Source organism: Streptomyces sp. NPDC107517 (assembly GCF_055582645.1).
The window spans coordinates 169,220-226,890 of record NZ_JBVJPM010000015.1; the positions used below are offsets into that span (position 1 = coordinate 169,220).

Below are 57,671 nucleotides of genomic sequence, written 5' to 3' on the forward strand. Positions count from 1 at the left end.
GCAGCCAGGGCGCCGGCGCGCAGGGCGTTCTTCTTGTCCACGGTGCAAACGTAGCGAACCCCTAAACGGGCCGCGCGCCCGGGGGTGCCGTACGGGGCAGTCCGGACCGCAGGACCTCGATCAGCGCGTGCGCCCTCGGGGAGGCCGTGAGTTCCTCGAAGGTGACCGGACGGCCGGTGGCGTCGGCGATCGGGAGGCGCCAGTTCGGGTACTCGTCCGAGGTCCCCGGCAGGTTCTGCGGGCGCCGGTCGCCGACGGCGTCGGGCAGCCAGACGCCGACCATGCGCGCCGGGGTGCGCAGCAGGAAGCGGTGGACGGCGCGGATCTCCTCCTCCTCGCACAGGCCCTGTCCCCCGCCGCCGGGCAGCAGGCCGAGGCGCGCGAACAGGGCGGCCCACTCGGCGACTTCCGCCGCGGCCTCGGCCTGCTCCCGCGCGAGCGGCCGCCCGAGGAGGCCGAGGCTGTCGCGCAGCCGCACATGGTCGCCGGTCAGCCGGGCCGCGGTGGACGGCAGGTCGTGGGTGGTGGCGGTGGCCACGCAGTCCGTACGCCAGCGCTCCGGCGGCACCGGGCGGCCCGTGCCGTCCCAGTCCCGCTCGAACCACAGCACGGAGGTGCCGAGCACTCCGCGCGCGTGCAGGGCTTCACGGACGCCGGGCTCGACCGTGCCGAGGTCCTCGCCGATCACCAGGGCGTCGGCGCGGCCGGCCTCCAGGGCGAGTACGGCGAGCATCGCCTCCGCGTCGTAACGGACGTACGCCCCCTCGGTCGGCGGCTGTCCGGCCGGCACCCACCACAGCCGGAACAGGCCCATGACGTGGTCGATGCGGACCGCGCCCGCGTGGGCGAGCAGGCCGCGCAGGAGCGCGCGGTAGGGGGCGTAGCCGACGGCGGCGAGCCGGTCGGGGCGCCAGGGCGGCAGACCCCAGTCCTGGCCGCGGGAGTTGAAGGCGTCCGGGGGCGCGCCGATGGACATGCCCGCGGCGAAGATGTGCTGCTGGGCCCAGGCGTCGGCGCCCTCCGGATGCACGCCCACGGCCAGGTCGTGGACGAGTCCGACGGGCATGCCCGCGTCGAGCGCGGAGCGCTGGGCGGTGGCGAGTTGGGCGTCGGTGAGCCAGGCGAGGTGGCTGTGGAAGTCGACACGGTCCATCAACTCGGTGCGGGCGTGGGCCGTTTCGCTGGATCCGGGGTCGCGCAGGGGCTCGGGCCAGGTGTGCCAGTCGGGGCCGTGCCGCTCGGCGAGCGCGCACCAGGTGGCGTGGTGGTCCAGGTCCGCGCCCTGCTCGGCGAGGAAGTCCCAGTAGGCGGCGCGGCGGCCGGGGCTGAGCGGGACGCGCACGACGAGGTCGAGGGCGCGGCGCTTGAGGTCCCACACGGCGTCGCGGTCGATCAGGGCGCCCTTGTGCAGGACGCCGTCGCGCAGCCGGGCGGCCTCGGCGAGCAGCTCGCGCACGCGGTCGCGGTCGGCGTCGGGCAGATAGGCGTACTCGGGGATGTCCTCGACGCGCAGGTGCACCGGGTCGGGGAAGCGGCGGGACGACGGGCGGTACGGGGAGGGGTCGGTGGGTCCCTCTCCGCGGGGTACGGCCGCGTGCAGCGGGTTGACCTGCACGAACCCGGCGGCGGCGGTGCGGCCCGCCCAGGCCGCGAGGTCGGCCAGGTCACCGAGGTCGCCCATGCCCCAGGATTTCGCCGACAGGAGGGAGTAGAGCTGCACGAGCAGCCCGTACGTGCGTTCACCCGGGGTGCGCACGCGCGGCGGGGCGACGATCAGGTGGGCGTCGGCCGTCGACCCGTCGGGGGCGGTGGCCCGCAGCCGGTGGACGCCGAGAGGTACCGGTCCCGGTGGCCGCCAGTCGTCGACACGTTCACCCTGCTCGGTGGCCAGCTCGAGCGTCACGCCGTCGGGTAATTCCCGCACCCAGACCGGGGCGGGCTCACCGGACCACAGCACGACCGTCGGCGGCAGCAGCCACGCCGCGGTCTCCGCCTCGCGCGCGACCAGCGCATCCCGTACGGACTCCGGGGTGCGCGCGTCGACACCGAGGGCGGCGAGGACGGCGACGAGCGCGGCGTCCGGGGCCTCGACCGTGCGGCCGGGTGACGGCGAGTAGGACGGGGCGATCCCGTGCAGCGCGGCGAGCCGGGCCAGCGTCACCTAGACCCCCGAGGCGTCCAGGCCCGCGACCGGACCCGAAGGAGTCGGCTCGCTCGTGAGAGGTGCTACGTCGATGAGGGCGGGCTCGCTGGTCAGCGGCTCCGCGTCGGCGAGGGGCGGCTCGCTGGTGAGGGGCAGTTCGGCGCCGAACGCGAACTCGTCCGGCAGAGGCAGGGCGGGGGCGGGCAGGATCACGTCCGCCTGTTTGGACAGGGCCGAGAGCAGAAGGTGCGCCGATGCGGCCATGAAGGCCTCCTTTTCGCGGTTCTTCGCGGGTCTTGTCGTCGATCTTTTCGTGGGCGACGGTCTCGGCAGCTCTACCCAGCGAACGCGGCGGCAGACATGAACGGCCCGACAACGTGTTACTGGTCACATTCTGTTCCATGGGCGGTAGTTCGCCAGTGGACGGCACGAATCACCTCGTCCCGGTACTCCCGGCCGGGCAATTGCGGCACAACGGCCACTCCCGTTGACACTCCGACCCGGCAAATGGTGGGCTCGGTTGCCACCCTGGGACACCCGTGACCGGTCCCACCACCGAGCCGAGACCAACGAGGAGTGAGCCGTGCAGCTCCGGCGCCACAGGAAGGGGGCGGCGGCCGTCGCTGTCGCCGTCATCGCCAGTGCGCTCGGGGGAGCCTCCGGAGCGGTGGCGGCCCCGCCCGGGCCCACGCTCTCCACGGGTGACCGGGACAGCGACACGGGAACGCCCGCGGTGTGGCCCCGGCCGCAGTCGCTGCGTACGGCCTCCGGCGCGGACTCCGTGACCGTGACCGACGAGGTCGTCCTCGTCACCGGACGCGGCGCCGACCGGTACGCGGTGGACGCGCTGCGCACCGCGCTGCGCGGGGCGGGCGCCCGGCACATCACCGAGGTCGACGACGAGAAGGCCGTGCCCGGCGGTCCCGCGCTCGTGGTGCGGATCGGCACCGTGGCCGCCGGGACCGCGTCCGGTGACGGCTGGGGAGCGGCGGACGCCCGCCCCGGCCGCGGACAGGGCCTCGAGACGGCGCTAGGCGCTCTCGGCGCGTCGGCCCGCAAGGACCTGCCGTCCGGCGGGTACCGGCTCGCCGCCGGGCGGACGGACGGCCGGGACACCGTCGCCATGGAAGGCGTCGGCGACGACGGCCTGTTCCACGCCGTGCAGACGTTCCGGCAGCTGGTGAACGGGCGGAAGGTCGCCGGGGTCGTCGTGCGCGACTGGCCGGGGACGGCCGTGCGCGGCATGACGGAGGGCTTCTACGGAACCCCGTGGACCCGTGAACAGCGGCTCGACCAGCTGGACTTCATGGGACGCACGAAGCAGAACCGCTATCTGTACGCGCCGGGCGACGACCTGTACCGGCAGGCGCGGTGGCGCGAGACGTATCCGGCCGCCCAGCGCGATGACTTCCGGGCCCTTGCCGAGCGGGCGCGCGCCAACCACGTGACGCTGAGCTGGGCCGTGGCGCCCGGGCAGGCGATGTGCATGTCGTCGGACGACGACATCAGGGCCCTGAACCGCAAGCTCGACGCCATGTGGGCGCTCGGCGTGCGGGCTTTCCAGCTGCAGTTCCAGGACGTGTCGTACAGCGAGTGGCACTGCGAGGCGGACGCGAAGACGTTCGGCTCGGGGCCGAAGGCGGCGGCGCGGGCGCAGGCGCGCGTGGCGAACGCGGTGGCGCGGCACCTCGCCGCGCGACACCCGGGCGCGGGGCCGCTGTCGCTGATGCCGACGGAGTTCTACCAGGACGGGTCGACGGAGTACCGCGGGGCGCTCGCGGGCGGGCTCGACGACTCCGTCGAGGTGGCGTGGACGGGCGTCGGCGTGGTCCCGCGCACGATCACCGGGCGCGAACTGGCGGGCGCGCGGGCCGCGTTCGGCTCCGGGCACAGCCTCGTCACGATGGACAACTACCCGGTCAACGACTACGCGCAGGACCGCATCTTCCTCGGCCCCTACACGGGCCGCGAGCCCGCGGTGGCGATGGGTTCGGCGGCGCTGCTCGCCAACGCGATGGAGCAGCCCGCGGCCTCCCGCATCCCACTGTTCACGACGGCGGACTATGCGTGGAACCCGCGCGACTACCGCCCGCAGGAGTCCTGGAAGGCCGCGATCGACGACCTGGCGGGCGGTGACGCGCCCACCCGTGAGGCGCTCGGCGCGCTGGCGGGCAACGACGCGTCGTCCGTGCTCGGCGAGGACGAGTCCGCGTATCTGAAGCCGGTGCTCTCCGGCTTCTGGGACTCCCGTACGAAGGTGCTCACCGACCGCGCACGGTACGAGGCGGCGGCGAAGAAGCTGCGGGACGCGTTCACCGTGATGCGGCGGGCTCCGGAGCGGCTCGAGGCCACGCCGGTGGACCAGGAAGTGCGTCCCTGGAGCGACCAGTTGGCGCGGTACGGGGAGGCCGGGGAGACGGCCGTCGACATGCTGGACGCGCAGGCCCGCGGTGACGGGGCGGCGGCGTGGCGGGCCGCGCGGCTCCTGGAGCACCGGCGCGCGAACCTGAAGTCCGGTCGAGTCACCGTGGGCAAGGGTGTGCTGGACCCGTTCCTCGACCGGGCGCAGAAGGCGTACGCGGCGTGGGCGGGGACGGGTCACGCGGACGCGACGCGTGACGGGGAGGCGAAGCTGCCGCGGGCGCGGCGGCTCACCGCGGTGACGGTCCTGGCCGACCCCGGCACCCACGGCACCGTGCAGGTCCATGTGCCGGGCGAGGGCTGGAAGTCCGTCGGCACGCTCACCGACAGCGGGTTCACCGAACGCAGGCCGAAGGACGTGAGGGCGGACGCGATCCGGGTGTCCGGCGTCTCGAAGGGCGCCGTGCGCCATGTCGTCCCCTGGTACGCGGACTCCCCCGACGCCTCGTTCGAGCTGGCCCGCACGGAGCTGGACGCGGAGATCGGCGGCGGCGCGCGGCGGGTGACGGCGCGCCTGACACCGCAGCGGCCCGGCTCCGTGGAGGGGCGCCTCAGCGCGGAGGGCCCGCACGGCATCAAGGTGACGCTGCCCGCGCAGGCGACGCTCCCGCGCGGCACGCAGGTGAGCGCCCCGGTCGACATCACCGTCCCGGAGGGCACCCCGGCGGGCACGTACGACGTGCCGGTCAGCTTCGCCGGCACGACGCGCACGGTGTCGGTGCGGGCGTACCCGCGTACGGCGGGCCCGGACCTGGCCCGGGAGGGCAGGCCCTCGTCCTCGGCCGACGAGACCGCGGACTTCCCGGCGTCCGCCGCGAGCGACGGCGACCCGGAGACCCGCTGGTCCTCGCCCGCCGAGGACGGCGCCTGGTGGCAGGTCGAACTGGCGAAGCCGGTGCGCCTCGGCCAGGTGGTGCTGCACTGGCAGGACGCGTACGCGAAGGGCTACCGCGTCCAGACGTCCGCCGACGGAAAGTCGTGGCGCACGGCCGCGACGGTGAAGGACGGCCACGGCGGCCGCGAGTCGGTCCGCATGGACGCCCGCGACACCCGCTTCGTCCGGATCCAGGGCGACAGGCGGGCCACGCGGTACGGCTATTCGCTGTGGTCGGTGGAGGCGTACGCGGTCGCGGAGTGACGTAAGCGGAACTCCATTTCTCACTTCTGACCTGACCTCAACCTCCCCCCGCGCCACTATGTACTCAGTACATATACCGAGTACATACTGAGTCCATGAGCACCCGTCACGTCCTTCTCGGGCTGCTGGCTGGGGGGCCGAGCCATGGCTACGACCTCAAGCGGCGCTACGACGAACGTTTCCCGCAGGCCCGCCCGCTGGCCTACGCGCAGGTCTACACGACCCTGCAACGCCTGGTGCGCGACGGCCTCGCCGACGTCGAGGGCACCGAGTCCGACGGCGGCCCCGAACGCACGCTGTACCGGTCCACGACCGAAGGAGCGAGTGAACTCGTCCGGTGGACAGGGGAGATCACGCCGCCCGCACCCTTCGTGACCAACGAGATCTTCGCCAAGGTCGTCGTGTCGATCCTGGTCGACGACGCCGTGGACCCGGCCGCCGTGCTGCGGGAGCAGCGGGCCGCCCACATGGCGCGGATGCGTGAGCTCACCGCCGTCAAGACCGGCCCCGGCGCGGATCTCACCACCGTCCTCTCCGCCGACTACGCCCTCGCCCACCTCGACGCCGATCTGCGCTGGATGAACACCACCGCGGCCCGGCTCTCCACCCTGACCGCGGAGGTCACCGCAGCATGAGCACGCAAGCACGCGAAGTCCCGGCCGGAGCGCCCCTGCTGGCCGCCCGGGGCCTGGTGAAGTCGTACGGCAGGACCGAGGCGCTGCGCGGCGCCGCGCTCGACCTGCACGCGGGCGAGATCCTCGCCGTCTCCGGTGCCAGCGGCAGCGGCAAGTCCACACTGCTGCACTGCCTGTCCGGGATCGTGCGGCCGGACGCGGGGTCCGTGTCGTACGGGCACGAGCAGCTCGACCGGCTCCCGGAGGAGCGGCTGAGCGAACTGCGGCGCACCGAGTTCGGCGTGGTCTTCCAGTTCGGCCAGCTCATCCCGGAACTGCCGGTGATCGACAACGTGGCGCTGCCTCTGCTGCTCGCGGGCGTCCCGCGCGCCGAGGCCCACGCGCGGGCAGACGCCTGGCTCGAACGGTTCGGCGTGCGCGGACAGCGCGAGCTGCGGCCCGGCGAGATGAGCGGCGGACAGGTCCAACGAGCCGCTCTGGCACGCGCGTTGGTCACCGGCCCGCGCATCGTCTTCGCCGACGAGCCGACCGGGGCGCTCGACTCCCTGGGCGGCGAACAGGTGATGACGGCCCTCGCGCACTCGGCCCGCGAGACCCACACCGCCGTCGTCCTCATCACCCACGACGCGCAGGTCGCCGCGTACGCCGACCGCGAGGTGCGGCTGCACGACGGCGCGGTCCAGCAGGACGCGGAGCTCCCCCAGGCGGTGTCCCATGACCACTGACGTCGCGGCCCGCGCCACCACGCGGCCCTCCGTACGCACCGACACCCGGCTCGCCTGGACCCTGGTCACCGGCTCCGACCGCCGCGAGCGGTGGCGGCTGGCGCTCACCGCGTTCGGCGCGGCGCTCGCCACGGCGTTCTGCCTCGGCGCAGCCGCCCTCGCCGCCCTCACCGGCCACCAGGTGTCCGTCCCGTACGGGAACGGTCTGCTCGACGAGCCGGGCACACGCCAGGGCGTGGTCGTCGCGCTGCTGCTGCTCCTCGTGCCCGTGGCCGGGCTGCTCGGGCAGTGCGCCCGCGTCGGCGCGGTGCACCGGGACCGCAGGCTCGCCGCGCTGCGGCTCGCCGGGGCCGGGCCGCGTCAGGTGCGGCGGATCGCGGCGCTGGAGTCGGGGCTCGCGTGCCTCGCCGGTTCCGTCCTCGCACTGATCGCGTTCGGGGCGATGCTCGCCACGACGGGATATCCCGTGCCGACGGCCTGGGCCGGTTTCGTGGCCGTGGCCCTCGCGGTGCCGGCCGCGGGCGCCGGGGTGAGCGTGTTCGCGCTGCGCCGCGTGGTGGCGTCGCCGCTCGGTCAGGTGCGCCGGGTCACTGCCGACCACGGGCCCGGCTTCCTCGTCGGTCTGATCGTGCCGGTGCTGCTCGTCGTGGCCGGCTCGGCGCTGCTCGTCCTGCGCGGCACCCGTGACGTCGCGGCCGCACCCCTGCTGGTGTGCGCGGTGATCGTCGTGACCGGGGCGGGCGCGGTGTGGGTGGCCGGGGCCTCGTCCCGCCTGATCGGCGCGCGCCTGGCGGGACGCAGCGCAAGCCCCACCGTGATCATCGCGGCGAACCGGCTGCGCCAGGACGCCTGGGCCGCCGCCCGCACGCACGCGGCGGTGCTCCTCGTCACGGTCGTGGGCGTCGCCTTCGTCGGCATCCGGGAAGTCCTGCTCGACGATCTGCACCAATCGCAGCGCGAGGGCCACATGGGCATGGACCTGAGCTACTACACGTTCGGCATCGACCTCACGGGCGGCGCCGTTCTCGTGGCCCTCGCGATCAGCCTCTTCAGCCTCGCCGTGGGCACCGCCGAGTCGGTGGCGACCCGCCGCCGCACCCTCGCCGCCCAGGCCGCGTCCGGAGTCCCGCACCGGGTCCTGGCGCGCGCTCTGCTCCTGGAGACCGCCCTGCCGCTGGCGCCGGCCGTCGTCCTCGCGACGCTCGGCGGCACGGCCGTACACGCCGCCTACGCGGCGGCGGCCGGCGGGAGCGTTCCGGTGCTCATGCCGCTGCTGGTCCCGCCGGTCGTGTACGCCGCCTGCGTCGGGGCCGCCGCCACGTCGCTGCCGCTGCTGCGGCGCTCGGTCCATCCCTCGGAGCTGCGCGCGGGGTGACGCGCGGCCCGGCGGGACGGGGGAAAGGAGACGGGGCGCCGTCCGGAACCGTGGTTCCGGACGGCGCCCCATTTGGAGTACTGCTCCAGCGGTACTTCTGCTTCTGCTTCTACTTCGCCAGGTTCGGCGGCGTGATCGGGGAGGCCGCGAGGGACTGCGGGGACGTGCTCGACGCGTAGGCGGACGGGGCCGACATGCCGGCCGTCGGGTCGGCGGCGGCCTCGTCCCCGGCCTGCAGAGGGAGGCGGCCCACGATGCGGATCCCGGCCTCGTCGAAGGCCAGCTTGATGCGCCAGCGCAGCTCGCGCTGCACGGTGAGGGACTTGCCGGGCATCGTCTTCGCCGAGACGCCCACGACCATGGAGTCGAGGAGCACGCTGTCCAGGCCGAGGACCTCGACCGGGCCCCACAGCATCTCGTTCCAGGGCTCGTCCTTGCTCATGGCGACGCCGACCTCGGCCAGCGTCTCCTTGACCTTGACCAGGTCCTCGTCCGAGCGGACGGTGACGTCGACGTTCGCGGTGGCCCAGCCCTGCGAGAGGTTGCCGATGCGCTTGACCTCGCCGTTGCGGACGTACCAGATCTCGCCGTCGGCGCCCCGCAGCTTGGTGACGCGCAGGCCGACCTCGATCACCTCACCCGAGGCGACGCCCGCGTCGATGCTGTCCCCGACGCCGTACTGGTCCTCGAGGATCATGAAGACGCCGGACAGGAAGTCCGTGACGAGGTTGCGGGCGCCGAAGCCGATCGCCACACCCGCGACGCCCGCCGAGGCGAGCAGCGGGGCCAGATTGATCTGGAACGTGCCCAGGATCATCAGGGCGGCTGTGCCGAGAATCACGAAGGAGGCGACCGAGCGCAGCACGCTGCCGATGGCCTGCGAGCGCTGCCGGCGGCGCTCCACATTGACCAGCAGGCCCCCGAGCGCTGTGCCGTCGACGGCCTGCGCCGTGCGGTTCATGCGCTCTATGAGCTTGGTGATGGCGCGCCGGATGGCCACTCTGAGGACCGCGGCGATGACGACGATGAGCAGGATGCGCAGGCCTATACCCAGCCAGGTGGACCAGTTCTGCTCGACCCAGCTGGCGGCGTTCGTGGCCTGCTCCTGGGCGTCCTTGAATGTGGCCGGGTCCGAGGACGAGTCGGACGCCGACAGGACGGACAAGATCACGGCAGAAACCTCCAGGCATAGCGGCCGCCCGTGAAAGGCGAAGTTACGGGCAGACCCACCACACTAACGGGGCATCGTGTGCGGATCGTTGTCATGTTCGAGGGAGAGGCGGTCCCCACCTGGGGATGTAGGGGGTGTGGTCGAAAACACTCCCAGCCCGTTACCGGGACATGGTGGCGCTTGTGCAGGCCATGAGGGGAAACTGACTACAGATCGTCCCGGCGCGAGCCACGCGCCGCCGGCGTACAAGGAGGCATCCGTGCCGCATGTCCTGGTCCTCAACGCGTCGTACGAGCCACTCGGCGTCGTACCGCTCCGCCGCGCGCTCGTTCTGGTCCTCGAGAACAAGGCCATGTGCCTCGAGGAGTCCGGCGCCTATATGCACAGCGCAACCTGTACTGTCCCTGCACCCAGCGTGGTCCGCCTCAAGCGGTTCGTCCGGGTCCCTTACAGGGGGCCCGTTCCTCTGACCCGGCGGGCGCTGTTCGCCAGGGACGGCGGGCGGTGCATGTACTGCGGTGGCGTCGCAACCAGCGTCGACCACGTCATCCCCAAGAGCCGCGGCGGCCAGCACGCGTGGGAGAACGTGGTCGCGTCCTGCCGCCGCTGCAACCACGTCAAGGCCGACCGTCACCTGGTCGAGATCGGCTGGCGCCTGCGGCACAAGCCGGCCCCGCCGACCGGGCTCGCCTGGCGCATCATCGGGACCGGGCACAGGGATCCGCGCTGGCTGCCGTACTTGCAGCCGTTCGGCGCGGACGAGGCCCTGGCCCGGATCGAAGGCATTTCCGCCTGACAACGATCCGGGTCTTCGCGTTTGCGGGCGCGCGTCACCAGGTGGCCGTACGCCTCCCGGCGTACGGCCACTACGCGTGCGCGGCGGGCCCGGACCGCGCGGGTAACGACTTGGCTGCCTGACGGCCGTCGGCTATTGACGCCCCCTTCACCCACGGCTTACGTTCCTCGCACATCAATAGGAAACCTTCCTAACAGTGCTGCGAGGAGACAGGCCATGGCCGGTACGCCCCCGGGAACCCCCGGTACCCCGAGCGTCCTGCGCGCCATGAACGACCGCGCGGCCCTCGACCTCCTCGTCGCGCACGGCCCGCTGACCCGTACCCGGATCGGTGAGCTGACCGGCCTGTCCAAGCCCACCACCTCCCAGTTGCTCAGCCGGCTGGAAGCGGTGGGCCTGGTGCGCACCACGGGCAGCCAGACCGGCCGGCCCGGGCCGAACGCCGTGCTGTACGAGATCCACCCCGGCGCCGCCCACATCGCGGCCGTCTCCGCGGACCCCACCGGGATCACCGCCGTGGTCGCCGACATCGCCGGAGCCGAGCGCGGCCGCTGCCGCATCGAGGCCGTCGCCGTCGCCGACGACGTGCGCAACCGCACCGCCCAGCTCGTCGCCGAGGCCTTCGACGGCGCCCTGCGGCAGGCCGGGCTCGGCCACGACGACATCACGGCCACCGTGATCGGCACTCCCGGCGCCATCGACCCGCACACCGGCCAGCTCCGGTACGCCCCGCACCTGCCGGGCTGGCACTCGCGCACCCTGCGCGCCGAGCTCGCCGAGGTCCTCGGCACCCCGGTCTCCATCGAGAACGACGTCAATCTCGCCGCCATCGCCGAGCAGTACGAGGGCGCGGCGCAGGACCACGACGACTTCGTGCTGGCCTATGTCGACGAGGGTGTCGGCGCGGCGATCGTGCTCGGCGGCGTGCTCCTGCGGGGCGCGACCGGCGGCGCGGGCGAGATCGGCTACATGCCGCTGCCCGGAGCCCCGCTGGCGCGCGGCGGCGAGGAGGAGATCGCCGGCGAGGACGCGGGGGGCGGCTTCCAGAGCCTGGTCGCCGCGCCCGCCGTGCGGCTGCTCGCCGGGGGCGCCAAGGACCTCGGAGAGGCGCTCGCCGACCCCGCCGTGCTCGCCGAGGTGGCCCGTCGCCTGGCCACCGGGCTCGCCGCCGTCGTCGCCGTCGTCGACCCCGAGCTCGTCGTCCTGTCGGGACAGGTGGCCCAGGCCGGCGGCGAGGCGCTGCGCGTCCGCGTCGAGGACGAACTCACCGGGCTCGCCCTGCCGCGGCCCCAGCTGCGGATCAGCGATCTCGACGGCGATCCGATCCTCACCGGCGCCCTGCGCTCGGCGCTGACCCAGGCCCGCGACATCGCCTTCGACACCAGCAACGTCTGACCCCGCTCCCCTCCCCCTCCCCCGTCTTTCGTCACTTCCTCCAACTCCCGTACAGGTAAAGGACGTTCGCCATGCCGCGATGGCGCATACCCCTGCGCGCGCCCCTAGCGCTCGCCGCGGCCGGACTGCTGCTGTCCGGCTGCGCCAACCCGAGTGTCGGCAGCGCCGACGACGACCCGGCGAAGCCCGTGACACTGAAGTTCTGGCACGGCTGGTCGGCCCCCGGCGAGGTGAAGGCGATCAACGACTCGATCGCCCGCTTCGAGAAGCTCCACCCGAACATCAAGGTGCAGGCCACCGGGAACGTCACGGACGCCACCATCAACCAGGCACTGCGGGCCGGCGGCGACGATGCCCCCGACGTGGTGACCTCGTTCACCACCAACAACGTGGGCCAGTACTGCGACTCCGGCATGTGGGCGGACCTCGACCCGTTCATGAAGAAGAGCGGCCTCGACAAGGCGAAGGTCTTCCCCAAGACCCTCCTGGACTACACGAGTTACGACGGCAACCAGTGCGCCCTGCCGCTGCTCGCCGACGCGTACGGGATGTACTACAACAAGGACGCGTTCAAGGAGGCGGGCATCAGCCGGCCGCCGCGGACCATGTCCGAGTTCGAGGCCGACGCCAAGAGGCTCACGAAGCGTGCGGGCAGCTCCTATCAGCGCGTCGGCTTCATGCCGAACTTCCGCCTGTACCAGAACAGCCCCGACCGGCTCTTCGCCCAGTGGGGCCCCACGTACTTCGACGCCAAGGGCGACTCGCGGCTCGCGAAGGACCCGGCGACGTACAAGTTCTTCGACACCGCCCACAAGCTCGTCGAGGCACAGGGCGGCTACAACGCCCTGGAGCGCTTCCGGACGTCCTTCGGTGACGAGATGTCCACGCAGAACGCGTTCATGAACGGCAAGCTGGCGATGCACCTCGACGGCGAGTGGCGCGGCCTGATGATGAACGAGGCCAAGGTCGGTTTCGACTGGGGCGTGGCACCGCTGCCGGTCCCCGACGACCAGGCCGAGACGTACGGGCGCGGCTATCTCACCGGCACCGTCGCGGGCATCGCGCACAGCAGCAGGCACCAGAACGCGGCCTGGGAGCTGGTCAAGTACCTGACCTCCGACACCGATCAGGTCGTCAGCTTCGCCAACGCGATCCACAACGTGCCGTCCACGTTCGCCGCCCTCAAGTCGCCGAAGCTGGACGCCGATCCGACGTTCCGCACCTTCCTGGACATCGCCCAGAACAAGTACAGCCAGGTCATGCCGCCCTCCACCAACGGCGGCATGTACGTCACCTCGCTGCAGGACTTCTCGTACTCGGTCGAGGCGGGCAAGGTCCACGACCTCAAGAAGGGGCTGCGCGAGCTCGACCGGCAGATCGACGCCGACACCCTTCAGTCGAAGAGCTGAGGAGCGGGAGTTCCATCATGGCCTTGACACTGTCCAATCCCGCGCGGCGCAGACTGCGCACGCTCGGCTTCCTCTCCCCCTGGCTGATCGGCTTCAGCGTCTTCTTCGCGTACCCGCTGATCGCCACCGTCTACTTCTCGTTCATGCACTACAACCAGATCCAGAAGCCCGACTTCGTGGGGCTGCGGAACTGGAAGTACGTCTTCGAGCAGATGCCGCTGTTCGGTCCCGCCCTGTGGAACACGCTGTGGCTGGTCGTCGTGATGGTGGCCCTGCGGGTGGTCTTCGGACTCTCCCTGGGACTGCTCATCACGAAGATCAAGACCGGCGCCGGCTTCTTCCGTACGGCCTTCTACCTGCCGTACCTGGCCCCGCCGGTGGCGGCGACCGTCGCCTTCGTCTTCCTGCTCAACCCCTCGACGGGACCGGTCAACGAGGTCCTCGCGCACCTCGGCATCACCGGACCGAACTGGTTCAACGACGCGGCCTGGGCCAAGCCGTCCCTGGTGATGCTCTCGCTGTGGGGCATCGGCGACCTGATGGTGATCTTCATGGCCGCCCTGCTCGACGTACCCAGGGAGCAGTACGAGGCCGCGGAGCTGGACGGCGCGGGCGCCTGGTCGAAGTTCCGGTACGTGACCTGGCCGTCGATCACTCCGATCGTCATGTTCGCCGTCGTCACCGGTGTCGTGCAGACGATGCAGTACTACACACAGGCCCTGGTCGCCGGAAAGATCGCCTCCGGCGTCTCCATCGGCCCCGGCAGCGTCATCCAGCCCGGCTACCCGGACCACTCGACGCTCACCGTCCCGCAGCTCGTCTACTCGATGGGCTTCCAGAACTTCAACACCGGCGCGGCGTGCGTTCTCTCGCTCGTGCTCTTCGCCATCGCCATGGCCGTGACCATGCTGCTCATGCGCAGGCGCTCGGGTCTGCTCGCGGCGGAGGACTGATCGAGATGACGACTACGACACTCAGCCCCACCCCGGCCGCGGCTCCCGCGGACGCCCCGCCCGCGCCCGGCCCCGCCGCCGCACGCGCCCGCCGCAAGCGCGTCCTGCACTGGATCGCCGTGCACAGCGTCGCGATCGCCGTCGCGCTGCTGTTCATCCTGCCGTTCGTGTTCGTCTTCCTGACGTCGGTGATGAGCGACAGCCAGGCGATGAGCGGCGACCTGTGGCCTGACTCCTGGCACTGGGAGAACTACAAGGCCGTCTTCGAGACCGACGGCTTCCTCGACTGGTGGAAGAACTCCCTGCTCTACGCGGGCCTCGGGACCCTGTTGACCGTGTGCTCGGCGATCCCCGTCGCGTACGCGCTCGCCAAGTTCCGCTTCCGCGGCCGCCGGACGGCGATGATCCTCGTCATCTCGACGATGATGCTGCCGCCGCAGGTCATCGTGATCCCGATGTATTTGGTGTGGGCCCAGCAGTTCCATCTGTCGGGCACCCTGTGGCCACTGATCATCCCGATGGCGTTCGGCGACGCGTACTCGATCTTCCTGCTCCGTCAGTTCCTCCTGACGATCCCGAAGGAGTACATCGAGTCGGCGAAGGTCGACGGCTGCGGTGAGCTGCGGACCCTGCTCAAGATCATTGTCCCGATGGCCAAGCCGGGCATCGCCGCGATCGCGCTGTTCCAGTTCTTCTACTGCTGGAACGACTACTTCGGGCCGCAGATCTACGCGGCCCAGAACCCGGCGTCCTGGACGCTGTCGTACGGCCTCGAGTCCTTCAAGTCCGCACACAGCGTCAACTGGAACCTGACGATGGCCGCGACGCTCCTCGTGATGGCGCCGGTCTGCATCGTCTTCTTCTTCGCACAGAAGGCCTTCGTCGAAGGCGTCACCCTCACCGGAGTAAAGGGCTGAGAACCGATATGAAGCTCGCTGTGGTCGGCGGAGGCTCGACCTACACACCCGAACTCATCGACGGATTCGCGCGGCTGAGGGACACCCTGCCGATCGAGGAGCTCGTGCTCGTCGACCCGGCGGCCGACCGCCTGGAACTGGTCGGCGGCCTCGCGCGGCGCATCTTCGCCAAGCAGGGTCACCCCGGCGTCATCCGTACGACGAGCGATGTGGACGCCGGTGTCGCCGACGCCGACGCGGTCCTGCTCCAGCTGCGCATCGGCGGCCAGGCCGCCCGCAACCAGGACGAGACCTGGCCGCTGGAGTGCGGCTGCATCGGCCAGGAGACGACCGGCGCGGGCGGCCTCGCGAAGGCGCTCCGCACGGTGCCGGTGGTCCTCGACATCGCCGAGCGGGTGCGCCGCGCGAACCCGAACGCCTGGATCATCGACTTCACCAACCCGGTCGGCATCGTGACCCGCGCGCTGCTCCAGGCCGGGCACAAGGCCGTCGGTCTGTGCAACGTCGCGATCGGCTTCCAGCGGAAGTTCGCGCGGCTGCTCGACGTGACGCCGTCGCAGGTGCACCTCGACCACGTCGGCCTCAACCACCTCACCTGGGAGCTGGGCGTCCGCCTCGGCGGCCCGGACGGCGAGAACGTGCTGCCCCGCCTGATCGGCGAGCACGGCGACGCCATAGCCGAGGACCTGCACATGCCCCGCGCGATCGTGGACCGCCTCGGGGTCGTGCCCTCCTACTACCTGCGCTACTACTACCAGCACGACGCGGCCGTGCGGGAGATGCGCACCAAGCCGTCACGGGCCTCCCAAGTGGCCGCGATGGAGCGGGAGCTGCTGGAGATGTACGGCGACCCGACGCTCGACGAGAAGCCGGAGCTGCTCGCCAGGCGGGGCGGCGCCTTCTACAGCGAGGCGGCCGTGGACCTGGCGGCGTCACTCCTCGGGGGCGGCGGCTCCCCGTACCAGGTCGTCAACACGTACAACAACGGCACCCTGCCGTTCCTGCCGGACGACGCGGTGATCGAGGTGCAGGCGGCGGTCGACGGCAAGGGCGCGAGGCCGCTGGCCGTGCCCGCGCTCGACCCGCTGTACGCGGGCCTCATCGCGAACGTCACCGCCTATGAGGACCTGGCGCTCGAAGCCGCCCTGCGCGGCGGCCGCGACCGCGTCTTCAAGGCACTGCTCGCCCACCCGCTGGTGGGCCAGATCGACTACGCCGAGCAGCTCACGGACCAGCTGATCGCGCACAACCGGGAGCACCTCGCGTGGGCCTGAGCTCTTCTGTGAACGGCTGGGTGCTGGCGATCGACGCCGGCAACAGCAAGACCGACGTCGCGGTGGCCGCGGCCGACGGCACCGTCGTCGGCGCGGCCCGCGGCGGCGGGTTCCAGCCGCCCAAGGTGGGCGTCGAAGCCGCCGTCGACGTGCTCGCCGAGGCCGTCGACCGCGCGCTCGCCGAGGCGGGCACGACCACGGTGGGACACGTCTCGGCGTGTCTCGCCAACGCCGATCTCCCCGTGGAGGAACGGGAGTTGGCGGCGGCGCTGCGCACGCGCGGCTGGGCCGCCTCCGTCGACGTACGCAACGACACCTTCGCCGTCCTGCGCGCCGGGCTCCTCAAGGACTCCGAGCCGCGCGGCGTCGCCGTCGTGTGCGGCGCCGGCATCAACTGCGCCGGAATGCTGCCCGACGGACGCACCGCCCGCTTCCCGGCGATCGGCAAGATCTCCGGGGACTGGGGCGGTGGCGGCGGCCTCGCCGAGGAGGCCCTCTGGTACGCGGCGCGCGCCGAGGACGGCCGTGGCGACGCGACCGCCCTGATGCGCTCCCTGCCCGCGCACTTCGGGCTGCCCTCCATGTACGCGCTGATCGAGGCGCTGCACCTGGGCCGCATCCCGATGGAGCGACGGCACGAGCTGACGCCGGTCCTGTTCGCCACGGCGGCGGACGGCGACCCGGTGGCCCGCGCCCTGATCGACCGCATGGGCGACGAGGTCGTGGCCATGTCCGTGGTGGCCCTGGACCGGCTCGGCCTGCTCGACGAGGAGGCTCCGGTGCTCCTGGGCGGCTCGGTGCTCGCCGCGCGTCATCCCCAACTCGACGACCGGATACGGGAGATGCTCGCCGCGCGCGCCCCGAAGGCGGTGCCGCGTGTGGTCAGCGCCCCGCCCGTCCTGGGCGCGGTGCTGCTCGGCCTCGACGCCGTGGGGGCGGACGAGGACGTGCACGCGCGCGTGCGGGCGCACTTCGGCGGCTGAGCGGGCCCCTGCTGCACGCGCTGCCGCGCCCGGCGCGCGCGGAGGGAACCGATCGGATTCCCCTCACGTGTTCAAGGGCAGGGGCTGCACGACGGCGGGCGAGGGGGCGGTCGATTTGGTGCGTTCGCACGGGAATCCGAACAAGATCCAGTCAATGGCTGTGCGGATGTCAGTCCCTGCGGCAATACTTGCGGCCGTGCACCTTCGCCCGCGCTCCCCGCACGCCGGACGGAAGTGACGGCCGATGACCATGGGGGAGGTCGAGTGAACAACCCGCCGAACGGCAGCACAGCGCCGCCGGGGACGATCGGCGCGCCCACGATGCCGTCCGTGCCGCCGCAAGTGCGGCCGCCGCACGCGCAGGGCCCGGAGCCCGCCGCGCCCGCGCGCGGCACCGCATGGGCGGAAGGCGTCGACCGGGTGCGCGCCGCGGCGACGACGGAGCCGGGGCGCCTGCGCATCATCGGCGCCGTACTCGCCCTGCTCGTCGTCGCGTTCGGCGCGGTCACGGCCTGGCAGACGACCGACCGCTCGGCCGCCGCGGACGACGTCCTGCACAGCAGCCAGCCCCTGAGCGCCGACGCGGCGGACATCTACCGCTCGCTCGCCGACGCCAACACGGCGGCGTCCAGCGGGTTCCTGGCGGGCGGCCAGGAGCCGGCCGAGACGCGGGACCGGTACGAGAAGGACATCAGCACGGCCGCGGAAAAGCTCGTGACGGCCGCGGCGAACTCGGACCCCGACTCCCCCTCCACGGCCGCCATTTCGAAGCTGAACAAGCTGCTGCCGCAGTACAAGGGCCTCATCGAGCGCGCCCGCGCGAACAACCGGCAGGGCTTCCCGCTGGGCGGCGCCTACCTGCGGTACGCGAACGAGACGATGCAGGAGCAGATGCTCCCCGCGGCCGAGGACCTGTACAAGAAGGAGAACGAGCGGCTCCGCTCGGACTACGACAGCGCCACGCCCTACCCCTGGGCCGCGATCGGCCTCGGCGTCGTCGCGCTCGGCGCGCTCACCTGGGCCCAGCGGCGCAACTACCGCCGGACGAACCGCGTGCTCAACCACGGCCTGGTCGCGGCGACCGCCGCGTCCACGGTCGTCCTCCTCTGGCTCGTCGTCGGGCACAGCGTCGCCCGCGCGGGTCTCCACGAGTCGTACGACCACGGGGTCCGCTCGCTGAACGTGCTGCACGACGCCCGCATCGCCTCCCTCAAGGCGCGGGGCAACGAGAATCTGACGCTGGTCAGCCGCGGCGCCGAGACCGTCGAGGTGAAGGGCGTGGCCAAGGACGCCTTCGACGTGGACTACCAGAACCAGATGAAGACGCTCGCCACGAAGCTCGGGGACGCGACGAAACTCGCCGACGACAGCACGGGCAAGCGGCCCGTCCTGGCCGCGGGTGACAACATGCGGGTGTGGCAGGACCGCCACAAGGACGCCCGCGAGCAGGACGACGCGGGCAACTACCAGGGGGCGCTCGACAAGGTGATCGGCTCCGCGCAGGACAAGCCGACCCGCGAGTGCTTCGACAACGTCGACAAGGAACTGCAGTCCGCCCTGACGCACGAGCAGGCGGAGTTCAAGCAGGCGGCCACCGACGGGCGCGGCGCGATGACGGGGCTCCCGGTGGGCGCCGCCGTACTCGCCGTGCTGGGCGCGGCGGGCGCCGTGCTCGGCATCGGGCGCAGGCTTTCGGAGTACCGGTGAGAGGGGGCGGGACAGCCATGAGCGCACGGCGTACGCGGATCAGCCTGCGCGGCTGGGGCGGCGTGGCGGCCATGGCGGTCGCCTGCGCCCTGACCGCGGTCTTCGCGCTGCTGCTCCCCCTGACCCGGGGCGCCGGCGCGGACGGCAGCACGGGCGTGGGCGGCCCCGGTCTGGCCACGGGCGTGCAGGCCAGGGCCGACGACTGCACCGAACCGGAACGCAGCCTCTCGCCGTCCGGGAGCGAGTCGGGGGCTGCGGTCAAGGCCATCAAGAAGCGCGGCTACCTCATCGTCGGCGTCGACCAGAACAGCTACCACTGGGGCTACCGCGACCCGAACAAGAAGTCCAGCGAGCTCGAGGGCTTCGACATCGACCTGGCGCACGAGATCGCCCAGAAGATCCTCGGCGACCGCGACCTGATCCGGTTCCGCGCGATCCCGACCAACCAGCGCATCCCGGCGATACAGCACGGGAACGTCGACATGGTCGTCCGCACGATGACGATCAGCTGCGAGCGGCTCGATGACGTCGCCTTCTCCACGGCGTACTTCCAGACCGGACAGCAGGTCCTCGCGCCCAAGACCTCCTCGATCACGGGGTACGACAAGTCGCTCGCGGGCAAGCGGATCTGCACGGCGGCCGGCTCGACCGCCTTCGACCGGCTCGACGCCGACCGGAAGGCGGGCACGCTGGCCCCCGGCGCCGACATCTCCACGACGGTGCCGAACCAGCTGGACTGCCTCGTCCGGCTGCAGCTCGGCGAGGTGGACGCCGTGGTCACGGACAGCGCGCTCGCCGCGGGCCAGGCCGCGCAGGACCCCACGGTCGAGCTCAAGGGCACGCCCTTCACCAAGGAGTTCTACGGCGTGGCGATGAAGCGCGGCACGGACGACCTGGTACGCCGGGTCAACCAGGTCCTGGAGGACTTCCGCAAGGACGGCGGCTGGCAGGACTCGTACGACACGTGGCTCAAGGACGGTCTCGGCGCGGCCTCCGGGCCGCCCGCACCGAAGTACAAGTAGCCCCGGCCGGGCGCTGCTTGCGGCACTTGCACAGCGGCGGCCGGCGTCGGCCGGCGGCATCGATGTGAACGGAGAGGTGATCGATGGGCGTCACGGGACCCCCCGGTCCGGTGATGGACCGGGACGAGGTGGACCGTGCGCTGGCGCGGCTCGGCGCGGAGCACGAGGCGATCGAGACGTCGCTGTTCGCTCTCCAGGACCACGCGGGCCGCAGACTCCTCGAAGGCGCGCGGCTGACCGGCACCACCCATGAGCGCTGGGCCGCAGCGGACCAGGCGATCACCCTGCTGTGGACGTACTTCGACGCGTACACGGCCGCCCTGCGCTCCGCCCGTGAGATACGGGCGCGGCGCCGCTGGTCGAGCCGTGAGGATCTCGTCGAGCTGACCGAGCTGCTGCGCGGCGAGAGCGTGACCGTCGCCGGAAGCGGACCCTCCTCGCCCGCGTCGCTCACCGGTCCCGCCCGGCTCAGCGACCGGTTCACGCTCGCCGGCCTGGTCGAGCGGATGAACGACCTGTACGCGAGGTCGCTCGACATGGTGGTCGCCGCGGACGCCGTCTGGTCCGCGCTGCCCGCCCGGATAGACCTCCTCGCCGCCGAGCTGGGCCGCACGCGTCAGCTCGCGCACTCCGTCGGCGTACGGCCGGGTGAGCACCCCTCGGGCGACGACCTGGAGCGGATCACGCACGCGCTGACGCGGCTGCGGGAGGACGTCGTGTCCGATCCGCTCGCGTACTGGCGTTCCGCGCCCGGCAGTTCGGCGCCCGGCGGCGGCCGGCCCGACACGACGGCGTACGACCGTGAGGCCCAGGCGCTGGAGGAGGTGCGCCGCGAGATCGACGCGGTGCTGACCGTGCGGCAGGACGCGGAGGTCCGGCTCGGCAGGCTGCGGGACGTCCTCTCGCGCGCCGACCGCACGCTCGCCGAGGCGCGGTCCGCGCGCGGCGAGGTCCTCGCCAAGATCGCCGCGTTCGAGGTGCCCGCGGTCAGCGGCCCGCCGACGGCGCTCCAGGAGCAGCTGGCGACGGCGGCCGAGTACCGCAGATCCGCCCAGTGGCACCGGCTCTCGCCTCTTCTGGAGACCCTGGAGACGAAGGCCGAGGAGGAACTCCTGCGGGCACGCGAGTCGTTGACGGAGGTCACACAGCCTCTGGCGGTCCGTGCCGAGCTGCGCGGCCGTCTCGACGCCTACAAGGCGAAGGTGGCCCGGCTCGGGTTCGCCGAGGACCCGCTGCTCGTGGAGCGTTACGACGCGGCCCGGCGGATGCTGTGGAGCGCGCCCTGCGATCTGCGCGCGGCCGAGGACGCGGTCCTGCGGTACCAGCGGGCGGCCGCCGACGTATTGGTCCCGCGGGTGCCCGAACAGGGCGGTCCCGCCGACCGGAGGGGGGAATCATGAGCGAGCAGCGGCAGTGCCAGCGTCCCGGGTGCACGGGGTCGTACGAGGACGTGGGCGGCGGGGAGCTGTACTGCGACACCTGCGGTCTGGCCCCGGTGGTCTCGCCGACGGGCATGGTGGGGTCGTCGCCGACGGGCGTCACGGGCGGCGGCCGGGGTTCCGGCAGTGCGAGTGCGCGCAGCAGTTCGCGGTCGTCGCGGGCCAGCTCGCACTCCTCGTCACGCTCCTCGCAGTCGCGCCGGTCGGTCTCGGGCCGGCTGTCGCGCTCCCTGTCGGGGCAGTCGACATCGCGGTCGGTGTCGGTGCGCAGTTCGGGCGCCTCGGCCGCGTCGTCGGGCCGCGGGCGCCTCGGCGTGGGCCTGGTCCAGGTGCCGGACGTGCCGCGGCCCGACCCGCGGGCGATGGTGCAGGACAACCCCGAGGTTCCCGAGCGGAAGCGATTCTGCTCGCGCTCGGACTGCGGGGCGCCGGTGGGCCGTGCGCGCGGTGAACGCCCGGGCCGCACGGAGGGGTTCTGCACGAAGTGCGGCCACCCGTACTCGTTCGTGCCGAAGCTGCGTACGGGCGACATCGTGCACGGCCAGTACGAGGTGGTGGGCTGCCTCGCGCACGGCGGGCTCGGCTGGGTCTACCTCGCCGTGGACCGCGCGGTCTCCGACCGCTGGGTCGTCCTCAAGGGCCTCCTCGACACGGGTGACCAGGACGCGATGGCCGCGGCGATCTCGGAGCGGCGCTTCCTCGCCGAGATCGAGCACGCGAACATCGTCCGCATCTACAACTTCGTCGAGCACCTCGACCAGCGCACCGGCTCCATGGACGGCTACATCGTCATGGAGTACGTGGGCGGCAAGTCCCTCAAGGAGATCGCCAACGGGCGCCGCACCCCGGCCGGCAAGCGCGACCCGCTCCCGGTCGAGCAGGCCTGCGCGTACGGGATCGAGGCGCTGGAGGCGCTCGGGCACCTGCACAGCCGCAACCTCCTGTACTGCGACTTCAAAGTCGACAACGCCATCCAGACGGAGGACCAGCTCAAGCTCATCGACATGGGCGCGGTCCGCAGGATGGACGACGACGAGTCGGCGATCTACGGGACCGTGGGCTACCAGGCGCCCGAGGTCGCGGACGTCGGCCCCTCGGTCGCCTCCGACCTGTACACGGTGGCGCGCACACTGGCCGTCCTGACCTTCGACTTCCAGGGCTACACGAACGTCTTCGCGGACTCGCTGCCCGACCCCGACAGCATCGAGGTCTTCCGCACGTACGAGTCGTTCTACCGGCTGCTCGTACGCGCCACCGACCCCGATCCTGCCCGCCGTTTCGCGTCCGCGCAGGAGATGGCGGAGCAGCTCACCGGCGTGCTGCGCGAGGTCGTGGCCCTCCAGACGGGCCGTCCGCGGCCCGCGCTCTCGACGCTGTTCGGGTCCGAAGTCAAGGTCACCGACACGGAGTTGTTCGCGCAGCTGACGGGCGATGTGTCGCGGTTCGGGGTACGGGCGGAGCCGGGGCGGCGGAAGGGACGGCGCGCCCTCGCGCCCGCCGGGGCACCGGGGGGCGCCGCCGCCGCGCTCCCCGGCGCCCCGGGTGCCCCCGGCGCCCCCGCCTCGCTGGTGAAGCCCCTCGACGCCGCCGCCACCGCGCTCGCGCTCCCCGTGCCGAGGGTCGACCCCGGCGACCCGAACGCCGGGTTCCTCGCGGGGCTCATGGCGTCCGCGCCGGGCGAGCTCATCACCGCGCTGCGCGCCGCGCCCGCTACCTCCTTGGAGCTGCGCCTGCGCGAGCTGCGGGCCCGCCTCGAAATGGGTGAACTGGTCTCCGCCGCCCATGCGTTGACGGAGCTGGAGGCGCAGCACCCGGACGACTGGCGGGTCGTCTGGTACCGCGGGGTCGCGGCGCTCGCGACCGGCGACCACACGAACGCGGCCCTGTCGTTCGACGCGGTCTACGACGCGTTCCCGGGCGAGCCCGCCCCGAAGCTCGCGCTCGGCGTGTGCGCGGAGGTGCTCGGCCAGCTGGACAACGCGGCGGAGTACTACCGACTCGTCTGGGCCACCGACCCCAGTTATGTGAGCGCCGCGTTCGGCCTGGCCCGGGTGCAGCTCGCCGCGGGCGACCGGCACGGCGCCGTGCGCACCCTGGAGTCCGTACCGGAGTCGTCGATCCACTACACGGCGGCCCGGGTCGCCGCCGTGCGGTCCAGACTGCGGCAGCGGATGGCGGAGGCGGCCGCCGCGCACGGGCCGCTGCTCGACGACCTGACGGCCGCGGCGGGCCAGGTCGAGGCGCTGGACGGGTTCGGCCTCGACGCCGTGCGCCGGGAGCGGTTGTCCACCGAGGTCCTTGGCACGGCGCTCGACTGGGTACTCTCCGGTAGTCAAGGTTCCGCTCCGCGCCAGGGACCCGTGAGGACGCTGGTGCTGGGGAACGATCTGGACGAGCGCGGGCTGCGCCTCGGCCTCGAGCGCTCGTTCCGGACACTGGCCAGGCTCGCTCAGGTTGGCGAGGAGAGGATCGAACTGGTGGAGCGGGCGAACCGTTACCGTCCACGGACGTGGGTGTGAGTTGATGTCGCAGATGCCTCGGCCGACGGCCATGTCGACGTGCCCCAGCTGTGAGGAGCCCCTCGAGTCGGGTGACCGCTTCTGCGGCGCGTGCGGGTACGACCTGTCGGCGGTGCCGGCCCCGCCGGACGACCTGCCGACGGTCACCCTGAGCACGGACGGCGCGGCGCCGGCCCGGACGCCTGCCGTGGACTGGCCGTCCGCCCCCGAGCTCGACAGCTCCGACACCCCGGCACCCGTGCATCTGCCCACCGACCTCCAGGGCACCGACTCGGGCGGCTCCGAACTGCCCACCGCCGTGCGCTTCGACGGGGTTCCCGAGCAGGCCGGTGAGTCCGCCGCCGGCGACTACACGCTGCCCGCCCCCGATCCCCGTACCGCGCCGCCCGAGTCGCTCGCGACCCCGCCCGCGGGCACGAAGCTCTGCGTGGCGTGCCGCGCCGGGCAGGTCGACCAGGACGGTTACTGCGAGAACTGCGGGCACGCGCAGCCGCGCGAGCGCGATCATATGGAGCAGGAGCTGGGCGCGGTCGCCGCGGTCAGCGACCGGGGGCTGCGCCACCACCGCAACGAGGACGCGTTCGCGATCGCGTCGGCCGCGCTGCCCGACGGGTCGCCGTCCGTCGTCTCGATCGTCTGCGACGGCGTCTCCTCGGCGACCCGCCCCGACGAGGCGTCCCTCGCCGCGTCGCGCGCGGCGAGCGAGGCGCTCCTGGAGTCCCTGCCGCGCGGCACGCATCCGCAGCAGGCCATGCACGACGCCATCGTCGTGGCGGCCGAGGCGGTCAACGCCCTGGCCCAGGAACCGGGTTCGGCCGGTGAGCACGCCCCGCACCAGAACGCGCCCGCGTGCACGCTGGTCGGCGCGATCGTCGCCAAGGACCTGCTGATCGTCGGCTGGGTCGGCGACTCGCGCGCCTACTGGGTGCCCGACGACCGCACGGCCCCCGCGGCCCGCCTCACCGAGGACGACTCATGGGCGGCGCAGATGGTCGCGGCGGGCCTGATGAACGAGGCGGAGGCGTACGCGGACGAGCGCGCCCACGCGATCACGGGCTGGCTCGGCGCGGACGCCTACGAACTGGAGCCGCACACGGCCTCGTTCAAGCCGGACCGTCCCGGTGTGGTCGTGGTGTGCACGGACGGGCTGTGGAACTACGCGGAAGCCGCGGAGGAGATGGCCAGGGTCATCCCGGCCGACGCGGCGCACCGTCCGTTGCACAGCGCCCAGGTCCTGGTGGGCCACGCGCTCGACGGCGGCGGCCACGACAACGTAACAGTGGCCGTGCTGCCGTTCCCCGTACCGCCCGCGGGGGCAGGATCGGCGTAGGCCGGGCAGCGCGGGGAAGTCGCCGGGCCGTCGGGGAAGTTCCACGTAGGTGCACGAAGGCGTAGGGGGGACCAACAACCATGGCCAAGTTCTCGAAGTCGAGCGTTCCGCAGTTCGCGGTCGACGTCTATCAGAACGAGTTCCTGCCGGAGGGCGGCCGCGAGGTCAACGCGATCGTGACCGTGACGTCGACGGGCGGTGGCACGGTCGGCGGCGCGGTGGCCGCTCCGCAGTTCTACGCCGCGGGCCGGGGGGCCGACGCGGCGGTCGCACTGATGGTCGACTGCTCGGGCTCGATGGATTACCCGCCGACGAAGATGCGCAACGCCCGTGACGCCACCGCCGCCGCGATCGACACCCTGCGCGACGGCGTGCACTTCGCCGTGATCGGCGGGACGCATGTGGCGAAGGAGGTCTTCCCGGGAGGTGGCCGGCTCGCGGTCGCCGACGCGCAGACCCGCGACCAGGCCAAGCAGGCCCTGCGCAAGCTGTCCGCGGGCGGCGGCACCGCGATCGGCACCTGGCTGCGCCTCGCCGACCGGCTCCTGTGGGCCGCCGACGTCCCCGCGTCCTCGGTGCGTCACGGCATCCTGCTGACCGACGGGCGCAACGAGCACGAGTCGCCCGAGGACCTGAAGGCCGCGCTCGACGCGTGCGCGGGCCGCTTCACGTGTGACGCGCGCGGCGTGGGGACGGACTGGGAGGTCAAGGAGGTCACGGGGATCGCCTCGGCCATGCTCGGCAGCGCCGACATCGTCGCGGACCCGGCGGGCCTGGCCGCCGACTTCACGCGGATGATGGAGACGGCGATGGGCAAGGAGGTCGCGGACGTCGCGCTGCGGCTGTGGACGCCGCTCGGCGCCGAGATCAAGTTCGTGAAGCAAGTGGCGCCCACCGTCGAGGAGCTGACGGACCGGCGCGTGGAGGCGGGGCCCCGCGCGGGCGACTACCCGACGGGTTCGTGGGGCGACGAGTCCCGCGACTACCACGTCTGCGTACAGGTCCCGAACGCCGAGCTCGGCCAGGAGATGCTGGCGGGCCGCGTCTCGCTGGTGATCCCGGGGGCCGACGGCGGCGTGCAGAACCTGGCGCAGGGACTCGTACGGGCCGTGTGGACGGACGACATGACGGCGTCCACGTCGATCAATCCTCAGGTCGCGCACTACACGGGTCAGGCGGAACTGGCACAGGTCATCCAGCAGGGTCTGGATGCCCGCAAAGCGGGCGATGCGGACGGAGCGACGGCCAAGCTGGGACGCGCGGTGCAGCTCGCCGCGGCCTCCGGGAACGCGGATACGGCCAAACTGCTCTCGAAGGTGGTGGACGTGGTCGACGCCGCGGAAGGTACTGTTCGATTGAAGGCCAAGGTCGCCGAGGCTGACGAAATGACCCTCGAGACCCGGTCCACGAAGACTGTCCGTGTCAAGAAGTGACGACGTAGCGAAGTAACGGAGGGGAAGCGCCGACATGCCGACCTGCCCGAACGGACACCAGTCGGGTTCCGACGACTGGTGCGAGGTCTGCGGTCACCGCATGGCCGGTGCCGTACCCCCGCCCCCTCCGCCGCCGCCCCCGGCCGCCGGTTACGGCTACCCCCAGGGCGGCCAGACCCCGCCTCCCGGTTACGGCTACCCGCCGCCGGGGAACGCGGGGCAGCCCGCTCCGCCGCCGCCCGGCGCAGGCCCCGAGCTGTGCCCGCAGTGCCGCACGCCCCGTGAGGGCGGTGCGCCGTTCTGCGAGGAGTGCCGGTGGAACTTCCTGACGAACACGGCCACGTCCTACACGCCGGCCGCGCCGAACCCGCCGATGCCCGGTCCCGGTCAGGGTCCCGGCCAAAGCCCCGGTCAGGGCCCCGTCGGCCCGAACCCGGCGCTCCGCTTCCAGCAGCCGCCCGGTCCCGGTGACTCCTTCGAGTACCAGGGCTCGCGGCCCTCGCAGATGAACCGGCCCGCCGAGCCGATCCCGCCGTTCGGCGGCGACCCGGCGCAGGGCCCGCCGCCCCCGCCGGCCCCCCGTACGGGTGGCGCTCCGCAGGCGTTCCAGCAGCCGGGTCCGCCGGCGGCGCCGCAGGCATTCCAGCAGCCGGGTCCGCCCGCCCCGCCCGCGTTCCCGCAGGAGACCGGCCGCCCGCAGGGTCCGCCGCCTCCCCCGAGTCCCTCGGGTCCGTCCTTCGGCGGCGGTGACGACTGGGTCCTCTCGCCCCCGTCGGCCCCGGCGCAGCAGGGTCAGGGTCCCGGTGCGACCGAGGCGCCGGGCGGCCCGCAGGGCTTCCCGCCGCCGCAGCAGACGCAGGCCCCTCAGGCGCCCCAGGGTTTCCAGCAGCAGCCGGTTTCCTGGAGTGCGACGATCGGCCCGGACCGTGAGTACTTCATGGCGATGATGCACCGCAGCGGGCCCGAGGCCTCGGGCCTGAACCTGCCGGCGTACTCGCCCGAGCAGCAGCGCCGGCTCACCGGGAACCAGCTGACGATCGGCCGTCGTCGCCACTCCACGGGCGACACCCCCGACATCGATCTGTCGGTGCCGCCGGAGGACCCGGGCGTCTCGCATCAGCACGCGGTGCTGGTACAGCAGCCCGACGGATCATGGGCGGTCGTCGACCAGAACTCGACGAACGGCACCACGGTCAACGGCGGCGACGAGCCCATCCAGCCCTTCGTCCCCGTGCCGCTCCAGGACGGCGACCGGGTGCACGTGGGTGCCTGGACGACGATCACGATCCACCGGGGCTAGCCCTTCCGCGTCTACATCCGGTCCGGCCGCAGTGACCAGGCGTACGGCCCTTCGGGGTCGTCCAGCCAGGCCCACTCGTGCTCGCCGCTGACCGTGACGCCGAACCGTTCCCGCACGGGCCGTCCCTCCCGCTCCCACAGGGCGAGGGCCTCGTGCGGGTCGAGCCGGCCCGCGGTCAGCGAGAGCAGGAACCGGAACAGGTCGTCGGCGAGGACCCTGCGGGGCAGCCCGCCGATGTGCTGCACCGGTTCCTCGCCCTGCGTCGCTCCGCGCAGGGGCACGAAGTAGGCGGGCGTGTGCAGGAAGTGGCCCTCGGCGTGGCCGGCCTCGCCCACCGTGAGCAGGATCAGACCGGTCGCGAGGGGCGCCAGGATGCGTGCCCCCGGCCTGCACTGCGCGGGCCAGGCACTGGGCACGGCCCGCAGCGCGCAGGTCGCGATGATCCGGTCGTACGGGGCGTGCTCGGGGCAGCCGGTCGCACCGTCGCCCGTGACGACGGCCGGCCGGAAGCCCGCCTCGGCGAGGTGCCGGCGCGCGGTCTCGGTGATCTCCGGGTCCAGGTCGACCGTGGTGACATTCCCGTCGCCTGCGCGGCGGGCGAGCAGCGCGGCGTTGTAGCCGGTGCCCGCGCCGATCTCCAGGACGCGGTCCCCTTCGTGTACGTCCAGCTCGATGAGCATCCGTGCCATCAGGGACGGCTGGCTGCTGGACGAGACCAGTTCCCCGTCGCGGACCCGGGTGGCGAGCGGCTCGTCGGCGTAGGCGCCGCGCAGCCAGCGCTCCCGCTGCCGCGGGTCGGGGTCCTCGCGCCACAGCCGCCGATAGCCGGTCGGCGCCGGAAGGTAGTAGTAGGGCACGAACACATGGCGCGGGACCTGCTCGAACACCTCGCGCCAGGCCGGGTCGCCGTCGAAGGCCCCGCTCACGGCGATCTCCCGCACGAGCGCGGCCCGCGCCGCCTCGGCTCCCGCCTCCGGGTCCGTTCGCTGTGAGCCCATACGTCCACTGTGCTGTGCCCGGGACGTAAGAGCGAGCCCCCGTCCGGGGTGTACTCCAGTGCTGGAAGGGCAGGGCCGCAGGGCGGGGCCGGTGGGCAGGGCCTAAGCCTCAAGTCCTCGTCCCGGTCGTCTGAGACGATGGACACGTGCTGCATTTCCCGGGGGCCCACCCCGGGACCCCGGCCGGAACGGCATCGGGGTGACCCGAGCGAGAGTTGTGAGGCCCACCGACGTGACCGAGATTCCGCGCGGCACGCTTCAGGAGCAGACCTTCTACGAGCAGGTCGGCGGCGAGGAGACCTTCCGGCGCCTGGTCCACCGCTTCTACGAGGGGATCGCCCAGGACCCGCTCCTGCGGCCGATGTACCCGGAGGAGGATCTGGGTCCGGCCGAGGAGCGCCTCACGCTGTTCCTGATGCAGTACTGGGGCGGTCCCCGCACCTACAGCGACAACCGGGGCCACCCGCGTCTGCGGATGCGGCACGCGCCGTTCGCCGTGGACCGGGCGGCGCACGACGCGTGGCTGCGGCACATGCGGACCGCGGTCGACGAGCTCGGCCTGTCCGAGGAGCACGAGCACACGCTCTGGAACTACCTGACCTATGCCGCGGCTTCGATGGTGAACACGGCGGGCTGACACCGCCGGCCGGCACGCCGTTATCCGAGGTGGTGCCCCCGATATCCGGTTCAAACCCCTTCCCCAACTCCGTTCGCTCTGAAAGCATCCGGACAGACTTTCGGGGGATGTGCGGCGCGGAGGGGTACGGGGGCAGGGGTGTCGGGATTTGTCCTACTCAGGGTGCGCGCGCACCGGTTGCTCCTGACCGCTGCGCTTCTCGCGGTCCTGCTGACGACGTCCGTTCTCGCGATGCTCAGCGCCTTCTCGGGCGCGATCGGTGACGCCGCTCTGCGGAACAGCCTGCGTACCCGTGACACCGCGGCCACGGCGCTGACGGTCAAGGCCGATGTGCCCGCCGACGGCCGCGAGGCGGCGGACGCCGCGGTCCGCTCCGGGGCGCGGGACATCTTCGGCGGGCTGCCGGTGAGCGTGCAGACGCTGATGAGGTCGGGCCCGTACGCGCTGCCGCGCTCGCTCCAGCCGCCGGCCGCCCGCTCCGGGAACCCCGACCTGACCCAGTTCGCGGCGCTGGAGCGCGGCGAGGTCCGCATCACGAAGGGCCGCGCCCCCAAGGCGGCGCAAGGATCCGAGGCACCGCACGGATCCAGGGCGCCCGTCGAGGCTGCGCTCCCCGAGGCCGCCGCCCGGCAGCTGAAGCTGCACCCCGGCGACAAGCTCACGCTGACGGACCGCCTCGGCGGTCCCACGGTGTCGGTCAGGCTCACCGGCGAGTATCAGCCCGTCAGGCCGACCGCCCCCTACTGGAAGCTCGACGACCTCGGCGGCCGCGGCATCCAGAAGATCTCCTTCACGACGTACGGGCCCCTGCTCACCGCCCCCTCCGTCCTCGCGGCCGGCCAGGTCTCCGCCGGGAAGTCGGCCTGGCTGGCGTCCGCCGACTTCTCGTCGGTGACGACCGCGGACATCGACGCGCTGCGCACCGGCGCCCGCGAAGGCACCAAGGCGCTCCTGCACGAGAAGGCGCTCGCGGGCACGACCGGGGTGAACACCTCGCTGCCGGAGACCCTCGACCGGGCGGAGCGCGCCCTGCTCGTCTCCCGCTCCACCCTCCTCATCGTCGCGCTCCAGCTCGTCCTGCTCGCCACGTACACGCTGCTCCTGGTCGCCCGGCTGCTGAGCACGGAACGCGCGGGAGAGACGTGGATGCTGCGGGCGCGCGGCGGCTCGCGGGCCCGGGTGACCTCGCTCGCGGCGATCGAGGCGCTGCTGCTCGCGCTGCCCGCGGCCGTGTGCGCGCCGCTCCTCGCGGGCCCGCTGATCCGGCTGCTGTCCTCCTGGGGCGCCCTGTCGCGGATCGGGCTGCGGCTCGACGTCGGCGCGGGCCGCGGGGTGTGGCTCGTCGCCGTGGCGGTCGCGGTGGGCTGCGCGCTCGCCGTGACGGTGCCCTCGCTGAGCGCCGCGGGTCCCGAGCGCGGCCGCGCCAGGTCGCTGCCGGCGCCGCTGCGGGCGGGCGCCGACGTGGGCCTCCTCGTCATCGCAGCCGTGGCGTACTGGCAGTTGGACCGGCAGACGTCCGGTTCGGGCACGCTCAGCAGCACCACCTCGGGCACTCTCGGCATCGACCCGCTCCTCGTCACGGCCCCCGCCCTGGCCCTGCTCGCCGGTACGGTCCTGACGCTGCGGCTGCTGCCGCCCGCCGCGAAGCTCGCGGAGCGGCGCGCGGCCGGCGGGCGCGGGCTGCCGGCGGCGCTCGCGGGCTGGCAGTTCAGCCGCCGCCCGCTGCGCGGCGCGGGCCCCGTCCTGCTCCTCGTCCTCGCGGTCGCCATGGGCATGCTGGCGATCGGGCAGGGAGCGTCCTGGAACCGCTCGCAGGAGGACCAGGCGGACTTCCGGGCGGGCGCCTCCCTCCGCGTCCTCGCACCGGGAGGCGGGCTCGGCCAGGCCGGGGTCTACGCGGCGGCCCCCGGCGTACGGGACGCGGCGCCCGCCCTCCGCGCGACGATTCCCCTGACCGGAAGCCGCGAGGCGACGCTCCTCGCCCTCGACACGGCGCACGCCACCGACGGGTTGATGCTGCGGGACGACATGTCGCCGAAGTCCCCGTCGCGGCTGCTGTCGTCGCTGCGCACCGGTGGGGACGACCGCTCGCCCGGCGTCGTGCTGCCCGCCGACGCGGCCGGCGCCTCCCTCACCCTGCGCCTGGGCACGCCCGCCCGTCCGCACGACGCCTCACCGTCCGATGTGCGGGGCACCGTCACCGCGACCGTCGAGGACCGCTACGGAACCCCGTACCAGCTGTTCCTGGACGACCTGCCCGCCGACGGGCGCGCGCACCGGCTCGCGATGGATCTCGGCGGGGGCGGCGGCTCGTCCCTCGACCGCGCGGCTACCCCGCTGACCCTGACCGGCCTGGCCCTCGACATCAACCAGTCCGTCACCGCGACGGTGAAGCACCGACTGACGTTCGAGGGACTGCGATCCGTGAACGCGGCGGGGGCGCAGCAGTCTCTGAAGCTGGGCACGCGGTGGCGGGCGTCCGTGCAGGGAGGCGGGGAAGGAAGCGGTGACACCCGGCCCAGCGCCCCGGTGCTCGGGCGTCCGTCGGGCGGCCATGTGTCCGTCGGGTTCGACACCGGGCAGCTCGATCCGCTGCGCATCCCGTTCGGGGCGCCGCCCAGCATGAGCGTCCGGCTCACCGCGGAGCGCCCCGCGGTCAAGGAGGTCACCGCCGTGGCCACCGACCGCTTCCTGAGCTCGTCCGGCGCGAAGGTCGGCTCCACCGTCGCCGTGCCCGTCAACGGCTCGCCCCTCGACGTGCGGATCTCCGCGAGCGTGCGCGCCCTGCCGACCACGGGGCCCGAGGCCGGGGCCGACACCACGACCGGGACGGACACCGGCCCCAAGTCCGCGGACGGGGGCGCCGTGTTGCTCGATCTGCCCACCCTGAACCGGGCGCTCGCCGACCGGCAAAAGGAGAGCGTCCTGCCCGGCGAGTGGTGGCTGAGCACCGAGCCCGGCCGCAGTGCCGAGGCCGCCGCCGCCCTGCGCGCCCGCCCCGACGCCGACCCGGCGCAGGTCGTCGTGCGGTCCGAGATCGCCGAGTCGCTGCGCGACGACCCGCTCGGCGCGGGACCGCAGTCGGCGCTCGCCGCGGCCGCCGTCGCCGCCGCTCTCCTCGCCGCGGTCGGGTTCGCCGTGAACACGGCGGGCTCGATGCGAGAACGCGGCGACGAGTTCGCGATCCTGCGGGCGCTCGGCGCGCCCCGGCGCCAGCTCGCCCGCCTCGTCGCCGCCGAGCAGGGCATCCTGGTCGCGCTCGCCCTCCTGGTGGGGCTGGCCCTGGGGTCGTTCCTCACGAGAGCCGTCGTGCCGCTCGTCGTACTGACCGGGCAGGCCGCCCAGCCGATGCCCCGGGTCCTGGTCGAGCTGCCGTGGGGGCAGGTCCTGTTGCTCCTCGCGGGCGTCGCGGTGACGCCCGTCCTGATCACCGCGGGCATCGCCCTGCGCCGGCCGCCGGACGCCGCCATCACACTGCGCCGCCAGGGGAGTGAGTGACATGACGCCACCGACCGTCGCCCCCTGGGTGCGCACCCGCCTGCGCGCCGCACCCGGCGCCGCCTGCGCGCTCGCCCTCCTGGTCGCCCTCACGTCGTGCCTGGCCGCCGTGTTCCCGCGCGCCGTCCAGGACTACGAGGACGCGGGCCTGCGCCACGCGGTCTCGGCCACGGCACCCCAGCGCACCGTCCTCCAGCTCACCACCGCGGAGCCCGGCATCGAGCAGGAGCCGGGCGCGCGGGACGAGATGATGCGCACCGAGTCCATGCGCGCCGTGTACGAGGAGATCGTCGGCTCCCTGCACGCACCGCTCGCCGTGGACAAGGCGCAGTCCTCGTACGGGCTGCGCACCACCACGCAGCTGAAGGCGACCTCCGACATGTGGCTGCCGCGGCCCGACGGGCTGGCCGCCGAGTTCACCCTCTCCGCGCAGAGCGGCCTCGCCCGGAACAGTACGGTCGTCGCGGGGCGGCTGCCGCGCGCGACGGGCAAGGTCACCTGGGAGGCGACCGACGTGGAAGGCGCCGTGACGGCCGCGACCGCCGAGGCGCTGCACATCGAGCCCGGTTCGGTGATCCACGTGCCCGCCCTGATGAAGGGCAACGTGTCCGTGCGCATCACCGGTGTCCTGAAGGCGAAGGACCCCAAAGCGTCGTACTGGGCGGCCTATCCGGTCCTCGCCGCCCCGTCACTGCGCCAGACCAAGACGCTGCCTCCGTCGAATTTCTGGCTCGGCGGGATCCTCCTCGCGCCCGACGCGGCGCCCGCGCTGCTCGGCACGGCCGGCGACCCCGAGCAGTTCTGGCAGCTCGCGCCCGACCTGGGGTCCCTCGACGCGCGCACCATGCCCGCCCTCAAGTCAGCTCTCGCCTATACGAAGGACGGCCCGGGCCTGCTCGCGGTGCGCCGGGCCACGGGCGGCGACACCGAGGTCGTCACCGGCCTCGACGAGTTCATCACCGACTACCAGGAACTGCGGTCCCGTATCGGCCCGGTCGTCTCCGTCGCCGCCTACGGCACGGGCACGGTCGCCTGCATCGTGCTCCTGATGGCGGGCGGCCTGGCCGCCGAGCGGCGCCGCGCCGAGTTCACCGTCCTGCGCTCGCGCGGCGGTTCGGTGCGCGGGCTCGCCGGGCGGCTGCTCGCCGAGACGGGGGTCGTGGCCGTGCCCGCGGGCGCGGCCGGACTCGCGCTCGCGCTGGTCGCGGTCCGGCACGGCCGCTGGCAGCCCGCCGTGCTCGCGGCCGCCGCGGTCGTCCTGCTCACCTGCCTCGCCCTGCCCCTGCGGGCCGTCGCCGCGCACCGCCGCGTCCGCGTGGGCGGCGCGCGCGACGACCTCGCCCAGGCCCGCCCCTCGCCCCGCCGCACCGTCGCCGAACTCACCCTGCTCGTGCTGGCGGTCGCGTCCATCGTGGCGCTGCGCCGCCGGGGCACGTCCGACGGCGGGGACAGCCTCGTCGCGCTCGCGCCGGTCCTGGTCGGTGTCGTCGCCGCGTTCGTCCTCGTACGCGTGTATCCGCTGCCGCTGCGCTGGCTGGCCCGCCCCGCCGGGCGGCTGCGCGGCGTCGTCGGCTATCTGACGCTCGCGAGGACGGGCCGCGCGACGGCCGGTGCCGGTACGACCGTACTCCCCCTGCTCGCGCTGCTCACGGCGCTGACGACGGCCGCGTTCGGCGGTTCGGTCCTCGCGGGCATCGACCACGAGCGGGACCGGGCGGCGGTTCTCGCGACCGGCGCGGACGCCCGCGTCGAGTCCGGCTCCGCGCTGCCCGCCGCGCTCGCCGGGCAGGTCAGGAAGATGCCCGGGGTGCGGGACGTGTCGCCGCTGACGCTGCGGTACGACGCCGAGCCGAAGAACGGCAAGCGCAAGGTGCCGCTCGCCGTCGTGGACACGGCGTCGTACGCGCGTCTGTCCGCCCGCACGGACCTCGGGGAGTTCCCCGCCGGCGCGCTGACGACGGACGCCGCGAAGGCCGGCACCGCCGCGTCGCCGCTCCCCGTGCTGGCCTCCCCCTCGATGCGGGACCTCTTCGGGACCGGGCCGTTCTCGCTGTGGATGGACGGCGAGAACGTCGTGCTGCGCATCTCCGAGGTCCGTACGACGACGCCCGCCCTGTCCGACGACTTCCTCGTGGTCGACAGGACGGCCCTGGCCCGCCGGGTCGGCATCGGCCAGAAGGCCAACGAGGACATCGCGGCCCGCTACCTCCCCAGCTCCCTCCTCGTCACCGGCGACCACATCGACGGGCTCGCCCTGCGCGAGGCCGCGGGCTCCGAGGTGTCGGTGCGGCTGCGCGCCGCCGAACGCGCCCGGTACGTCGACTCGCCCCTCCAGACCGGCGCCGCCCGCGTCTACTCGGCGGCCGTCGTCATCGGCGCGGGCTACGCGGCCCTGACCCTGCTTCTCGCCCTGGCCCGCGCCGCCCCCGAACGCACCGCGCTCCTCGCGCGCCTGCGCACCATGGGCCTCACCCGCCGCCAGGCCCGCCGCCTCCTCGTCCTCGAAGCGCTCCCCCAGGCCGCGCTCGCCGCGGCGGGCGGCGCCCTCACGGGGTGGGCCGCGATCCGGCTCCTCGCGCCGGGTCTCGACCTCACGGGGCTGGCCCTGGCGTCGGCGGGCGGCGAGGGCCCGGTGGCACGGCTGCGCACCGACGCCGCCTCGCTCCTGCTGCCCGCGCTGTGCGTCGTCCTGCTCGCCACGGCCGTGGCGGCCGGTCAGGCCTGGTGGACCGGACGGCGGGGATTCGTACGGGAGTTGAGAGCTGGGGAAACGTCATGAACCGACGCGGGCAACAGGCGTACGACTACGACCTCACGGCAGCGACAGGACCAGCCACGGCGAGGGCCGAAGGGACACCGGGAGAGACCTCATGACCACCACCGACCCCACCCTCGCCGATCTCGAACGGCGCGCCGCGGACCGCCGCGACCAGCCCGCGTACGGCCATGACGCCCTGATCACCTGCGACCGGCTGGTGCGGATCTTCTCCACCGACGGCGTCGAGGTGCAGGCGCTCCAGGGGCTCGATCTCCTGGTGCGCGAGGGCGAGTTGATGGCTCTGGTCGGCGCGTCGGGCAGCGGCAAGTCGACGCTGATGAACATCCTCGCGGGGCTCGACGAGCCGACGGCGGGAGCGGCGAAGGTCGCGGGCTGCGACCTGCTCACGATGGGCGCCAAGGAACGTCTGCGTTACCGCAGGGACATCGTCGGCTTCGTCTGGCAGCAGACGGCCCGCAATCTGCTCCCCTATCTGACGGCAGCTCAGAACGTGGCACTCCCGATGCAGTTGAGGGGCCGCACCAAGCGCTCGCACAAGTCCCGGCGAGCGGGGGAACTCCTCGATCTGCTGGGGGTCGGCGACTGTCGCGACCGGCGTCCGCAGGCGCTGTCGGGCGGCCAGCAGCAGCGCGTCGCCATCGCGGTGGCGCTCGCCAACGAGCCGTCGGTCCTGCTCGCCGACGAACCGACCGGCGAGCTGGACTCCCACACGGGCGAGCAGATCTTCGCCGCGTTCCGCACGGCGAACGAGGAGCTGGGCACGACCATCGTGATCGTCACGCACGACCAGACCGTCGCCTCCGAGGTCCGCCGCACCGTCGCCATCCGCGACGGCCGCACCTCGACGGAGGTCCTGCGCCGCACGGAGGTCGACGCGGCCACGGGCCAGGAGTCCCTGGTCTCGCGGGAGTACGCCATGCTCGACCGCGCGGGCCGGCTCCAGCTCCCCGCGGACCACACGCGGGCGCTGGGGATGCGGGACCGGGTGCTCCTGGAGCTGGAGGAGGACCACATCGGGGTGTGGCCGGACGACACCGAGCCGGGCTGATCCCGATCCGTACCGACTGATTTTGATCCGTACCGGCTGATCCCGATCCGTACCGACTGATTTTGATCCGTACCGGCTGATCCTGATACGCACCGGCTGATCCTGATCCGTACCGGGAGGCAGGGCTCCGGCGCGATCGGTCAGACGGGCGACACGGAGAGGCCGGACATCCCGTTGCTGCGCCGCAGCGCCACGGAGCCGTAGGCGGTGCGCAGCCGCAGCCACGAGCCGCTGCTGAGAAGGTCCAGCGTGTCCCCGCGAAGGAATCCGAGGGACTGGGCCGCATGGGCGGCCCGCACCGGAACCCCGGTGTCGCCGATGGTCCGCGACCAGATCTCGCGCCCGGTCCGGTCCAGTTCGGCGCGCGTGCGCGCATCGGGAGCCAACGCATCGACCCGCGCCTTGAACTCGGCGACAGCGGCCCGTACGAGCCCGCGTACGACGTCCACGTCCGGGAAGCCGGGGACCAGCTCCCAGCCGCCGCGCGGGGGCAGGACGCCGGCCCACGGAGGCCCGGTCACCGCGGCGGGCACGCGCGCGGTCCCGGCCCGCTCGTCGATCGACTCGAGCAGCTCACCGGCCGACACGGTCACGTCCAGCGAGCTGTCGAGCCCGTACTCGTACGGCTTCAGGAGGCGGGCCGTGCGGATCGCGAGGACCTCGAACGACGGCGGCCGCCCGAAGACGGCAAGCGCCTGTCCGCCCGCCTGGAGCCGCACGGCGGCGGCCCGGTCGTAGTGCACGAGCCGGCCGAGGAAGGCGGCGAGATCCGCCCCTTCCCCGGCGTCGGCGAAGTGCAGCACGGGTGCCGTCATGCGGCCAGCGCCCCCGAGCCGCTGTCGGCACTGTCGTCCATGTACTCCTGGAGGTACGCCTTCTCCTCGGCGGTGATCCGCCGAGGCCGCTGCGCCTCCAGGTTGAACGGCACGACCACGGTCGAGGCCCGCACGTAGACCTGGTCCTCGTCCTTGATCTCGTACGCGATCGTGAGAGACGCGGCGCTGATCTTCGTCACCCACGACTCGATGGTGACCGGCGTGTGCCGGTGCACCAGCGGGCGTACGTAGTCGATCTCGTGGCGGGCCACGACGGACCCGCCGGAGAACGACGGCGACCCGTCCCCGGGCGCCAGCTGGAACATGAAGTCGATCCGCGCTTCTTCCAAGTACCGTACGAAGACAGCGTTGTTGACATGCCCGAAGGCATCCATGTCCGACCAGCGCAGGGGGCAGGCGTAGATATGACGCACCATCAGCCTCGCGTCAGCTTCTTGTACGTGGCACGGTGCGGACGCGCGGCGTCCGCGCCGAGGCGCTCGACCTTGTTCTTCTCGTACGACTCGAAGTTGCCCTCGAACCAGTACCACTTGGAGTCACCCTCGTAGGCGAGGATGTGCGTGGCGACCCGGTCCAGGAACCAGCGGTCGTGGGAGATGACCACGGCCGCACCCGGGAACTCGAGCAGCGCGTTCTCCAGCGACGACAGGGTCTCGACGTCGAGGTCGTTCGTCGGCTCGTCGAGGAGCAGCAGGTTGCCGCCCTCCTTGAGCGTCAGGGCGAGGTTGAGGCGGTTGCGCTCACCGCCGGACAGGACGCCGGCCGGCTTCTGCTGGTCCGGGCCCTTGAAGCCGAAGGCGCTGACGTACGCGCGCGACGGCATCTCGACCTGGCCGACGTTGATGTAGTCGAGCTCGTCCGACACGACGGCCCAGAGGGTCTTCTTCGCGTCGATGTTGGCGCGGCTCTGGTCGACGTAGGAGATCTTGACCGTGTCGCCGACCTTGATCGAGCCGTTGTCCGGCGTCTCGAGGCCCTGGATCATCTTGAACAGCGTGGTCTTGCCCGCGCCGTTCGGACCGATGACGCCGACGATGCCGTTGCGCGGCAGCGTGAACGACAGGTCGTCGATGAGGACCTTGTCGCCGAAGGCCTTGGAGAGGTTCTCGACCTCGACGACGATGCTGCCCAGGCGCGGGCCCGGCGGGATCTGGATCTCCTCGAAGTCCAGCTTCCGCATCTTGTCCGCCTCGGCGGCCATCTCCTCGTAGCGGGCGAGACGGGCCTTGGACTTGGTCTGGCGCCCCTTGGCGTTGGACCGCACCCACTCGAGCTCTTCCTTGAGCCGCTTGGCGCGCTTCTCGTCCTTGCGGCCCTCGACCTTGAGGCGCGCGGCCTTCTTGTCGAGGTACGTCGAGTAGTTGCCCTCGTAGGGGAGCGCGCGGCCGCGGTCCAGCTCGAGGATCCACTCGGCGACGTTGTTCAGGAAGTAGCGGTCGTGGGTCACGGCGACCACGGCGCCCGCGTACTTGGAGAGGTGCTGCTCCAGCCAGTTCACCGACTCGGCGTCGAGGTGGTTGGTGGGCTCGTCGAGGAGCAGCAGGTCGGGGGCCTCGATGAGGAGCTTGCACAGCGCCACGCGGCGCTTCTCGCCACCGGAGAGGTTGTTGACGGGCCAGTCGCCGGGCGGGCAGCCCAGGGCGTCCATGGCCTGCTCGAGCTGCGCGTCCAGGTCCCACGCGTTGGCGTGGTCCAGGTCCTCCTGGAGCTTGCCCATCTCCTCGAGGAGGGCGTCCGAGTAGTCGGTCGCCATGAGCTCCGCGACCTCGTTGAAGCGGTTGAGCTTCTTCATGGTGTCGGCGGCGCCGTCCTGCACGTTCTCCAGGACCGTCTTCGACTCGTCGAGCTGCGGCTCCTGCATGAGGATGCCGACGCTGAACCCGGGCGAGAGGTAGGCCTCGCCGTTCGACGGCTGCTCGAGACCCGCCATGATCTTGAGCACCGTGGACTTACCGGCACCGTTGGGACCCACGACACCGATCTTCGCGCCGGGCAGGAAGTTCAGGGTGACGTCATCCAGAATCACCTTGTCGCCGTGCGCCTTGCGCGTCTTGCGCATGGTGTAGATGAACTCAGCCAAGAGAAACCGTCCGGCAATCGATGTGTGGGCAGATACACCCCATCTTGCCTGACGTCCATCCCTGGATGGAAACCCGTATGCGCCCGAGGCCCTGAACTGGGCGTTCGACCCCAGTCCGCCACAGCAGAGCCGTCACTGTTGGTCGCCACTGGTCACCCTCGGGCAACCTCGCACGGCCCAGGGACGGCCCAGGATCGCCGGAGACGTCGCAGCGGAAACAGGTGGGGGCCTTACGTGAGCTAGTTCCACACGTGCACGACCGGGGCTCCTTCCAGCGGGAGGCGATCGCGGTACCACTCCGATTCCAACCACTCCTCGATCACGAAGAGCGGTCGCGACAAAAGCGCTTCCCCAACCCGCTGAGCCCTCAGAAGCAGCCCAAGATCAGTCAGAGCGAGGGAGTCATCGGGCGTGTAAAGCAAGCAGTTCCCGTGCTCGGCAGAGTGGTCCAGGAGAAGCTGGTGCGCCTGCTCGGGATCATGGCCGTCCAGCGCCCGGCCTGCGAGGAAGGCCTGAGGGCCGAGGACCGCATCCAACGCCATGCACGCCAACCTGCCCTCGTAGTAGAAGACCTTCACTCCGTCGGCGAAGTTCTCCTGCTCGTACGGGCCGCCTACCTGTTCCTGCGGGGCGGAGACCCCGAGCGCGACTGCGACGTCGGCCGAACTCATCCCGAACCGCAAGGGCCCCACACCGACCTCGGGCGCCCACTCCCAGCGCTCCCGTTCACCGTCCGCCGTCATGGCCCCCGCCTCCCCCGTGGATGGCTCACAGCCATCCTCCATTTCACCCCGGACCTTGGTGCCCGCTCAGGGCTCGAAAAGCCAGCCGAGAAACTCAGTCACGCCGGCGCTGCTTCGGACCCTAGTGAGGGTTGACCGGAGTCTCGTAAACGATCTCGCACAGGGCGGCAGGCACGACGATGTCAGCCGTCTCTACTGGCCGCCCTTGGTCGCTGTAGTACGTCCGCCGAATGTGGGTCACCAGAGCGGACTTCTGGATACCGAGAAGTGAGGCTTCCTCTGCACTCGCCCGCCTCGGCTCCGGCTGCTCGACGGCATGGCTCACGGTGACGCCGATCTGCGCCATCCGGTTCACGACTCCCACACCGGCATGGGGCCCACCTTCGGGGAGAACGACGAGGGTCCCGGCGGTGAGGTCGTACGGCTCCCAACTCGTGGACAGCTGCACAGGCCTTCCGTCGGCGAGGAACTCATACACGGTGCGGACGCAGAGGTCACCCTCAGCGATGCCGAGTCGTCCCGCGATTTCGGCGGACGCCGGCACCTTGGCTTCGGTACGGCTCTCCCAGTCGCCTTGCTTGCCCGCGGCCTTCATGTCCGCACGGAACGGCGACCCGCTGGGCTGCTCACGCGCCGAGGATCGGACCACGCGCACGCGCTGACGGGGTGCGGCGACATACGTCCCGGATCCCGCACGGCCTTCCAGCGCACCCTGGGAGATCAGCAACTCTTGAGCCCGACGGATCACGTTCTCACCGACGGCGCACTCTTCGGCGATCTGGGCGCGGGAGGGAAGCCGGTCCCCCGGCACCCATTCCCCATCCGCAATCCGACGTCGGAGCACGTCAGCGATGCGGAGGTACGGCGGCTGCTCAGACATATGGAAAATCTAGTCCACTAGCTCTAATCTAGTTAACTAGCTTGACCGAGAGTAATTGACAAGTGACGGGGGCGGAGCTGTGTCTGCTGCTTCGGGTGCAGGCGCCGAGGACATCGCCGCCCGACTGACCGCGCTCGGACTTACTCCCCGTGTGACAGAGCACGCCCGTCACCTGGTGATCGAAGCGGAGGTACCGGATTCGCTCCCCGCCGAGAAGTGGCGGGTGGCCCTGGAAGCAATGGCGGAGGCCGACCGATTCGGGCTCTCGGCCACCAGTCTCAACGGCCGCACGTTATGGGCCGCCGTACATACAGAGACCCCCGCGACGGGTGAGGTCCGGGGGCTGGCAGTCAGCGATAGGAGCTGATCAGCGTGTTCAACCGTAGCTGCAGTACCGGGCACCACACCGGCGCATGGCGCATCCCGCCTGTGGCACTCGTCGTACTGGCAGGGACCTTCTGATGCCGCCCGGCCGGCCCCCTGGCATCACACAAGGAGCGACCGTTCCCTACAGGTCGACCGCGTGCTGGATCGGCACTCACGGTGCGTGTGCCGACCCCTTGCCCGCCGCCCCTGTGATCGACGCGCCTCTGATCTACGAGACGTGCAGTTGTGGTTGCCATTTGATGACCGACGGAGGCAGCGCGCAGGAGGTGCCCCAGTGAGGGGGTGGGCGCCCAGCGGCGTGATGGCTGCACCTGTCGAGATCACGATGGCAAGCGTCCGGCGCGGTGACGTCATCGAAGTCGGCGGCAGTCCACACCGCGTAGCCGATCTGGTTCAACTCCCCGGAGGAGCCAAGCAACTCCGATTCGATTCCGGGGAGCTCCTGACCATGCAGGCGCGGACTCGGCTGATCGCCCTCCGAGTACTGAGAGGGCGGTGACTGACACCGTGCCCTCCCGCCGCCAAGTCATCGCCGACGACATCCGAAGCCAGATCGCGGCCGGCCAACTCAAAGCAGGCGAACGCCTCCCGTCCGAGACAAGACTCGCCTCCCGGTACGGGGTGAGTACGTCGACGCTGCGCGACGCTCTGGCACTCCTCCAGAGCGAAGGCCTCATCGAGAAGACCCACGGCAAGGGGAACTTCGTCGCCCTCACGCCCCGCCGTCTCACGTACGTCGGCGGGGGTCGAAAACCCCTTGAGGCCAGCCCAATCGACTCGGGGCTTCGGGTCACCGTCCACACCACCCACCTCCAGGCGCAGGGACATCTGATCCCTCTGCTGCGGGTGCCAGCGAACACCGAACTGACTCAGTTCCTCTGCGTCCGCAACGAAGGGAGCTCCCCACACAGCTTCGCCCGGATCTACGTGCCATGCGATCTACAGGAGAAGAACCTTCCCTGCGAGCCGCCTTCGTGCACCAACTTCGAGGCGAGACTGGCGGGCCCCTGCCCACCACTGGCAGAGATCCGAGAACGCCTGACAGCACGCCTGCCGACGCCCGAGGAAGTGGAAATCCTTCAGATCAGTTCCACCCTCGCCGTCCTCGACATCACTCGCGTAGCGATCGACGGAACGGGTCGCGTGGTCGAGGCAGCGCTCCTGGTCCTCCCCAGCCACCGCACAGACGCGTACTTCATCACCCACCCCGTGCCCGACGAGAGGAAGAGGGAACGATGACGTCACCCAACGAACTGCGGCTCCTCCCATGGTCGGACCCTGAGGGCAGGGCCTGCTACTTGAGCACTGACGACGCCAACGGCTACTTGTCCCGCCTGGCCGACAACACCGAAGCCATCCAGCTGGGAATGGCTGCCGAACTTCTAGAACAGGCGTCAGACTTACTCGCCGCGGAGAAGGTGGCATCGGGCGACTTGCGCGCCGTGGCGACGGACCTCGCGGAAGCTCTGAGGACAACTCTCAGAGTTGCTGCAAGCCGGGGCCAGCGCTTGTCGCAGCCGAACTCGGCCGACCCAGAACGAGGCGAAGAGGGCCCCCGACTGCCGGCATCGGCATTCGTCTAGCCAACCCACGCACGGACGACGGAGAGCATCGGGAACAGTCCGCGCTCTCCGTCAACTGCTGCCTTGGCCCACCAGCCGACGATGGAGCCGCCGACCAAGTGCTTTGAAGGCACTTTGTGTGTTCGGCTGTGATAGGCGTCTGAGCTGGGCAGTCACGCTATGCGGCGACGGCTTTCCTACGGGCTTCGACACACATTCGACTCGGCCTCTCGGAACGGGCAGAAGTCAGTGCACAGCGTTGAGCGCCGTACGAAAGCCTTCCCCGCCATACAAGGATTCGTAGTCGATGGCGATAGCAAGTCGCCTAGAGAAGATGTCTTCGATGGGAGCATGGACGAGTGGATCGTATGTGGCGAGTGACAGCAGGTACTCGTCGTATCCGGTTTGCAGTACTTCAACTTGACCAAAGGTGACTGCGTTGAGGTGCGCTGGTAGACCAGCGCGCACTCTGTCGGCAGAGGCCTTGTCCCAGCGGCCCACGAGCTCCCCGTCGATGGTCACACGCGTCGACACCACAACGGCCGGCCCCAGCCCTACGTTCACGAGCTTGATCCCGGACCGGGCCCCTTCGTGTATGCCGCGGTGCAGTTGAAGTACGGGCCGGACTGAGTGTCGGTTGTGCTGCCTCGTGACGTGCGCCTGCCATACCGACACGCCCAGTGAGGCTAAGGCGATGACTATGGCGCATACGGCGACGATGGTCTCTGTGTTCATGTCCCTCCCGGACTAGCGCCGACACGGTGAAGGCCATGATCGGTCTTCCGAAAGGTGTTGGGAAGCAGCAAGCCCTCGGGCTTGCGGGCGCACTCCAAGTCTGTGCAAGCGGTCGATCCCCGCTTTAGGAGTTCGATCCGAACTCGCTCCGGCTGCCGTCGTCTACTGGCGCGACGGCCGGGCAGGGGCTCTGGTGTACCCCGCTGTTCGGCGTCGTTGATGTCAGTCGTTGATGTCAGAGAGCGCTCGATCTGGGTGAAGTCCCTGTGTTCCTAGTCGGACTGCCCTGGATGGCGAGAACGTCGTAAATGTTGGCGCCTCCGGCGTGACAGGGCAGGGCAGAGGCATGGTTGCTGAGCCAGTAACTCCTCAGTAACGGCACGACCCTAGGTTCAGTGGTCCTGCGCCTCGTTCAAGTCCTCTGGGATGGTATCGGGATGCCGTCATCAGGACGGCATAGAGCACTGAGTGAGGCGCAGGGCTTAGTTCCCAGTGTGTTGGCCTGCTGCTCGATGGCAGTACCGGGGCAATCGGCGAGCTGTACGGGCCGACCGACACACGGATGGCCGGGGTAGCGCCTCTCTTGACAGCCTTGTGTGAGCGCAACCGCTCGCGCGATCGTGTCGCTGCATCAGCCCCCGGCGCCAGCTGACTGCCCGCCTCGGGCCTGCAGGACAACGCCCGCGCACAACGTCCGAGCCGCTGCAGTCGCGCGATGCAGGCACTCAACGTGCGGGGTCGGGTTGGCGCAGGGCACTCCGGCTCGGCCGTGGTGACCGCTCACCGGAGGTACGCGCCAGGAGGTCGTTCATCGGGGCAGGTCACAGGGCCAGTAATGGCTCAGTAACGGCGGCTCCCTAGCGTCCGGGCACCCCTTTAACTCTCCCTCCAGGAGTGCTTCGATGCACCTGCCCCGACCGCCACGGCGCAGATCCGCCGCATGGGCGGCTGCCGCGTTCACCGCGACCGCCCTCGCCGCCGGCGTCATGCCGGCCGTCGCCGCCGACACCCCGTCCGCCACCGCCACCGCGAAGGTGGACGCGGAGCTGCGCAGCGCCGTCGCGAAGGGCGGCGACGCGACGTTCTTCGTCACCTTGAAGGACCAGGCCGACCTGTCCGGCGCCAAGAAGCAGAAGACGCACGTGGCGAAGGCGAAGGCCGCGTACAAGGAGCTGCGCGCGCACGCCGCGGACAGCCAGAAGTCGCTGACCTCTTTCCTGGACAAGGAGAAGGTCGGTCACAAGGATTTCTGGATCGCCAACACCGTGGAGGTGACCGGTGATCAGGATCTGGTGAACGAGCTGGCGAAGCGTTCGGACGTCGCGTCGGTCGTCAAGCGGCAGACGTACAAGCTCGACGACATCGAGACCTCCGACAAGAAGGTCAGCAAGTCGCGTACCAACCCGTCGGCCACGGGCTCTGCCGCCGTCGACACGGCCGGCAGTGGTGACGACACCCCTGAGTGGGGTATCGACGACATCAACGCCGACGACGTCTGGAAGCAGTACGAGGACCGCGGCGAGGGCATCGTCGTCGCCAGCATCGACACGGGTGTGCAGTACAACCACCCGGACCTGGTCGCCCAGTACCGCGGCAACAACGGCGACGGCACCTTCACCCACGACTACAACTTCTTCGACCCGACGGGCGAGTGCGCGGGCGGTGTCCCGTGCGACACCGTCGGCCATGGCACCCACACGATGGGCACGATGGTGGGCAAGAAGGGCATCGGTGTCGCGCCGAACGCCAAGTGGATCGCCGCGAAGGCCTGTGTTCCCACTGGCTGCTCGGAGGAGGACCTGCTCTCCTCGGGTCAGTGGATCCTCGCGCCGACCGACCGCAACGGGCAGAACCCGCGCCCGGACCTCGCCCCGAACATCGTCAACAACTCCTGGGGCAACAACGACGCCGGCACGCCGTTCTACCAGGACATCATCGATGCCTGGAACTCCGCGGGCATCTTCGAGGCGTTCGCGGCCGGTAACGACGGTGACGGCACGACCTGTTCGACGACGCACCCGCCCGGCTCTCAGGCCGATTCCTACGGCGTCGGTGCCTACGATTCGACCGGCAAGATCGCGCCCTTCTCCGGTTTCGGTCCCTCCCTGGCCGACGGTTCGGCGAAGCCGAACATCTCGGCTCCGGGCGTCAACGTCGAGGCGACCTGGCCCGGTTCGACGTACAACACCATCTCGGGTACGTCGATGGCCACCCCGCACGTCGCGGGCGCGGTCGCGCTGCTGTGGTCGGCGGCCCCCTCGCTGATCGGCAAGATCGACGAGACCCGCGCGCTGCTCAACGAGGGTGCCCGTGACGTCGACGACACGCACTGCGGCGGCACCGCCGACATGAACAACGTGTGGGGCAACGGCAAGCTCGACATCCTCAAGTCGATCGACCTGGCGCCGCACATCGCCGCCACCGTCACCGGCAAGGCCACCGACAAGGCGACCGGTGCGGCCCTGGCCAACATCACCGTGAAGACCGTCAACACCCTCGGCGTCGTGCGCACGGTCACCACCAACGCGGACGGCACGTACCGCCTGCCGCTGCCCGCCGGCACCTACTCCTTCACCTTCAGCGGCTACGGCTACGCCAACGGCTCGGCCACCGACGTCACCCTCACCGCCAGCCAGGCCTTCACCCAGGACATCGCGCTCACTGCGGTGCCCTCGCACAAGGTCTCCGGCACCGTCCTCGACGTCACCGGCAAGCCGCTGCCCGGCGCGAAGGTCGAGCTGAACGGCGCGCCGCTGGACGCCGTCACCACCGACGCCAAGGGCGCCTACTCCTTCGCCAAGGTCTCCGAGGGCTCCTACGGCCTCGTGGTGAAGCCGGCCGCGCCCATCCTGTGCAACGGCGTCTACAGCGACACCGCGGCCGTCGGCTCCGGTGACCTGACCAAGAACGTCCAGGTCCCCGACCGCACCGACAACGCGGGCAACTCCTGCGCTCCCGCCACTTATTCGTGGATCGCGGGCTCCAAGAAGGTCACGCTGACCGGTGACGAGGACTCCGCCAAGGTCACGCTGCCCTTCCCGGTGAAGCACTACGGGGTCTCGTACACCTCTGCCTCGGTCACCACCGACGGCCTGATCAACTTCCTGTCCTCCCGCGTCGGTGACTACAGCAACACCGCGATCCCGACCACCGGCATGAACGGAGTGAAGGGCATCGTCGCCCCGCTGTGGGACGACCTCACCCTGGACAAGAAGTCGTCCGTGCAGACCGCCACCACCGGCACCACCGGCAACCGCAAGTTCGCCATCGTGTGGAACAACGCCGCCTACGCCAACGGCACATCGGGCCGCGCCACCTTCGAGGCCGTCTTCGACGAAGCCACCGGCGCCGTGACCCTCCAGTACCAGTCCGTCCCGGACAAGGGCGCGGGCGCCACCATCGGCATCGCCAACCAGGCCGGCACCGACGCCCTCCAGTACTCGTACAACCAGTCTGTGATCGCGAACGGCACCGCCGTCCGCTTCACGCAGGGAGCCAAGTGATGAGAGCTCACCAATCGCGGCGGGCTTTGACGCTCGCCTCCGCCCTGGTCGCTACGGGCCTGTGCCTGACCGCGGTCCCGCAGGCCCTGGCCGCCGACAGCGATAGCGGCTCGCCGATCAAGCTGACCAGCGCCGAGGCCAAGAAGCTGGCCGCCGACAGCGACAGCAGCTCGCCCATCAAGCTGACCAGCACCGAGGCCAAGAAGCTGGCCGCCAGCGTCACCCTCGACCCGTACATCGAGGCCGAGAGCGTCACCGAACCGAAGACGGACGACGGATCCGCCTCGACCGGCTCGGGCACGGACGCCGGTTCCGGCAGTGGCTCGAAGGCGGACGGCGCGTCCACGGACGCGTCCACCACCGTCGACCCGACCACCAAGGTCACCATGACCGCGAAGTCCACGCTGGAAGGCGTGCGCGGCATGGGTGCCACGGTGCCGATCGGCAAGAACGGCGACTACTTCTCCGTCAACAGCATGGGCTACGTGCAGCGTCACGCCGCCGACGGCAGCGAGACCTGGGCCCGCACCAGCAGCTCGTTCTTCACGGACTGGCAGGTCAAGCCGCTCCAGGCGTGGCGGGTCGAGCCGTACCCGGCGCAGATCCTCATGGGCTACAACGCGGTCGCGCCGTTCTCCGCCCACTCGGACTCCGGCTACTCGACCGGTGACCTGACCGGCGACGGCGTCCCGGACCTGGTGTTCTCGGCACAGGTCGGCACCCTCCCGTACCCGCGCGCCTTCACCTCCCCGGGCTCGGACCTGAGCACCGGCACGTTCGTGACGGTGCTCGACGGCAAGACCGGCACCACGGTCTGGTCGAAGCTCTACAACCACGCCTCCATGGTGAAGATCGTCGACGGCACCCTGCTGATCGCCGACGCCCCCCGAATGAGCAGCGACGCGAAGGTCCCGGCCGACGCGACGCTCACCCTGACCGGTATCCGCTTCTCGGCCGGCACGGACGGCAAGCTGACCCCGAACAAGACGTGGACGTACGACACCAAGGAAGCCCGGTACGGAAACTGGGGCGACATCCAGGACCTCGGCAAGGGTAAGATCGCCGCTTCCTGGGACCTGGGCAAGGACGACGGCGTCGACGCACGCGGCCGCACCCTGGTGCTCGACACCGCCGACGGCTCCGTCACCTGGCAGACCGACAGCATCCTCTACAGCCGTCAGCTGCGCCTGGACGCCGGCCGCAAGCGGCTCGTCGCGATCGAGCAGACGGACACCGCGGACGGGGTGCGTTACGAGGTCGCCGCCTACGACCTGAAGACCGGTGCCCGCGCCACCCTGGACAGCCGCGACAACGTGGTGCCCACCGCGCTGACCGTCGGCGACCTCACCGCCAAGGCCGGCGACGAGTACGCGGTCGCGGAGTCCTCGTTCAACGAGTACCTGTACGTCAACTCCAGCACCGTCCGCGTGCTCGACGGCGCCGACGCGGACAAGCTCCTGTGGTCGAACACGGTCAAGCGGGACGCCGACAACAGCCACGACGGGCCCAGCATCTGGGGCCTGAACGTGGTCGACGGTTCGCTGGTCACCTCCGCCCAGGACGACCGCAAGTTCAACAACCCGGACAACCCTGGCGGTTCGCGCTACGCGTCGCTGACCGTGTTCTCCGGCAAGGGCACCGTCAAGTGGCAGAGCAAGGGCGTCGCTGCCGCACCGATGTACCAGGACCTGTACACCGACGGCCAGGGCACCCACGTCCGCGTGGTCGACCAGGCGCAGAACATCCGCACCTTCAAGCTGGGCACCGGCAAGGCGGAGAAGGTCACGCCGCTGCAGGGCGACATCGCCTACGCCAAGAGCGCCGACCTGAACAAGGACGGCAAGAACGACCTGATCATGGGCGGTCAGTCGAACGGCGTGTGGGCCTACTCGGGCCCCTCGCTCGTCGACGGCGGCAAGCCGCAGAAGCTGTGGCAGGCCACCCTTCCCGGGGCGGTCCACGACATCGAGACCGGTGACGTCAACGGCGACGGCAAAACCGAGATCGTGATCGCGGCCGACACCGCGACGGTCGTCCTCAACGGCAAGACCGGCAAGACCCTCACCACCATCCCCGCCGCCGAGGGCCAGTACGTCCGCTCGGCCAAGCTCGCCGACCTCAACGGCGACGGCGAGCAGGACATCCTCGTCCCCACCGACGCCCTGCGCGCCTACTACGGCGACGGCCACGCCCTGTGGACGTACAGCGCCCCCAAGGCCGCGGGCGACGTCCGCTTCACCGACCCGTCCGTCAACGACGGCCAGGTGTACGCCTCCTACGCCAGCCGCAACGCGGTGCAGCTGACCGCGCCGGTCACGAACGCGGTCGCGCTCAACGCCAAGACCGGCAAGACCCGCTGGTCTGCCGCGCCCAAGGCTCCCGACACCGCGGTCGACGGCATCCGTACCGCCGTCCCGAACGAGGGCGTCTTCGCCTCCAAGGAAATCCCGTACGCCGACGGCCACGCGGTGATCTACACGTGGGGTGTCAGGGCGCCCCTCGAGTGGGACAGCAGCAACATCGGTCCGCAGGGCTACTTCGAGATCCGCGACGGCCGCACCGGCGAGGTGCTGCACTCCTGGATATCGGGCGGCGTGTGGACGCACCACAGCTTCTTCGCCAAGGACGGGACGCTGTACGAGGGCGGCGTGGCGTCGTTCCGCCGCTTCCGGGCGAACGGCGACGACAAGAAGCAGAGCGTCTTGCCGATGTCGATCGGCGGTGGCTTCCTGACCGGTCCCGGCGGGCGTCAGCTCCTGGTCGCCGGCAGCGAGGCCGGCCTGTACCTCTGGGACCCGAGCATCCTCGACTACGAGTACAGCTTTGCCCCGTCCGTCGGCTCCATCGGCAATCTCATGGGCGCCTGGAACTACTTCGCAGGCGACCTCGACGGCGACGGCGTCGACGAGGCGTTGTCCCTCAGCAAAGACGTCTCCGGCTGGGACCGCACCCTCGGCGAGTTCGGCGGCGGCAACTACACCCCCGACAAGGCCATCCACCAGGTCGCCACGTACAAGCTCTCCTGAGCCGGAGCGCCACCGAGCACCGACCGGCTGAACCGCCAGTCAGCTGGATCATGAACCCCCTGGGCCCTGGCCCGGGGGGTTCTCAGCGTGCTCGATCTGTCGACCACCGCTTTAGGAGCGAGGTGGGGCGGGTTGGCGCCTGACCTGCGGAAGGAGCACTCCGGCCGGCGGGGGTTACATCCCCTGCCGGTGCCTGCCATTCCCCGTGGCTCCCCGCTCGTTCTGGCACGGTTGTGGCACGGGGACCATCTGATCCGTAGCTCTACAGAGATCGGCCATTCAAGGTCATGCAGGGCGCCGGGAGGTCGGTGAGGGCCGCGGGTGGGCGCTTCTAGTTGCTGGGGTTGCTGTACTGCAGTGCTGTACCAGTCCAGGAGCTGCCCTGCTCACTCAAGGCTCAAGTTCGAACTCAGTAAGATTCGCCAACCAGATCTCTGGGGGTGATCCCAACAGGGGGTAGGGATTTAGGGGTTTCTTGTACATTATGGCGATATCCGTCATTTTCCCGGTCATTCACAGGGCCGGAGTCAAAGTCCAGCTCACGGGGCACCCACTTGTTGGTGCGGCGATTCGGGGGCTGGCGATCCTGATGCTTGGGGGAACCGTGGCCTGGCTCATCTTGAGCAACGTCCCCTTCGCCGGATTCTGATCTTGAATTCGTTATGTGGTGAGGGATCAGTCGGGTACGTGGATCAGGCTGGTCCTGGCGAGACGGCCGTCGATGAGCTTGCTATAGCCACTGTGTTACTCGGCATGGTCAGGCGCTGCTGCCTGGATTCTGCAGCACTTGTTTGGAAGATCGCGTATGTGGGTGGCTGCTGAACTGGCGAGACGGTGACCTGCACCCTCCTGGCGCGCTTCCCGGTGTTCCCTGGTGTTCCTCGCCCGTGACTGCACGATCGGGCACGCAAGGGGCACGTGCACCCTTGGGCTGGGCTGCCGGGCGCCGCGCTCCTAGCCGTGGATCGTAGGCGGCAATACGCTTCGCCCATGAACCTGGGGGATGTGGGGCGTGGGATCTTCGCCGTTGGTCCCGGCGGCTTGTCGCCTCTCAAAGGTGACAACAGTGCGGGTTGGTCGTCGGGGATATGGGGGGTGGTCGCGGTCCTGGTCGTCCTGACGCTGGTTGGGATCTTGGTGTACTCCGTACGACGGGGCTCCTCGCCGGATGACGAAGATTGATTCTTCGAGCTGCACCTTCACCACCCTCCTAACCCACCACTCACCTCAGCTCCCATCCCGTCCGCCGTCGACCCACACGTCTGTGGAGCGGGCGTGGTTCAGGGCGTCAAGGTGGAGCGCGCCACTGTACGAACGACCTTGACGCCCTGGGCCGCGTCTGCTCGGCTCTGCCTGGGTCGACGGTGGACGGGATGGGAGCCCACCACGCTCACCATGATGTGCCCGCGGCCGGGAACGGCGCCCCCTCCCACCCGGTGCCGGCCGATCCCCCGCCGGAGGCATCGTCCTTGACCGTGGGCCGGATGCGTCGGGTGCTCCACTCATGACCTCCGGGCCTATCCACGTGGGCGGGCGTCGGCGCAGCCGGGGCGGAGCGGGCCGAAGGCAGGAGCGGCGCCCCGAGCGGAGCCGGGAAGCCCGCCCGGCGGAGCGGAGCGCAGCCGGGTGCTTGATGAAGTAGGGAAAGTTCTACCGCGCCCTGATCACAAGGCGAACGGCTTGTAGTCCAAGGCTCGATCCACGATCTTCGCGGCTGTCAGCTGCGGATCGGGGTCCCAGAAGATGTAGTCGCTGACGTGCGGGCAGGCGAGCCCTTGCCTCAGAGCCGCGAGGGCCTCGGCCTCTTCCGTCTCGTCGCCGTAATCAGCATCCATGAGTCGCTGGACGAGCTTGATGGCTTCGTCTCGGCTCATGCTGTGTCGAGTCGTCATGCCGGATTACGCAACAGATGCTTGCCGTCGTGGCTCCGCACGTGGGGGGCGTTGCCGTCCAAGGCGTCCAGGAGTCGGATCGCGTAGACCTCGGCCATCCGCTCGGAGACCTCTTCGGATGTGAGCCAGTCGACCGCTGTCGATTCGCTGGACGTGCGCTCGGTGCCCCCGGAGGGCTTGCAGCGGAACACCAGCGCCACAATGCCTCGGGTCGTGTTCTTGTAGACCCCGGTCAGCTTGTCCACCTCGACGTGGATGCCGGTTTCTTCCCAGACTTCGCGGCGTACGCCCGCCTCCGGGGTCTCGTCGAGCTCGAGTACACCGCCGGGGAGCTCCCAGGTGCCATTGTCCGCGCGGCGGATTGCCAGGAGTCGGCCGTCGTCGCGCACCACCACTCCGGCTACGGACACGGAGTGCAGTGGCGTTGACTGGCCTTCCTGGGCGCTGTTACTCATGTACAGGAGCATAGGAGGAAGAGAAGGACTATGGGAACTGCAGCAGGAGAGGGGAGGGCCGTACCTCGGTACGTGCAGATCGCTGACGACATCGTTCAGCAGATCAGGGGCGGAGTCCTCAAGCCCGGAGACATGGTGCCGAGTGAGTCGGAGCTGGTGGACCGCTACGAAGTTTCGGGCGGCACGATTCGTAAGGCCATGGTCGAGGTGCGGGCCAGTGGGCTCGTGGAGACCCGACACGGCAAGGGCTCGATCGTGAAGGACCGGCCGCCGGTACGGCATCGCTCCTCGGATCGCTTCCGTCGTTCGCACCGCCAGGGCGGTAAGGCTGCCTACCTCGCCGAGTCCGCGCAGTCCGGCGCCACGGCGAAGGTCAGCGTTCTCTACATCGGGCCCATGGAGGCCCCGGAGGATGCGGCCGAGCGCCTCGGTATTTCGGCGGGCACTCAGGTCCTCGCGCGTCGGCGTCTCTACTTCCGCAACGGCACCCCGGTCGAGACCGCTTCCTCCTACCTCCCGTGGGACGTCGTGAAGAACATCCCCGAGCTGTTCGCCGAGAACCCCGGCGGTGGCGGCATCTACGCCCGACTCGAAGACCACGGGCACGAGTTCGCCGAGTTCGTCGAGACGCTGCAAGCGCGGCCGGCCTCCAAGGCGGAGGCATCCGAACTGGCGCTGAGCCCCGGTGCGCCGGTGGTTCACCTGATTCGTGAGGCCCGTACGGCCGAAGGTCGCGTGGTCGAGGTGTGCGACACCCTCATGGCCGCTGACCAGTTCGTTTTCGAGTACCGGATCCCCGCAGCCGACTGACGCGCGCTCAACTCCGCACAGCCCGCCGTGACTTATCTGTCGCGGCGGGTTGACTCATGTATAGGAGTGATGCACTCTTCTTCATGTCACTCATGTACATGAGTGACGGAGTCTAGCCTCTATATAGGAGTGATCCGCTGTGCGTCAGATCCCCGTCGACACTTCCACCGCCACCGTGATGGTCGCCAAGACCCCGCAGGTCAAGATCAAGGACCGCCGGACCGGTGAGATCGCCCTGGATGCCGAGACCGGCGGCAAGTTGATGACCGTGGACGTGATGTTCGCGGCCAACGACGAGGTGGAGATCCTGTCTGTCACGGTCCCCGAGACCGGCGTCTCCGATGAGCTGACGATGGGCACTCCGGTCGCGCTCACCGGCCTGATCGCCCGTCCGTGGGAGAACGAGTTCAACGGTCAGAAGCGGCACGGCATCGCCTTCCGCGCCGTCGCCGTCACCTCGCTGGTCGCCGGTGCAGCCAAGGCCAAGGCGGCCTGATCATGGGCGAGTTCATCTTCATCGTGCTCGTGGTGGTGGCCGTCGCCGCAGGTCTTCTGCGGTGGCGGCGCCCCGCCTGGTACTGGCTCTGCTTCGGCGCCGTACTCGCCTCGGTGCGGCTCCTGGTCCGCTACACCTCCGTGATGGAGGCCTGCGGGCTCACGGTCCCGCCCTCACGCTGGCGCCTCGCATTCGCCCGTATGGCCAACCGACCTGTACCGGAGTCGCGTTCCCCGCGCATCCTGCGTCTGCGTCCCACCCGAACCGGCCTCGTCTTACGGCTCAAGCTCCGCCCCGGGCAGGACGCCTTCGACTTCACTGCCGCCACCGACCGACTGCGTCACTCCTTCGGGATGTACGGCGTCAGCTCCCGCGAACTCCGCTCCGGTGTCGTCGAGCTGCGGATGACCGGCTACAACGTCCTTCAGCGTGTCCAGATGCCCGCCCCCAAGCCCTCCGGAAGCACGTCACCGCTCCGCGTCCCGGTCGCCCTGCGCGAGGACGGAGCGATCCACTACCGCGACTACCGCGCCGTCCCGCACGGCCTGACCCTCGGCGCCACCGAGTCCGGCAAGTCCGTCTACCAGCGCAACCTCGTCTGCGGCCTAGCCCCGCTCGACGTCGCCCTGGTCGGCATCGACTGCAAACAGGGCGTCGAACTCTTCCCGCTCGCCCGCCGCTTCTCCGCGCTGGCCGACAACCCGGACACCGCGCTCGACCTCCTCGAAGCCCTCGTTGCCCACATGGCCGATGTCTACCAGCTCATACGCGCCGAACAGCGCATCAGCGTCGCCGTCCCGGACGCGGAGATCGCCGCCGACATCTGGGACCTGCCCGCCGACCTGCGCCCGACCCCGGTCGTCGTCCTGGTCGACGAGGTCGCCGAACTCGCCCTCTTCGCAAGCAGGGACGAGGAGAAGCGCCGCGACCGCATCATCACCGCCCTGGTCCGCCTCGCCCAGCTCGGCCGCGCGGCCGGCATCTACCTGGAGATCTGCGGACAGCGCTTCGGCTCCGAACTCGGCAAGGGCATCACCATGCTCCGCGCCCAGCTCACCGGCCGTACCGCCCACCGCGTCAACGACGAGACCAGCGCCAACATGGCCTTCGGTGACATCTCCCCGGACGCCGTGATGGCCGCCATCCAGATCTCACCCGACACCCCCGGCATCGCCGTCGCCGGTGACTCGACCGGAGGCTGGACCCGCATCCGCGCCCCGCACACCACGCTGCGCGACGCCGTGAACCTCTGCAATGCCCACGCCGACCGCGCCCCGGACCTTCCCGCGCTCGCCGCCTTCCGGCCCGCCGCCGCCGCGTCCTCCCCGGCCACCGTGCCGCTCACCAAGGCCACCCCGGTCACGGCCTGACCCTGCCGCTCCACGGTCGGCGCGACCGCCCCGCGCCAGCTCCCTACCCCGCCCATGCCAAAACAGGAGGCCAACCCATGGACGCCAACGAGGACTTCGCCCGCACCGCCGCCCTCCTCGGCGCACTGGACCTCTACGAGCGGCGCTACGAGACCGACGCCGCGTTCGTCCAGGTCCTCGCCCCCGCGCTCACCCTGTCCCTCCCCATCGGGGTCCTGCCGCCCATGCCGCACCGCGACGGCGACGACCCCACGGAGGACTGACCCATGGCGGCCCGCACCGCGCTCCGCCCGGACGCCGTACTCGTCCAGGCCGTCATCGCCGGAGCCCTCTCCTTCGCCCACCTGCACGACCTGGCCGCCGCTGCCGGACAGAACGGCTGGAAGGCCTGGGCCTACCCGGTCAGCGTCGACCTGCTCCTGGTCGCCGCCTGGCGCCGACTCCGGGCCGACCGCCGCTCCCGACTCGCCTGGTGCTGGTTCGCCGTCGCACTGTTCGCCTCGCTCGGCGCCAACGTCGCCACCGCCGGACTGCTCGACATCCAGCACCCGCCCGCCTGGCTCCGAGTCGGAGTCTCCGGATGGCCCGCGATCGCCTTCCTCGGCGGCACGCTCCTCGCCCACACCACCACACCGACACCGACCGCGCCGATCTCGCCGGCACCCACGACCCCGGAGCCCGAACCGGAAATCCAGGAGCCGACGCCCCCGGCCCCGGAAGCCGTCGAGCCCCCGGCCCGCGAAGAAGCCCCAGCCCTACCGGCCGCCGCCGAATCCGCGGATCCCGCCCCCGCCGTCCCGGCCGCCCTCGTCGCCCACGCCCGCAAGGTCGCCGACGACCACCAGACCCGTACCGGTACCGCAATCGACACCGACACCCTGCGTTCCCGCCTTGGCGTCCCGCCACAGCTGGCCGACGCCATCGCCGCCCAACTCACCTGACCCGAAGGGAGAACCACCGTGCCCGCCCACGACCACTTCCACTCGGTGATGCAGATCGGCCCGGTCCAGATCGGCACCCACCGCGGCCGTCACGGCCGCACCAAGCACGCCGCCGTGTGCACCGCCGACCGCTGCGGCTGGTCCTCGGACTACTCAAGCCAGTCCGCCGCCCAGCTCGCCGCCCGCACCCACCGCTGCAAGGTCCGCTGAGGAGAACTGGCCATGGACGTCCCGCTCTGGTTCTTCGTCGCCTGCGTCGGCGTGGTCGGCATCAAGCTCATCCGCCCGCCCTGGTGGCTCGTCGCCCTCCTGCTCCTCGGCGGCTACCTCCTCGCCGACAGCCTCCTGGCCCCGGCCATCGACACTGCCGTCAAGTAACCAACCACCGAAAGGAGAACGCTCCGATGCTGCTGCGCCCCAAGGTCCCAACCATGCCCGCACCGACCGGCCAAGTCACCCCGCCCGCCATCGTCGAACCGACCACCATCACCCCGGCCGCCCCGGCGCCCCCGCCCACCGCCGCGCCGGCCTCGACCCGCCCCACGATTCAGCTCACGTCCGGCGGCCTGATCACCCTCGTCGTCGGCGGCACGACCGTCGTCCTGGTCCTGGGCGCTGTCCTGGTCTCGATGCTCCTCGCGGTCGCCATCACCGCCGGATCGACCGCCATCACCGCGCTCGTCATCCGCTCGCTCATGAACAGCAACACCAAGCGCCGCTGACCGGCCCCCCGGGCGGCCTGATACCGCCAAGCATCCACCGCCCGGGAGCCGTGCCCCCACCGATCCAAGAACCGGAAGGAACCACCAGCATGGCCCACCGGACCCGCTCTCCGCACGAACACGGCAGGGCTCCCGTGCCCGATGCCCTGCTCGACCCGATCACCCTCGGCGACCTGCTGAGGGTGGCT

The 57,671-nt window shown here is 71.1% G+C and carries 48 protein-coding genes (2 of these 48 running past the window's edge); 35 read left to right on the forward strand and 13 right to left on the reverse strand.

Annotation, left to right across the window (positions count from 1 at the left end; all coding sequences use genetic code 11):
- The 3 genes in view from ACZ67T_RS30245 to ACZ67T_RS30255 are tightly spaced (at most 20 nt apart) and all read right to left on the reverse strand, a layout consistent with a single transcriptional unit that may run on beyond the window.
- Nucleotides 1–41: the 5' end (the start) of a hypothetical protein gene (locus tag ACZ67T_RS30245; protein ID WP_469988158.1), read on the reverse strand. It extends 199 nt beyond the left edge of the window; only the first 41 of its 240 coding nucleotides appear in the window; the start codon lies at nt 39–41; its stop codon lies off the left edge, out of view.
- Between the two features lie 20 nt (nt 42–61).
- Nucleotides 62–2,161, reverse strand: a complete 2,100-nt coding sequence (gene malQ, locus ACZ67T_RS30250; RefSeq protein WP_469988159.1) for a 4-alpha-glucanotransferase — start codon at nt 2,159–2,161, stop codon at nt 62–64.
- Nucleotides 2,162–2,407 carry a hypothetical protein gene (locus ACZ67T_RS30255; protein ID WP_384244274.1) on the reverse strand — a complete coding sequence of 82 codons (246 nt, stop codon included), beginning with the start codon at nt 2,405–2,407 and terminating at the stop codon, nt 2,162–2,164.
- A gap of 319 nt (nt 2,408–2,726) precedes the next feature.
- Between ACZ67T_RS30255 and ACZ67T_RS30260 the strand changes: the two genes are divergently transcribed.
- The 4 genes from ACZ67T_RS30260 (at nt 2,727) to ACZ67T_RS30275 (ending at nt 8,437) form a co-directional block, all read left to right on the forward strand.
- Nucleotides 2,727–5,702, forward strand: coding sequence for a beta-N-acetylglucosaminidase domain-containing protein (locus ACZ67T_RS30260; protein ID WP_469988160.1), 2,976 nt, complete (start codon nt 2,727–2,729; stop codon nt 5,700–5,702).
- Between the two features lie 95 nt (nt 5,703–5,797).
- Nucleotides 5,798–6,337, forward strand: coding sequence for a PadR family transcriptional regulator (locus tag ACZ67T_RS30265; protein WP_469988161.1), 540 nt, complete (start codon nt 5,798–5,800; stop codon nt 6,335–6,337).
- Nucleotides 6,334–7,062, forward strand: coding sequence for an ABC transporter ATP-binding protein (locus ACZ67T_RS30270; protein WP_469988162.1), 729 nt, complete (start codon nt 6,334–6,336; stop codon nt 7,060–7,062). Before ACZ67T_RS30265 ends, ACZ67T_RS30270 begins: the two co-directional genes overlap by 4 nt.
- Nucleotides 7,052–8,437 carry an FtsX-like permease family protein gene (locus ACZ67T_RS30275; protein ID WP_469988163.1) on the forward strand — a complete coding sequence of 462 codons (1,386 nt, stop codon included), beginning with the start codon at nt 7,052–7,054 and terminating at the stop codon, nt 8,435–8,437. The genes ACZ67T_RS30270 and ACZ67T_RS30275 overlap by 11 nt, the downstream gene beginning before the upstream one ends.
- A 109-nt stretch (nt 8,438–8,546) precedes the next feature.
- On the opposite strand, the gene ACZ67T_RS30280 is transcribed toward ACZ67T_RS30275, so the two are convergent.
- The gene (locus ACZ67T_RS30280; protein WP_469988164.1) at nt 8,547–9,608 is read right to left on the reverse strand and encodes a mechanosensitive ion channel family protein; all 1,062 of its coding nucleotides are present in this window, start codon (nt 9,606–9,608) and stop codon (nt 8,547–8,549) included.
- A 259-nt stretch (nt 9,609–9,867) separates the two neighbouring features.
- Here ACZ67T_RS30280 and ACZ67T_RS30285 point away from each other — a divergent pair, with 259 nt between their 5' ends.
- From ACZ67T_RS30285 to ACZ67T_RS30350, 14 genes are all read left to right on the forward strand, one after another.
- Nucleotides 9,868–10,404, forward strand: a complete 537-nt coding sequence (locus tag ACZ67T_RS30285) for an HNH endonuclease (RefSeq protein WP_100594167.1) — start codon at nt 9,868–9,870, stop codon at nt 10,402–10,404.
- Between the two features lie 216 nt (nt 10,405–10,620).
- On the forward strand, nt 10,621–11,799 hold the full coding sequence (locus ACZ67T_RS30290) for an ROK family transcriptional regulator (RefSeq protein ID WP_469988165.1): 1,179 nt from the start codon (nt 10,621–10,623) through the stop codon (nt 11,797–11,799).
- A 71-nt stretch (nt 11,800–11,870) separates the two neighbouring features.
- A complete protein-coding gene (locus tag ACZ67T_RS30295) occupies nt 11,871–13,208 on the forward strand; it encodes an ABC transporter substrate-binding protein (protein WP_469988166.1) in 1,338 nt (445 codons plus the stop codon).
- 17 nt (nt 13,209–13,225) lie between these two features.
- Nucleotides 13,226–14,161 (forward strand): carbohydrate ABC transporter permease, encoded by a 936-nt coding sequence (locus ACZ67T_RS30300; protein WP_469988167.1) that lies wholly within the window; start codon nt 13,226–13,228, stop codon nt 14,159–14,161.
- Nucleotides 14,162–14,166: 5 nt separating this feature from the next.
- Entirely contained in the window at nt 14,167–15,078 is a 912-nt protein-coding gene (locus ACZ67T_RS30305) for a carbohydrate ABC transporter permease (protein ID WP_469988168.1), read from the forward strand.
- 8 nt (nt 15,079–15,086) lie between these two features.
- Nucleotides 15,087–16,352 (forward strand): 6-phospho-beta-glucosidase, encoded by a 1,266-nt coding sequence (locus ACZ67T_RS30310; RefSeq protein WP_469988169.1) that lies wholly within the window; start codon nt 15,087–15,089, stop codon nt 16,350–16,352.
- Nucleotides 16,343–17,335, forward strand: a complete 993-nt coding sequence (locus tag ACZ67T_RS30315; RefSeq protein WP_469988170.1) for an N-acetylglucosamine kinase — start codon at nt 16,343–16,345, stop codon at nt 17,333–17,335. Before ACZ67T_RS30310 ends, ACZ67T_RS30315 begins: the two co-directional genes overlap by 10 nt.
- A 321-nt stretch (nt 17,336–17,656) precedes the next feature.
- Nucleotides 17,657–19,042, forward strand: coding sequence for a hypothetical protein (locus ACZ67T_RS30320; protein ID WP_469988207.1), 1,386 nt, complete (start codon nt 17,657–17,659; stop codon nt 19,040–19,042).
- 17 nt (nt 19,043–19,059) lie between these two features.
- A complete protein-coding gene (locus ACZ67T_RS30325; protein WP_469988171.1) occupies nt 19,060–20,064 on the forward strand; it encodes a glutamate ABC transporter substrate-binding protein in 1,005 nt (334 codons plus the stop codon).
- 83 nt (nt 20,065–20,147) lie between these two features.
- On the forward strand, nt 20,148–21,464 hold the full coding sequence (locus ACZ67T_RS30330) for a hypothetical protein (protein ID WP_469988172.1): 1,317 nt from the start codon (nt 20,148–20,150) through the stop codon (nt 21,462–21,464).
- A complete protein-coding gene (locus tag ACZ67T_RS30335; protein ID WP_469988173.1) occupies nt 21,461–24,022 on the forward strand; it encodes a serine/threonine-protein kinase in 2,562 nt (853 codons plus the stop codon). Before ACZ67T_RS30330 ends, ACZ67T_RS30335 begins: the two co-directional genes overlap by 4 nt.
- A 1-nt stretch (nt 24,023) precedes the next feature.
- Entirely contained in the window at nt 24,024–25,352 is a 1,329-nt protein-coding gene (locus tag ACZ67T_RS30340; protein ID WP_469988174.1) for a PP2C family serine/threonine-protein phosphatase, read from the forward strand.
- Between the two features lie 80 nt (nt 25,353–25,432).
- On the forward strand, nt 25,433–26,785 hold the full coding sequence (locus ACZ67T_RS30345; protein WP_469988175.1) for a vWA domain-containing protein: 1,353 nt from the start codon (nt 25,433–25,435) through the stop codon (nt 26,783–26,785).
- A gap of 34 nt (nt 26,786–26,819) precedes the next feature.
- Nucleotides 26,820–28,085, forward strand: a complete 1,266-nt coding sequence (locus ACZ67T_RS30350; RefSeq protein ID WP_469988176.1) for an FHA domain-containing protein — start codon at nt 26,820–26,822, stop codon at nt 28,083–28,085.
- Nucleotides 28,086–28,096: 11 nt separating this feature from the next.
- Here the strand turns inward: ACZ67T_RS30350 and ACZ67T_RS30355 are convergent, their stop codons facing one another.
- Nucleotides 28,097–29,083: a methyltransferase domain-containing protein gene (locus ACZ67T_RS30355; RefSeq protein ID WP_469988177.1), complete on the reverse strand. Its 987-nt coding sequence runs from the start codon at nt 29,081–29,083 to the stop codon at nt 28,097–28,099.
- 232 nt (nt 29,084–29,315) lie between these two features.
- Here ACZ67T_RS30355 and ACZ67T_RS30360 point away from each other — a divergent pair, with 232 nt between their 5' ends.
- The 4 genes from ACZ67T_RS30360 to ACZ67T_RS30375 all read left to right on the forward strand — a co-directional run bounded on the left by ACZ67T_RS30360 (nt 29,316) and on the right by ACZ67T_RS30375 (nt 37,045).
- Nucleotides 29,316–29,720, forward strand: a complete 405-nt coding sequence (locus ACZ67T_RS30360) for a globin (protein WP_469988178.1) — start codon at nt 29,316–29,318, stop codon at nt 29,718–29,720.
- Nucleotides 29,721–29,858: 138 nt separating this feature from the next.
- Nucleotides 29,859–33,218: an FtsX-like permease family protein gene (locus ACZ67T_RS30365; protein WP_469988179.1), complete on the forward strand. Its 3,360-nt coding sequence runs from the start codon at nt 29,859–29,861 to the stop codon at nt 33,216–33,218.
- A gap of 1 nt (nt 33,219) precedes the next feature.
- A complete protein-coding gene (locus tag ACZ67T_RS30370) occupies nt 33,220–35,997 on the forward strand; it encodes an FtsX-like permease family protein (protein ID WP_469988180.1) in 2,778 nt (925 codons plus the stop codon).
- 91 nt (nt 35,998–36,088) lie between these two features.
- On the forward strand, nt 36,089–37,045 hold the full coding sequence (locus ACZ67T_RS30375; RefSeq protein WP_469988181.1) for an ABC transporter ATP-binding protein: 957 nt from the start codon (nt 36,089–36,091) through the stop codon (nt 37,043–37,045).
- Between the two features lie 140 nt (nt 37,046–37,185).
- Here ACZ67T_RS30375 and ACZ67T_RS30380 read toward each other — a convergent pair whose 3' ends face one another.
- The 5 genes from ACZ67T_RS30380 to ACZ67T_RS30400 form a co-directional block, all read right to left on the reverse strand.
- The gene (locus ACZ67T_RS30380; RefSeq protein WP_469988182.1) at nt 37,186–37,860 is read right to left on the reverse strand and encodes a DUF8185 domain-containing protein; all 675 of its coding nucleotides are present in this window, start codon (nt 37,858–37,860) and stop codon (nt 37,186–37,188) included.
- Nucleotides 37,857–38,297 (reverse strand): acyl-CoA thioesterase, encoded by a 441-nt coding sequence (locus ACZ67T_RS30385; protein ID WP_469988183.1) that lies wholly within the window; start codon nt 38,295–38,297, stop codon nt 37,857–37,859. Before ACZ67T_RS30385 ends, ACZ67T_RS30380 begins: the two co-directional genes overlap by 4 nt.
- A complete protein-coding gene (ettA, locus tag ACZ67T_RS30390) occupies nt 38,297–39,961 on the reverse strand; it encodes an energy-dependent translational throttle protein EttA (protein WP_469988184.1) in 1,665 nt (554 codons plus the stop codon). Before ettA ends, ACZ67T_RS30385 begins: the two co-directional genes overlap by 1 nt.
- 239 nt (nt 39,962–40,200) lie before the next feature.
- Entirely contained in the window at nt 40,201–40,704 is a 504-nt protein-coding gene (locus tag ACZ67T_RS30395) for a hypothetical protein (RefSeq protein ID WP_469988185.1), read from the reverse strand.
- A 121-nt stretch (nt 40,705–40,825) separates the two neighbouring features.
- Nucleotides 40,826–41,584, reverse strand: a complete 759-nt coding sequence (locus ACZ67T_RS30400) for a GntR family transcriptional regulator (protein ID WP_469988186.1) — start codon at nt 41,582–41,584, stop codon at nt 40,826–40,828.
- Nucleotides 41,585–41,663: 79 nt separating this feature from the next.
- Between ACZ67T_RS30400 and ACZ67T_RS30405 the strand changes: the two genes are divergently transcribed.
- Nucleotides 41,664–41,951 (forward strand): hypothetical protein, encoded by a 288-nt coding sequence (locus ACZ67T_RS30405; protein WP_469988187.1) that lies wholly within the window; start codon nt 41,664–41,666, stop codon nt 41,949–41,951.
- Nucleotides 41,952–42,466: 515 nt separating this feature from the next.
- On the forward strand, nt 42,467–43,210 hold the full coding sequence (locus tag ACZ67T_RS30410; RefSeq protein ID WP_469988188.1) for a GntR family transcriptional regulator: 744 nt from the start codon (nt 42,467–42,469) through the stop codon (nt 43,208–43,210).
- Nucleotides 43,211–43,779: 569 nt separating this feature from the next.
- Here the strand turns inward: ACZ67T_RS30410 and ACZ67T_RS30415 are convergent.
- A complete protein-coding gene (locus ACZ67T_RS30415; RefSeq protein ID WP_469988189.1) occupies nt 43,780–44,268 on the reverse strand; it encodes a hypothetical protein in 489 nt (162 codons plus the stop codon).
- 902 nt (nt 44,269–45,170) lie between these two features.
- On the opposite strand from ACZ67T_RS30415, the gene ACZ67T_RS30420 reads away from it, so the two are divergent.
- Both ACZ67T_RS30420 and ACZ67T_RS30425 read left to right on the forward strand, forming a co-directional pair.
- A complete protein-coding gene (locus ACZ67T_RS30420) occupies nt 45,171–47,771 on the forward strand; it encodes a S8 family serine peptidase (RefSeq protein WP_469988190.1) in 2,601 nt (866 codons plus the stop codon).
- Nucleotides 47,771–50,797, forward strand: coding sequence for an FG-GAP-like repeat-containing protein (locus tag ACZ67T_RS30425; RefSeq protein ID WP_469988191.1), 3,027 nt, complete (start codon nt 47,771–47,773; stop codon nt 50,795–50,797). The genes ACZ67T_RS30420 and ACZ67T_RS30425 overlap by 1 nt, the downstream gene beginning before the upstream one ends.
- Nucleotides 50,798–52,461: 1,664 nt before the next feature.
- Here the strand turns inward: ACZ67T_RS30425 and ACZ67T_RS30430 are convergent.
- Together ACZ67T_RS30430 and ACZ67T_RS30435 are read right to left on the reverse strand one after the other, a co-directional pair.
- Complete coding sequence (locus ACZ67T_RS30430; protein ID WP_469988192.1) at nt 52,462–52,671, reverse strand: e9imm peptide; 210 nt, start codon at nt 52,669–52,671, stop codon at nt 52,462–52,464.
- A gap of 14 nt (nt 52,672–52,685) precedes the next feature.
- On the reverse strand, nt 52,686–53,156 hold the full coding sequence (locus ACZ67T_RS30435) for an NUDIX hydrolase (protein WP_469988193.1): 471 nt from the start codon (nt 53,154–53,156) through the stop codon (nt 52,686–52,688).
- A gap of 18 nt (nt 53,157–53,174) precedes the next feature.
- Between ACZ67T_RS30435 and ACZ67T_RS30440 the strand changes: the two genes are divergently transcribed.
- From ACZ67T_RS30440 to repSA, 9 genes are all read left to right on the forward strand, one after another.
- On the forward strand, nt 53,175–53,954 hold the full coding sequence (locus tag ACZ67T_RS30440; RefSeq protein ID WP_469988194.1) for a GntR family transcriptional regulator: 780 nt from the start codon (nt 53,175–53,177) through the stop codon (nt 53,952–53,954).
- Between the two features lie 139 nt (nt 53,955–54,093).
- Nucleotides 54,094–54,450 carry an SCO3933 family regulatory protein gene (locus ACZ67T_RS30445; RefSeq protein ID WP_376691898.1) on the forward strand — a complete coding sequence of 119 codons (357 nt, stop codon included), beginning with the start codon at nt 54,094–54,096 and terminating at the stop codon, nt 54,448–54,450.
- A 2-nt stretch (nt 54,451–54,452) separates the two neighbouring features.
- Nucleotides 54,453–55,820 carry an FtsK/SpoIIIE domain-containing protein gene (locus ACZ67T_RS30450; protein WP_469988195.1) on the forward strand — a complete coding sequence of 456 codons (1,368 nt, stop codon included), beginning with the start codon at nt 54,453–54,455 and terminating at the stop codon, nt 55,818–55,820.
- 77 nt (nt 55,821–55,897) lie between these two features.
- Nucleotides 55,898–56,083, forward strand: a complete 186-nt coding sequence (locus tag ACZ67T_RS30455) for a hypothetical protein (RefSeq protein ID WP_469988196.1) — start codon at nt 55,898–55,900, stop codon at nt 56,081–56,083.
- 3 nt (nt 56,084–56,086) lie between these two features.
- Nucleotides 56,087–56,761, forward strand: coding sequence for a DUF2637 domain-containing protein (locus ACZ67T_RS30460; RefSeq protein WP_469988197.1), 675 nt, complete (start codon nt 56,087–56,089; stop codon nt 56,759–56,761).
- A gap of 18 nt (nt 56,762–56,779) precedes the next feature.
- Complete coding sequence (locus ACZ67T_RS30465; protein ID WP_469988198.1) at nt 56,780–56,971, forward strand: mobile element transfer protein; 192 nt, start codon at nt 56,780–56,782, stop codon at nt 56,969–56,971.
- Between the two features lie 12 nt (nt 56,972–56,983).
- Complete coding sequence (locus tag ACZ67T_RS30470) at nt 56,984–57,139, forward strand: hypothetical protein (RefSeq protein WP_227295273.1); 156 nt, start codon at nt 56,984–56,986, stop codon at nt 57,137–57,139.
- Nucleotides 57,140–57,168: 29 nt separating this feature from the next.
- Nucleotides 57,169–57,483, forward strand: coding sequence for a SpdD-like protein (locus tag ACZ67T_RS30475; protein ID WP_469988208.1), 315 nt, complete (start codon nt 57,169–57,171; stop codon nt 57,481–57,483).
- Between the two features lie 134 nt (nt 57,484–57,617).
- Nucleotides 57,618–57,671 carry the beginning of a replication initiator protein RepSA gene (gene repSA / locus ACZ67T_RS30480; protein WP_469988209.1) on the forward strand. Its footprint extends 1,320 nt past the window's final position, so only the first 54 of its 1,374 coding nucleotides appear in the window; its start codon is at nt 57,618–57,620; the stop codon falls past the right edge of the window.

Excerpts from the sequence above, each read along its gene's own strand:
- ACZ67T_RS30255 (WP_384244274.1), bottom strand. The coding sequence starts at position 2,407 with ATGGCCGCATCGGCGCACCTTCTGCTCTCGGCCCTGTCCAAACAGGCG.
- ACZ67T_RS30265 (WP_469988161.1), top strand. The coding sequence starts at position 5,798 with ATGAGCACCCGTCACGTCCTTCTCGGGCTGCTGGCTGGGGGGCCGAGC.
- ACZ67T_RS30270 (WP_469988162.1), top strand. The coding sequence starts at position 6,334 with ATGAGCACGCAAGCACGCGAAGTCCCGGCCGGAGCGCCCCTGCTGGCC.
- ACZ67T_RS30275 (WP_469988163.1), top strand. The coding sequence starts at position 7,052 with ATGACCACTGACGTCGCGGCCCGCGCCACCACGCGGCCCTCCGTACGC.
- ACZ67T_RS30290 (WP_469988165.1), top strand. The coding sequence starts at position 10,621 with ATGGCCGGTACGCCCCCGGGAACCCCCGGTACCCCGAGCGTCCTGCGC.
- ACZ67T_RS30295 (WP_469988166.1), top strand. The coding sequence starts at position 11,871 with ATGCCGCGATGGCGCATACCCCTGCGCGCGCCCCTAGCGCTCGCCGCG.
- ACZ67T_RS30300 (WP_469988167.1), top strand. The coding sequence starts at position 13,226 with ATGGCCTTGACACTGTCCAATCCCGCGCGGCGCAGACTGCGCACGCTC.
- ACZ67T_RS30305 (WP_469988168.1), top strand. The coding sequence starts at position 14,167 with ATGACGACTACGACACTCAGCCCCACCCCGGCCGCGGCTCCCGCGGAC.
- ACZ67T_RS30310 (WP_469988169.1), top strand. The coding sequence starts at position 15,087 with ATGAAGCTCGCTGTGGTCGGCGGAGGCTCGACCTACACACCCGAACTC.
- ACZ67T_RS30320 (WP_469988207.1), top strand. The coding sequence starts at position 17,657 with ATGCCGTCCGTGCCGCCGCAAGTGCGGCCGCCGCACGCGCAGGGCCCG.
- ACZ67T_RS30325 (WP_469988171.1), top strand. The coding sequence starts at position 19,060 with ATGAGCGCACGGCGTACGCGGATCAGCCTGCGCGGCTGGGGCGGCGTG.
- ACZ67T_RS30330 (WP_469988172.1), top strand. The coding sequence starts at position 20,148 with ATGGGCGTCACGGGACCCCCCGGTCCGGTGATGGACCGGGACGAGGTG.
- ACZ67T_RS30335 (WP_469988173.1), top strand. The coding sequence starts at position 21,461 with ATGAGCGAGCAGCGGCAGTGCCAGCGTCCCGGGTGCACGGGGTCGTAC.
- ACZ67T_RS30345 (WP_469988175.1), top strand. The coding sequence starts at position 25,433 with ATGGCCAAGTTCTCGAAGTCGAGCGTTCCGCAGTTCGCGGTCGACGTC.
- ACZ67T_RS30350 (WP_469988176.1), top strand. The coding sequence starts at position 26,820 with ATGCCGACCTGCCCGAACGGACACCAGTCGGGTTCCGACGACTGGTGC.
- ACZ67T_RS30355 (WP_469988177.1), bottom strand. The coding sequence starts at position 29,083 with ATGGGCTCACAGCGAACGGACCCGGAGGCGGGAGCCGAGGCGGCGCGG.
- ACZ67T_RS30370 (WP_469988180.1), top strand. The coding sequence starts at position 33,220 with ATGACGCCACCGACCGTCGCCCCCTGGGTGCGCACCCGCCTGCGCGCC.
- ACZ67T_RS30375 (WP_469988181.1), top strand. The coding sequence starts at position 36,089 with ATGACCACCACCGACCCCACCCTCGCCGATCTCGAACGGCGCGCCGCG.
- ACZ67T_RS30380 (WP_469988182.1), bottom strand. The coding sequence starts at position 37,860 with ATGACGGCACCCGTGCTGCACTTCGCCGACGCCGGGGAAGGGGCGGAT.
- ACZ67T_RS30385 (WP_469988183.1), bottom strand. The coding sequence starts at position 38,297 with ATGGTGCGTCATATCTACGCCTGCCCCCTGCGCTGGTCGGACATGGAT.
- ACZ67T_RS30395 (WP_469988185.1), bottom strand. The coding sequence starts at position 40,704 with ATGACGGCGGACGGTGAACGGGAGCGCTGGGAGTGGGCGCCCGAGGTC.
- ACZ67T_RS30400 (WP_469988186.1), bottom strand. The coding sequence starts at position 41,584 with ATGTCTGAGCAGCCGCCGTACCTCCGCATCGCTGACGTGCTCCGACGT.
- ACZ67T_RS30415 (WP_469988189.1), bottom strand. The coding sequence starts at position 44,268 with ATGAACACAGAGACCATCGTCGCCGTATGCGCCATAGTCATCGCCTTA.
- ACZ67T_RS30420 (WP_469988190.1), top strand. The coding sequence starts at position 45,171 with ATGCACCTGCCCCGACCGCCACGGCGCAGATCCGCCGCATGGGCGGCT.
- ACZ67T_RS30425 (WP_469988191.1), top strand. The coding sequence starts at position 47,771 with ATGAGAGCTCACCAATCGCGGCGGGCTTTGACGCTCGCCTCCGCCCTG.
- ACZ67T_RS30430 (WP_469988192.1), bottom strand. The coding sequence starts at position 52,671 with ATGAGCCGAGACGAAGCCATCAAGCTCGTCCAGCGACTCATGGATGCT.
- ACZ67T_RS30435 (WP_469988193.1), bottom strand. The coding sequence starts at position 53,156 with ATGCTCCTGTACATGAGTAACAGCGCCCAGGAAGGCCAGTCAACGCCA.
- ACZ67T_RS30440 (WP_469988194.1), top strand. The coding sequence starts at position 53,175 with ATGGGAACTGCAGCAGGAGAGGGGAGGGCCGTACCTCGGTACGTGCAG.
- ACZ67T_RS30450 (WP_469988195.1), top strand. The coding sequence starts at position 54,453 with ATGGGCGAGTTCATCTTCATCGTGCTCGTGGTGGTGGCCGTCGCCGCA.
- ACZ67T_RS30455 (WP_469988196.1), top strand. The coding sequence starts at position 55,898 with ATGGACGCCAACGAGGACTTCGCCCGCACCGCCGCCCTCCTCGGCGCA.
- ACZ67T_RS30460 (WP_469988197.1), top strand. The coding sequence starts at position 56,087 with ATGGCGGCCCGCACCGCGCTCCGCCCGGACGCCGTACTCGTCCAGGCC.
- ACZ67T_RS30470 (WP_227295273.1), top strand. The coding sequence starts at position 56,984 with ATGGACGTCCCGCTCTGGTTCTTCGTCGCCTGCGTCGGCGTGGTCGGC.